At 65.5% G+C, this 55,811-nt stretch carries 52 protein-coding genes and 1 tRNA gene (2 of these 53 running past the window's edge); 23 read left to right on the top strand and 30 right to left on the bottom strand.

Annotated elements, in window-relative coordinates; genetic code table 11:
* Together alaC and ASE52_RS19920 are read right to left on the bottom strand one after the other, a co-directional pair.
* Nucleotides 1–748: the 5' portion of an alanine transaminase gene (gene alaC / locus ASE52_RS19915; protein ID WP_057228728.1), read on the bottom strand. It extends 479 nt beyond the left edge of the window; the window shows 748 of its 1,227 coding nt (coding positions 1–748); its start codon is at nt 746–748; its stop codon lies off the left edge, out of view.
* A 134-nt stretch (nt 749–882) separates the two neighbouring features.
* A complete protein-coding gene (locus ASE52_RS19920; RefSeq protein WP_010461755.1) occupies nt 883–2,109 on the bottom strand; it encodes an MFS transporter in 1,227 nt (408 codons plus the stop codon).
* A gap of 221 nt (nt 2,110–2,330) precedes the next feature.
* Between ASE52_RS19920 and ASE52_RS19925 the strand changes: the two genes are divergently transcribed.
* Nucleotides 2,331–3,059 (top strand): haloacid dehalogenase type II, encoded by a 729-nt coding sequence (locus tag ASE52_RS19925; protein ID WP_057228729.1) that lies wholly within the window; start codon nt 2,331–2,333, stop codon nt 3,057–3,059.
* Nucleotides 3,060–3,103: 44 nt separating this feature from the next.
* Here ASE52_RS19925 and ASE52_RS19930 read toward each other — a convergent pair whose 3' ends face one another.
* The 4 genes from ASE52_RS19930 to ASE52_RS19945 all read right to left on the bottom strand — a co-directional run bounded on the left by ASE52_RS19930 (nt 3,104) and on the right by ASE52_RS19945 (nt 7,263).
* On the bottom strand, nt 3,104–4,186 hold the full coding sequence (locus ASE52_RS19930; protein WP_010461758.1) for an adenylate/guanylate cyclase domain-containing protein: 1,083 nt from the start codon (nt 4,184–4,186) through the stop codon (nt 3,104–3,106).
* A gap of 182 nt (nt 4,187–4,368) precedes the next feature.
* Entirely contained in the window at nt 4,369–5,415 is a 1,047-nt protein-coding gene (locus tag ASE52_RS19935) for a fumarylacetoacetate hydrolase family protein (RefSeq protein ID WP_057228731.1), read from the bottom strand.
* Nucleotides 5,412–6,236: a cyclase family protein gene (locus tag ASE52_RS19940; RefSeq protein ID WP_057228733.1), complete on the bottom strand. Its 825-nt coding sequence runs from the start codon at nt 6,234–6,236 to the stop codon at nt 5,412–5,414. The genes ASE52_RS19935 and ASE52_RS19940 overlap by 4 nt, the downstream gene beginning before the upstream one ends.
* Nucleotides 6,237–6,273: 37 nt before the next feature.
* Nucleotides 6,274–7,263 (bottom strand): tripartite tricarboxylate transporter substrate-binding protein, encoded by a 990-nt coding sequence (locus ASE52_RS19945; protein WP_057228735.1) that lies wholly within the window; start codon nt 7,261–7,263, stop codon nt 6,274–6,276.
* A gap of 170 nt (nt 7,264–7,433) precedes the next feature.
* Here ASE52_RS19945 and ASE52_RS19950 point away from each other — a divergent pair, with 170 nt between their 5' ends.
* The 3 genes from ASE52_RS19950 to ASE52_RS19955 all read left to right on the top strand — a co-directional run bounded on the left by ASE52_RS19950 (nt 7,434) and on the right by ASE52_RS19955 (nt 9,658).
* Nucleotides 7,434–8,171 (top strand): TetR family transcriptional regulator, encoded by a 738-nt coding sequence (locus tag ASE52_RS19950; RefSeq protein ID WP_057228737.1) that lies wholly within the window; start codon nt 7,434–7,436, stop codon nt 8,169–8,171.
* Nucleotides 8,172–8,210: 39 nt separating this feature from the next.
* Nucleotides 8,211–8,336, top strand: coding sequence for a hypothetical protein (locus tag ASE52_RS26445; RefSeq protein WP_277814409.1), 126 nt, complete (start codon nt 8,211–8,213; stop codon nt 8,334–8,336).
* Nucleotides 8,337–8,470: 134 nt separating this feature from the next.
* Complete coding sequence (locus ASE52_RS19955) at nt 8,471–9,658, top strand: porin (protein ID WP_241777066.1); 1,188 nt, start codon at nt 8,471–8,473, stop codon at nt 9,656–9,658.
* A gap of 67 nt (nt 9,659–9,725) precedes the next feature.
* Here ASE52_RS19955 and ASE52_RS19960 read toward each other — a convergent pair whose 3' ends face one another.
* On the bottom strand, nt 9,726–10,520 hold the full coding sequence (locus tag ASE52_RS19960) for a metallophosphoesterase (RefSeq protein WP_057228743.1): 795 nt from the start codon (nt 10,518–10,520) through the stop codon (nt 9,726–9,728).
* 32 nt (nt 10,521–10,552) lie between these two features.
* A complete protein-coding gene (locus ASE52_RS19965; protein ID WP_010461776.1) occupies nt 10,553–11,620 on the bottom strand; it encodes a diacylglycerol kinase family protein in 1,068 nt (355 codons plus the stop codon).
* Between the two features lie 316 nt (nt 11,621–11,936).
* Here ASE52_RS19965 and ASE52_RS19970 point away from each other — a divergent pair, with 316 nt between their 5' ends.
* Nucleotides 11,937–12,764, top strand: a complete 828-nt coding sequence (locus tag ASE52_RS19970) for a phosphatase PAP2 family protein (protein WP_057228745.1) — start codon at nt 11,937–11,939, stop codon at nt 12,762–12,764.
* Between the two features lie 135 nt (nt 12,765–12,899).
* On the opposite strand, the gene ASE52_RS19975 is transcribed toward ASE52_RS19970, so the two are convergent.
* Genes ASE52_RS19975 through ASE52_RS19985 form a run of 3 tightly spaced genes read right to left on the bottom strand, consistent with a single transcriptional unit; the run spans nt 12,900 to nt 16,827 of the window.
* On the bottom strand, nt 12,900–14,768 hold the full coding sequence (locus ASE52_RS19975) for a CocE/NonD family hydrolase (RefSeq protein WP_057228747.1): 1,869 nt from the start codon (nt 14,766–14,768) through the stop codon (nt 12,900–12,902).
* 33 nt (nt 14,769–14,801) lie between these two features.
* Complete coding sequence (locus ASE52_RS19980) at nt 14,802–15,824, bottom strand: tripartite tricarboxylate transporter substrate binding protein (RefSeq protein WP_010461782.1); 1,023 nt, start codon at nt 15,822–15,824, stop codon at nt 14,802–14,804.
* Entirely contained in the window at nt 15,814–16,827 is a 1,014-nt protein-coding gene (locus ASE52_RS19985) for a porin (RefSeq protein WP_057228749.1), read from the bottom strand. The genes ASE52_RS19980 and ASE52_RS19985 overlap by 11 nt, the downstream gene beginning before the upstream one ends.
* A gap of 199 nt (nt 16,828–17,026) precedes the next feature.
* Between ASE52_RS19985 and ASE52_RS19990 the strand changes: the two genes are divergently transcribed.
* Nucleotides 17,027–17,947, top strand: coding sequence for a LysR family transcriptional regulator (locus ASE52_RS19990; RefSeq protein WP_057228751.1), 921 nt, complete (start codon nt 17,027–17,029; stop codon nt 17,945–17,947).
* A 120-nt stretch (nt 17,948–18,067) separates the two neighbouring features.
* Here the strand turns inward: ASE52_RS19990 and urtE are convergent, their stop codons facing one another.
* From urtE to urtA, 5 genes are all read right to left on the bottom strand, one after another.
* Nucleotides 18,068–18,760 (bottom strand): urea ABC transporter ATP-binding subunit UrtE, encoded by a 693-nt coding sequence (gene urtE / locus ASE52_RS19995; RefSeq protein WP_057228753.1) that lies wholly within the window; start codon nt 18,758–18,760, stop codon nt 18,068–18,070.
* A 168-nt stretch (nt 18,761–18,928) separates the two neighbouring features.
* Nucleotides 18,929–19,804, bottom strand: coding sequence for an urea ABC transporter ATP-binding protein UrtD (urtD, locus tag ASE52_RS20000; protein ID WP_010461788.1), 876 nt, complete (start codon nt 19,802–19,804; stop codon nt 18,929–18,931).
* Nucleotides 19,801–20,928 (bottom strand): urea ABC transporter permease subunit UrtC, encoded by a 1,128-nt coding sequence (gene urtC, locus ASE52_RS20005; RefSeq protein WP_010461789.1) that lies wholly within the window; start codon nt 20,926–20,928, stop codon nt 19,801–19,803. Before urtC ends, urtD begins: the two co-directional genes overlap by 4 nt.
* 7 nt (nt 20,929–20,935) lie before the next feature.
* Nucleotides 20,936–22,516 carry an urea ABC transporter permease subunit UrtB gene (gene urtB, locus ASE52_RS20010; protein ID WP_057228755.1) on the bottom strand — a complete coding sequence of 527 codons (1,581 nt, stop codon included), beginning with the start codon at nt 22,514–22,516 and terminating at the stop codon, nt 20,936–20,938.
* A gap of 164 nt (nt 22,517–22,680) precedes the next feature.
* Complete coding sequence (gene urtA / locus ASE52_RS20015) at nt 22,681–23,952, bottom strand: urea ABC transporter substrate-binding protein (protein WP_057228757.1); 1,272 nt, start codon at nt 23,950–23,952, stop codon at nt 22,681–22,683.
* Nucleotides 23,953–24,346: 394 nt separating this feature from the next.
* On the opposite strand from urtA, the gene ASE52_RS20020 reads away from it, so the two are divergent.
* The 3 genes from ASE52_RS20020 (at nt 24,347) to ASE52_RS20030 (ending at nt 28,603) form a co-directional block, all read left to right on the top strand.
* Entirely contained in the window at nt 24,347–26,617 is a 2,271-nt protein-coding gene (locus ASE52_RS20020; protein WP_057228759.1) for a xanthine dehydrogenase family protein molybdopterin-binding subunit, read from the top strand.
* An 8-nt stretch (nt 26,618–26,625) separates the two neighbouring features.
* Nucleotides 26,626–27,102, top strand: a complete 477-nt coding sequence (locus ASE52_RS20025; protein ID WP_010461796.1) for a (2Fe-2S)-binding protein — start codon at nt 26,626–26,628, stop codon at nt 27,100–27,102.
* 199 nt (nt 27,103–27,301) lie between these two features.
* Nucleotides 27,302–28,603, top strand: a complete 1,302-nt coding sequence (locus ASE52_RS20030; protein ID WP_057228761.1) for a UDP-N-acetylglucosamine 1-carboxyvinyltransferase — start codon at nt 27,302–27,304, stop codon at nt 28,601–28,603.
* A gap of 147 nt (nt 28,604–28,750) precedes the next feature.
* Here the strand turns inward: ASE52_RS20030 and ASE52_RS20035 are convergent, their stop codons facing one another.
* The 3 genes from ASE52_RS20035 to ASE52_RS20045 form a co-directional block, all read right to left on the bottom strand.
* Nucleotides 28,751–29,242 (bottom strand): nuclear transport factor 2 family protein, encoded by a 492-nt coding sequence (locus ASE52_RS20035; RefSeq protein WP_057228762.1) that lies wholly within the window; start codon nt 29,240–29,242, stop codon nt 28,751–28,753.
* A 353-nt stretch (nt 29,243–29,595) separates the two neighbouring features.
* A complete protein-coding gene (locus ASE52_RS20040) occupies nt 29,596–30,654 on the bottom strand; it encodes a sensor domain-containing diguanylate cyclase (RefSeq protein WP_057228763.1) in 1,059 nt (352 codons plus the stop codon).
* A 21-nt stretch (nt 30,655–30,675) separates the two neighbouring features.
* Complete coding sequence (locus ASE52_RS20045) at nt 30,676–31,860, bottom strand: DUF917 family protein (protein ID WP_057228764.1); 1,185 nt, start codon at nt 31,858–31,860, stop codon at nt 30,676–30,678.
* Between the two features lie 270 nt (nt 31,861–32,130).
* Between ASE52_RS20045 and ASE52_RS20050 the strand changes: the two genes are divergently transcribed.
* From ASE52_RS20050 to ASE52_RS20060, 3 genes are all read left to right on the top strand, one after another.
* Nucleotides 32,131–32,817: a DUF3334 family protein gene (locus ASE52_RS20050; protein ID WP_010461806.1), complete on the top strand. Its 687-nt coding sequence runs from the start codon at nt 32,131–32,133 to the stop codon at nt 32,815–32,817.
* 140 nt (nt 32,818–32,957) lie between these two features.
* The gene (locus ASE52_RS20055) at nt 32,958–33,503 is read left to right on the top strand and encodes a DUF4184 family protein (RefSeq protein ID WP_082606962.1); all 546 of its coding nucleotides are present in this window, start codon (nt 32,958–32,960) and stop codon (nt 33,501–33,503) included.
* Between the two features lie 154 nt (nt 33,504–33,657).
* Nucleotides 33,658–33,984: a hypothetical protein gene (locus ASE52_RS20060; protein ID WP_057229625.1), complete on the top strand. Its 327-nt coding sequence runs from the start codon at nt 33,658–33,660 to the stop codon at nt 33,982–33,984.
* 136 nt (nt 33,985–34,120) lie between these two features.
* Here ASE52_RS20060 and ASE52_RS20065 read toward each other — a convergent pair whose 3' ends face one another.
* Nucleotides 34,121–35,179 carry a response regulator gene (locus tag ASE52_RS20065; RefSeq protein ID WP_057228766.1) on the bottom strand — a complete coding sequence of 353 codons (1,059 nt, stop codon included), beginning with the start codon at nt 35,177–35,179 and terminating at the stop codon, nt 34,121–34,123.
* The gene (locus ASE52_RS20070) at nt 35,179–38,763 is read right to left on the bottom strand and encodes an ATP-binding protein (protein WP_241777088.1); all 3,585 of its coding nucleotides are present in this window, start codon (nt 38,761–38,763) and stop codon (nt 35,179–35,181) included. The genes ASE52_RS20065 and ASE52_RS20070 overlap by 1 nt, the downstream gene beginning before the upstream one ends.
* Before the next feature lie 276 nt (nt 38,764–39,039).
* Between ASE52_RS20070 and ASE52_RS20075 the strand changes: the two genes are divergently transcribed.
* From ASE52_RS20075 to ASE52_RS20115, 9 genes are all read left to right on the top strand, one after another.
* The gene (locus tag ASE52_RS20075; protein WP_055399013.1) at nt 39,040–39,342 is read left to right on the top strand and encodes an urease subunit gamma; all 303 of its coding nucleotides are present in this window, start codon (nt 39,040–39,042) and stop codon (nt 39,340–39,342) included.
* 47 nt (nt 39,343–39,389) lie between these two features.
* Nucleotides 39,390–40,004, top strand: coding sequence for a HupE/UreJ family protein (locus tag ASE52_RS20080; RefSeq protein WP_057228768.1), 615 nt, complete (start codon nt 39,390–39,392; stop codon nt 40,002–40,004).
* Between the two features lie 22 nt (nt 40,005–40,026).
* Nucleotides 40,027–40,332, top strand: coding sequence for an urease subunit beta (locus ASE52_RS20085; protein ID WP_057228769.1), 306 nt, complete (start codon nt 40,027–40,029; stop codon nt 40,330–40,332).
* A 90-nt stretch (nt 40,333–40,422) separates the two neighbouring features.
* On the top strand, nt 40,423–42,141 hold the full coding sequence (ureC, locus tag ASE52_RS20090) for an urease subunit alpha (protein WP_057228770.1): 1,719 nt from the start codon (nt 40,423–40,425) through the stop codon (nt 42,139–42,141).
* Nucleotides 42,142–42,152: 11 nt separating this feature from the next.
* Nucleotides 42,153–42,641 (top strand): GNAT family N-acetyltransferase, encoded by a 489-nt coding sequence (locus tag ASE52_RS20095; RefSeq protein ID WP_057228771.1) that lies wholly within the window; start codon nt 42,153–42,155, stop codon nt 42,639–42,641.
* A 288-nt stretch (nt 42,642–42,929) separates the two neighbouring features.
* Nucleotides 42,930–43,685 carry an urease accessory protein UreE gene (ureE, locus tag ASE52_RS20100; RefSeq protein ID WP_057228772.1) on the top strand — a complete coding sequence of 252 codons (756 nt, stop codon included), beginning with the start codon at nt 42,930–42,932 and terminating at the stop codon, nt 43,683–43,685.
* A gap of 142 nt (nt 43,686–43,827) precedes the next feature.
* Nucleotides 43,828–44,547, top strand: a complete 720-nt coding sequence (locus tag ASE52_RS20105) for an urease accessory UreF family protein (RefSeq protein ID WP_057229627.1) — start codon at nt 43,828–43,830, stop codon at nt 44,545–44,547.
* Nucleotides 44,544–45,251, top strand: a complete 708-nt coding sequence (gene ureG / locus ASE52_RS20110) for an urease accessory protein UreG (protein WP_057228773.1) — start codon at nt 44,544–44,546, stop codon at nt 45,249–45,251. The genes ASE52_RS20105 and ureG overlap by 4 nt, the downstream gene beginning before the upstream one ends.
* Nucleotides 45,252–45,271: 20 nt before the next feature.
* Nucleotides 45,272–45,359: transfer RNA gene (locus ASE52_RS20115), tRNA-Ser, on the top strand.
* A gap of 236 nt (nt 45,360–45,595) precedes the next feature.
* On the opposite strand, the gene ASE52_RS26355 is transcribed toward ASE52_RS20115, so the two are convergent.
* From ASE52_RS26355 to ASE52_RS20125, 4 genes are all read right to left on the bottom strand, one after another.
* A complete protein-coding gene (locus tag ASE52_RS26355; RefSeq protein WP_241777067.1) occupies nt 45,596–45,769 on the bottom strand; it encodes a hypothetical protein in 174 nt (57 codons plus the stop codon).
* Nucleotides 45,770–45,988: 219 nt separating this feature from the next.
* Entirely contained in the window at nt 45,989–46,678 is a 690-nt protein-coding gene (locus ASE52_RS25335; protein ID WP_198928160.1) for an IPTL-CTERM sorting domain-containing protein, read from the bottom strand.
* Nucleotides 46,675–47,463, bottom strand: a complete 789-nt coding sequence (locus ASE52_RS20120) for an IPTL-CTERM sorting domain-containing protein (protein WP_082606965.1) — start codon at nt 47,461–47,463, stop codon at nt 46,675–46,677. Before ASE52_RS20120 ends, ASE52_RS25335 begins: the two co-directional genes overlap by 4 nt.
* Nucleotides 47,464–47,859: 396 nt before the next feature.
* Nucleotides 47,860–49,590: a diguanylate cyclase gene (locus ASE52_RS20125; protein WP_057228775.1), complete on the bottom strand. Its 1,731-nt coding sequence runs from the start codon at nt 49,588–49,590 to the stop codon at nt 47,860–47,862.
* Between the two features lie 315 nt (nt 49,591–49,905).
* On the opposite strand from ASE52_RS20125, the gene ASE52_RS20130 reads away from it, so the two are divergent.
* Nucleotides 49,906–50,229, top strand: coding sequence for an I78 family peptidase inhibitor (locus tag ASE52_RS20130; RefSeq protein ID WP_057228776.1), 324 nt, complete (start codon nt 49,906–49,908; stop codon nt 50,227–50,229).
* A 76-nt stretch (nt 50,230–50,305) separates the two neighbouring features.
* Here the strand turns inward: ASE52_RS20130 and hemW are convergent, their stop codons facing one another.
* From hemW to ASE52_RS20155, 5 genes are all read right to left on the bottom strand, one after another.
* Nucleotides 50,306–51,562, bottom strand: a complete 1,257-nt coding sequence (hemW, locus tag ASE52_RS20135; protein WP_082606966.1) for a radical SAM family heme chaperone HemW — start codon at nt 51,560–51,562, stop codon at nt 50,306–50,308.
* A gap of 13 nt (nt 51,563–51,575) precedes the next feature.
* On the bottom strand, nt 51,576–52,175 hold the full coding sequence (rdgB, locus tag ASE52_RS20140; protein ID WP_057228777.1) for an RdgB/HAM1 family non-canonical purine NTP pyrophosphatase: 600 nt from the start codon (nt 52,173–52,175) through the stop codon (nt 51,576–51,578).
* Nucleotides 52,176–52,244: 69 nt separating this feature from the next.
* Nucleotides 52,245–52,979: a ribonuclease PH gene (rph, locus tag ASE52_RS20145; RefSeq protein ID WP_010461843.1), complete on the bottom strand. Its 735-nt coding sequence runs from the start codon at nt 52,977–52,979 to the stop codon at nt 52,245–52,247.
* 277 nt (nt 52,980–53,256) lie between these two features.
* Nucleotides 53,257–54,159, bottom strand: a complete 903-nt coding sequence (locus tag ASE52_RS20150) for a PP2C family serine/threonine-protein phosphatase (RefSeq protein WP_010461845.1) — start codon at nt 54,157–54,159, stop codon at nt 53,257–53,259.
* A gap of 82 nt (nt 54,160–54,241) precedes the next feature.
* Nucleotides 54,242–55,258 carry a serine/threonine-protein kinase gene (locus ASE52_RS20155; RefSeq protein WP_007855567.1) on the bottom strand — a complete coding sequence of 339 codons (1,017 nt, stop codon included), beginning with the start codon at nt 55,256–55,258 and terminating at the stop codon, nt 54,242–54,244.
* A gap of 75 nt (nt 55,259–55,333) precedes the next feature.
* Here ASE52_RS20155 and ASE52_RS20160 point away from each other — a divergent pair, with 75 nt between their 5' ends.
* A protein-coding gene (locus ASE52_RS20160; RefSeq protein ID WP_010461849.1) for a YicC/YloC family endoribonuclease crosses the window boundary here: on the top strand, nt 55,334–55,811 show its 5' portion. The gene runs 440 nt beyond the window's last position; the window shows 478 of its 918 coding nt (coding positions 1–478); it begins with the start codon at nt 55,334–55,336; its stop codon lies beyond the right edge, outside the window.

Genomic DNA, 55,811 nt, shown 5'->3' on the forward strand with positions numbered 1-55,811 from the left:
CGGCCATGTTGTAGCTTTTGGAGAGGGTGAAGAACTCCACCGCCACGTCCTTGGCGCCGGGCACTTCCATGATGCTGGGGGCGCGGTAGCCGTCGTACACGATGTCGGCGTACGCCAGGTCGTGCACCACCAGGATGTCGTGCTTCTTGGCCAGGGCGATGACGCGTTCGAAGAAAGACAGCTCCACGCACTGCGCGGTCGGGTTGCTCGGAAAGCCGAAGATCATCATCTTGGGCTTGGGGTAGCTGCCGCGGATGGCCTTTTCCAGCTCGGCAAAAAAGTCCACGTCGGGTGCCACGGGCACACTGCGGATGTCGGCCCCGGCAATCACCGCGCCGTAGATATGGATGGGGTAGCTCGGGTCGGGCACGAGCACGGTGTCGCCCCGGTCCAGCGTGGCCAGCATCAGGTGGGCCAGCCCTTCCTTGGAGCCGATGGTGACGATGGCTTCGGTATCGGGGTCGATGTCCACCGCGTACCGATCCTTGTACCAGTGGCTGATGGCGCGGCGCAGGCGCGGGATGCCCTTGCTGGCGGAGTAGCCGTGGGTGTCGGGCCGTTGGGCCACTTCGGTGAGCTTGGCGACGATGTGCGGTGGTGTGGCCCCATCGGGGTTGCCCATGCTCATGTCGATGATGTCTTCACCCCGACGGCGGGCGGCGAGCTTCAGCTCGGCCGTGATGTTGAAGACGTAGGGAGGGAGGCGATCGATGCGCGCAAAGCGGCGCTTGCCCTGAGAAGCAGACATGCTGGTGAACTTTCACGTAAGCGCCCGGAACCGTCCGAGCGACGTGGCCAACAATGGGGTTGGCCCGCATCCACTGTACTGCAGAACACTGCGTTCGCTGCGCCCGAAGCGGCGGTGTCGCACCGCCGCTACGCTCAGGCGCTGAGGCCTGCCGTGGCGCGCTGCGTTTTCCGTTCGGACGACAGCGCCCACGCAAAGATGCCCACGCCGCACAGGCCCAGCACCACGCCCACCCAGCCGGTGGACGTCCAGCCCAGCCCAGCCGCGATGGACACACCGCCCAGCCACGCGCCCAGCGCATTGGCGGCGTTGAAGGCCGAGTGGTTGAGCGCCGCCGCCAGGGTTTGCGCGTCGCCGGCCACATCCATGAGGCGGATCTGCAAGGCCGGGCCGATGGCGACCACCGTGCCGAGCAGAAAGGTCGCCAGCGCCGCGCTGACGGGGTGGTGCGCAGCGGGCACGAACAGCGCCATCACCGCGATGGACCACAGCAGCACCTTGCCGATGGCGGGCATGAGCGCCTTGTCGGCCATGCGCGAGCCCACGATGTTGCCCGCCACCATGCCCAGGCCAAACAGCGACAGCACGAAGGGCATGAGTGCGGGTGGCATGCCTGCCACCTCCAGCAAGGTGGGCTTGATGTAGCTGAACACCGCAAACATGCCGCCAAAGCCGATGGCGCCAATGCCCAACGTGAACCACACCTGCTTGCGCGCCAGCGCGCCCAACTCGCGCAGCGGGCTGGCGCCGTGCGATGCAGGCATGACTGGCACCCACAGGCGCACCATGACCACGGCGGCCACGGCAATGAGCCCCACAAACACAAAGGCCGCGCGCCAGCCAAACGCCTCGCCCAGCGCGGCGGCTATGGGCACCCCCACCAGCGTGGCGGTGGTCAGCCCCAGCATGACCCAGCCCACGGCGCGTGCGCGGCGGCCGGGCGGCGCCAGAGCAGCAGCCACCAGCGCGGCCACGCCAAAGTAGGTGCCATGGGGAAGGCCGGTAAACAGCCGCATGGCAGTGAGCGAGCCATAGCCCGGCGCCAGGGCCGATGCGAAATTGCCCAGCGCATACACCACCATCAGCGCCATCAGCAACGCACGCCGCCCCCAATTGGCTGCCAGCACGGCCAGCACGGGCGCGCCCACCACCACGCCCAGTGCATAGGCGCTGATGACGTGGCCCGCCTGAGGAATGCTCACGCCGATGTCGCGCGCCACCTCGGGCAGCAGGCCCATGATGACGAATTCACCCGTGCCGATGGAAAAGCCGCCCACCCCCAGGGCCAGCACGGCGCGCACCAGGGTGCGGTCGTCGGTGGGGGTGTGGGCGATGGACGTGGGGGACAGGGACGCGGTCATGGCAACAACAAAGGAGCGCTGCACCGGCAGGCGACAGTACGGCGCAGGAGGTCGACGGGGATGAAGAAGAAACGCAGTTACAGGGGTAAACCCTATTTTTGTAACCATAGCATGCCCTGAGCGGCCCTGCTGGCGCGGGGGCATGGGTCACCTTCGTGAACAAACCGGACACGCAAGGCGGCTACGCTGGCCCCCTATCCCCTTCCCCCTCAAGGACCGCAATGACAACGACCCTGAGCACTGCAGAGACCATTGCCAGCACCGTCCAGGTGCTGGCGTTCGACATCTTTGGCACCGTGGTGGACTGGCACGGCAGCATCGTGCGCGAGATGCAGGCCCTGTACCCGGCCGTGGATGGCGACGCGTTTGCGCTGGCGTGGCGCAGCGGCTACCAGCCCGCCATGGCCCGTGTGATGCGGGGTGAGCGGCCATGGACCTTGGTGGACGACCTGCACCGCAGCATCCTTGACGAGATCCTGCCGCGCTTTGGCCTGGCGCACCTGCCCGAGGCCGAGCGCCACCACCTCAACCGCGTGTGGCACCGGCTGGACGCCTGGCCCGACAGCGTGGAGGGCCTCACGCGGCTCAAGACGCGGTTCACCATCACCACACTGTCCAACGGCAACATCGGCCTGCTGACCCACATGGCCAAACGCGCCGGCCTGCCCTGGGACTGTGTGCTGAGCGCCGAGGTGTTCCGCGCCTACAAGCCGGACCCTGACACGTACCTGGGCGTGGCCCGTGTGTTTGATGCGTCACCGTCCCAGGTGGCACTGGTGGCCACCCACCACGATGACCTGGCCGCCGCGCGCGACTGCGGCCTGCGCACGGCCTACATCGAGCGCCCCCACGAGCTGGGCGCGGCCCGCCCCAAGGACGGAACGCCGCAGCCCGGCAACGACCTGCACGCCACCGACCTCATCGATCTGGCGCGGATGCTGGGCTGTTGAAGCAGGCCCGTCGCGCCGCTGAGCATCCTCGCGGCGGGCGAGGTTCAGTGCACCACCAGCAACTGCACAAACATCTGCACCTTGGCGTGGCATTCGGCACTGATGGAGGTGAACTCCAGCCCCGCCACCCACTCGTCGCCTTCCTGCTTGAGCGTGATGACCCGCGCATACACATCGGCCACGCGGTAGTCCACCAAAGGCAGCTCAAACTCCAGCTTGATCTCGCTGTGGGGCTCCAGCGGCTCGATCAGCTCCACCAGCAGGCCGTGGTAGCCGATGTCGCGGATGGCGCCGTGCACGATGTGGGGCACCACGATCTTGTCCTGCATGCGCTGGCACAGGCAGGGCAGGCGCGCATCCACACGGTGGCTGCGGCGAAACTCCTGGCGCGGCACCTTGAGTTTTTGCGAAGGAATGGCGATCAGCTCGCGCAGGCTCACCGGCTGCGTGCGGCCTTTGACATAGACCTGCATCGGTGCGGACGCCGACACCAGGCCCCAGCACCGCTGGTAGGTCGCATCACTGATGAGCACCTGGCCACGCAGGCTCAGCGCCTCGATGCGCGAGGCCAGGTTGACCGCTTCGCCGATCACGGTGTATTCGGAATACACGTCGGAGCCAAAGCGCCCGGCCATCACCGTGCCTGTGTTCACACCGATGCCCAGAAAGACCTCCGGCAGCCGCTCGCGCAGGTGCGCGAGGTTGAGCTCACGCATGGCGATCTGCATCTCCACGGCGCAAAGCAGCGCGCGGTCTACATCGTCGTCGCGGGCCACGGGCGCGCCAAACAGCACCATGATCGAATCACCCATGAACTTGTCGATGCTGCCCTGGTACTTGAACACCACTTCGGAAAGCCGCGACAGGCAGCGGTTGAGCGCCGCAATCACCACCGCCGCGGGCTGCGACCCCGACAGCGCGGTGAACCCGCGCAGGTCGGCCAGCAGGATGGTGACCTCGCGCGGCGCCACGGCCAGGCCGTCGGTGGCCGCTCCATCCGGGCTTTCCATGCCATGCAGGATGGCCGCCATCTCGGCCTGGGCCGCTTCGGAAAGGGGCGTACCGGTCTCGCGCTCGATCAGCGCCTGCAGGCGGCGCACGGCATCGTGGTGGAATTCTTTGTGCATGGATGCAAGGGAGGTGGGGCGGCGGATTGTTCTGTGCAGGAGGGCATCGCCTGCCCTCCGCCACCCAGAATAGGCGGCGTCCCCCAGCCGGTCAACCGGTGAAAACACTCCGAGCCCCTGCCCCAACGCCGAAGGACCTGGGTGATGCAGAAAATCCGATGTTTTTGGCACCCAGCGCTTAACTAGAAAGCGCTAACAGCTATCAAAATAGGAGCTACCGCAGCCACCTCACCCTCGGGGCCAACCGCTCGGGCCAGCGCCACGGTCTGGTCGATCACGCCAAACGGCCCGGGATGGCCCTGGTCGTCCAGCGCCACCATGCGCACCCGCTCGCCAAAGCGCAGGAAGGGCGTGTGCGGCGCGCCTTCGGCCAGGGCCTCGACCATGCGGCGCTCGGCCACGCAGGACGACCCCACATCCACCTCCGCGTTCGACACGGTGCCCGAGCCAATGAGGGTTCCGGCCGACAGCTTGCGCGTGCGGGCCGCATGCGCGATGAGCTGACCAAAGTGAAAGTGCATGGCGCCGCCGTGCGGGTGGCCAAACCACTCGCCGTTGCGCTGCGTCTGCAGCCGCAGGTGCACCCGGCCACCGCGCCAGGCCGGGCCTAGCTCGTCGGGGGTGACGGCCACGGGCGCAAAGGCGGTGGAGGGCTTGGCCTGCAGAAAACCAAATCCGCTTTTGGCCTCGCGCGGGCCAAAGGCGCGCAGGCTCCAGTCGTTGATGAGCACGATGAGGCGCACATGCTGCAGAGCATCTTCTGCGGTGACGCCCATGGGGGTTTCGTCCAGCACCACGCCAAACTCGCCCTCAAAGTCGATCTGGTCGGCCTCGGACGGCAGGGGCACATCGTCGTGCGGACCCAGAAAGTCGTCGGCTGCACCCTGGTACATGAGTGGAATGGTCTCGAAGTCGGCCACGGGCGGCACCTTGAAAGCGCGCTCCATGAGGTGGCCGTGGTTCAGAAAGGCAGAGCCATCCAGCCACTGCCAGGTGCGTGGCAGCGGGGCTGAGCATTCACGGGCGTCGAAGGGCATGGAACCCAGGGCGGCGGGCGCATTGACCGTCCGGGACAGCGCCTGCAGCATAGGCTCCACCGTGCCCCAGCGCTCCAGGGCATCGAGCAGTGTGGGCGCCACGGTGCACGCATCGATGCAGCGGCGGGCATCGGCCGACACCACCACCAGGCGGCCGTCACGCTGGCCATTGCGCAGGGTGGCGAGTTTCATGACAGCGCCCCTTGCGCCTGCTGCAGCGGCAGCACCGGGTCGAAGATCGCCACGGCCCGCGTCCAGCCCGCCGAGGCGCCGCGCACCTTGACCGGAAAGCACGAGATATAGAAGCCGCTGGCAGGCAGGGCTTCCAGGTTGTGCAGCTTTTCGAGGTGGCAGTAGCCGATGTCGCGCCCGGCCTTGTGGCCTTCCCAGATCAACGAGGCGTCACCACTCTCTGCATAGCGCTGCGCGGTGTAGGCGAACGGTGCGTCCCAGCTCCAGGCGTCGGTGCCCGTGAGGCGCACACCGCGCTCCAGCAGGTACATCGTGGCCTCGTAGCCCATGCCGCAGCCTGCACGCGTGTAGCCCGCCGTGCCGTAGGCGCTGCCGGCGCGGGTGTTGACGACCACGATCTCCAGTGGCTGCAGCGTGTGGCCGATGCGGGCCAGCTCGGCCTGCACGTCGGCAGCCTGCACCACGTAGCCGTCGGGCCGGTGCCGAAAATCAAGCTTCACGCCGGGCTGAAAGCACCAGTTGAGGTCCACCTCGTCGATGGACAGCGCGCGCTGGCCGCCGTCCATGGTGGAGGCAAAGTGGTAGGGCGCGTCCAGGTGGGTGCCGTTGTGGGTGTTGAGCTGCACGTCCTCCACCGCCCAGGATTCGCCGTCGGGCAGGTCTTCCTTCTTGAGGCCTGGAAAGAACTGCGCCAGGTCGTCAAAACTCATCTGGTGGTCGATGTAGCGAATGCGCGGGCCCAGTCCCGGCGGGTCGGAAACGACATCGTTCTCCAGGTGCATGGAGATATCGACGATGCGGCGGGGGGAGGAAGAAGTCATGGAGTGCAACCGTGCAAGGGAGAAATGGGTCTACGCATCACGACTCGGCCGTGAAACCCGTTTGCTTGATCAGGCCGCGCCACTGGTTGGCATCGGCCTTGAGCATGCTGGCCAACTCGGCGGCGGTGGACGACTTGACCTCCAGCCCGTATTGCTTGCCGTGCTCGATCACCTCGGGATGTGCCAGCGCCACCCTGAGCGCATCGGACGCACGCAGCACGGTCTCGGGCGTCGCCTTGCCAGGCAGGAAGAATCCATACCACTCGCTGACCTTGAGGGGGTAACCCAGCTCCTGCAGCGTGGGCACCTGGGGCAGGAAGGGCGACCGCTTGGCCCCGGCGATGGCCAGCACACGCAGCTTGCCGCCCTTGGCGTGCTGCAGGTAGTCGCCAATCGGCCCCCAAAACGCGGGGATCTGCCCGCCCAGCAGATCCTGCATGCCGGGCACGGTGCCCCGGTAAGCGATGTGCAGCATGTCTTGCTTGGCGAACTGGCTCAGCAGCACACCCACCATGTGGGGCATGGACCCCGCGCCGGGGCTGCCGTAGCTGGCGCTGTTCGGGTTGGCCTTGATCCACGCCAGGTAGTCCGCCAGCGTGCGCACGCTCTCGGGGGTGCCTGGGCCCACCGCCAGGCCGTGGTCCATCGTCGCGCCCAGCGACACGGGCGCCACGTCCTCCATCGTGTAGCGCAGCTTGGGGTAGGTGTAGGGGTAGATGGACAGCATGGACGATGGCGTGACGAGCAGGCTGGAGCCATCGGCCGGGCTGTCGCGCAGCGTGAGGATGCCGATCTGGCCACCCGCGCCGGGTTTGTTGTCCACCAGCACCGCTGCGGCGTATTTGTCGCGCATGCGGTCGGCCACGCGGCGGGCCAGGGCATCCAGGGTGCCACCGGCCGGAAAACCGGTGATGATTTTTGCCACATCGGGCAGCGGGGCCTTGGGCGCTTGCGCCCAGGTGTTGCCGGCCCAGGCGGCGGAAAACAGGGAGGCAGAAAACTGGGTGAACTGGCGGCGGGTGATCATGGTGTTGTCTCCTGATTGGCAAGATGGGCAAACTGCCCGGTGTCCGCGCCGGCCTTGTGCAGCAAGGCTTTCAACGCGTCCATGCAAAAAATTATACGAACGTACAAATCTCCATCAACTGGGGTTTGTACGAGTGTTCAATAAATTTATACAAACGTATAAACCAGCCTATGCCACGACCAAAATCTGCCCCAAAAACCTCCGTCACGCCGTCCCCCGCCGACGCAGCCCCAGCCCGCAAGCGTGCCGCCAGCCGCAGCGCCGCCAGTGACGAGACGCTGGCGCCCAATCGCCAGGCCAACATCCTGCAGGCCGCCGAGCGGCTGTTTGCCACGCGCGGCTTCCACGGGGTGTCCATCCGCGACATTGCCGACGAAGCCGGTGTGCCGCTGGCCCTGGTGGGCTACTACTACGGGCCCAAGCTCTCGCTGTACCACGCCATCTTCCGCGCCCACGCCGGCTACATCGACGTGCGGCTGCAGTCACTGGCCCAAGCCCAGCAGGCGGCCCCACCCGGTCAGCTGCTGGAGGAAATCGTCAAGGCCTTCGTGCTGCCCGTGCTGGAGGTGGCACGCCAGCCTGCGGGCCACCACTTTCTGCGCCTGCTGTCGCGTGGCATGAACGACCACCTGGAAGAAGACGAGCCCATCATCCGCGAGCTGTTCGACCCACTGGCCCATGCGTTCATCGACGCCATTGCCGCCGCCCTGCCCCAGGCCACCCGCAGCCAGGCCGCCTGGTGCTACCAGTTCGCACTGGGGGCCTTGCTGCACCACGTGAACGACCAACGCATCGAACGCCTGTCCTACGGCCAGAACCAGCCCCGCGACGAGGCCGCAGCCGGCCCGCTGCTGGTGCGCTTTGTGGCGCAGGGCATGCGTGGTGCCTGTGGCGGTGCGGTGCACTGACTCGGCTCCACGGCCGCCCGCCCCTACCGCATTCGCCCCATGCGCCGGCCCCGCATGATCCACATCGCCCATATCCACGCCCCAGCCACCCGCCCCCGGGTGCGCAAAGGCCAGTGCACCACCGCCACCCCAGCGGAATCGGCACGCCAGACCGGCGCACCCTAGCCGCCCCCTTGCAGCGTTCACAAGACGCTGAATAGCCCCGCCCTACCGAACCCGCCCGTTTCGGAACAGCCGCCTGCGGCTGCGCCGTGGGCCCGTTCGCGCCCGCTTTCCCGACCTACGAACCGAAAGACACCATGACACCCCACCATTTCTCCCCTCTTTCCCGACCTGTGGCCTGCCACCGCCTGTGGGCGCGCACCCTGGGCACTGCCACACTTTCCACCGCAGCCCTGGCCGCACACGCCCAGCCCGCCCCGCCCGCCCAGGGGCCCGGCCTGCAGCTCTATGGCCTGGTGGACGCTGCGGTGGGCCGCTTCGCCAGCCCCGCTGGCGGCGTGAATGCACAGGACCGCGCCGTGACCAAGCTGGACGGCGGCGGCATGTCCACCAGCCACTGGGGCGTGCGTGGCAATGAAGACCTGGGGGACGGACTGTCGGCCCAGTTCGAACTCTCCTCCTTTGTGCGCAATGACTCTGGAGCCACCGGGCGCAGTGATGCCCTGCCAGCGCCCGTGAGCGTGGCCGCAGACCCGGTGTTCTCCCGCGCCGCCTGGGTGGGTCTGGCCCACCCCCGCTGGGGACGCGTGCGCGCAGGCAACGTCACGTCGCTGCTGTTCCTCAACGCCATCACGTCCAACGCGTTTGGCGACTCCACCGTGTTCGGGCCGCTCAACCTCACCACGTTCATCGGTGGCCCTTTGACCGGTGGCACCGCCTGGGCCAACTCCGTGGTGTACGACAGCCCCCACTTCGCGGGCTTCAACGGGTCGGTGGCGCATTCCATCTCGGAAGGCCAGGGCGGCGGCAACAGCGCTGCGCGTCTGGCCTACGCCCAAGGGCCCATGGCAGCGTCAATGGCATGGCAGAGCGTTCAGAAAAATCCCACCACTTTTGCGGACGGCACCTCGGCCAACAACACGCGCGCGTGGCAACTGGCGGCGTCGTACGACTTCGAGGTGGTCAAGCTGTTCGCCCACGTGGGCCGCATCGAGAACCGGGGCACGGCCACCACGCCGCTCAACGTGTCGTACCGCGTGTGGGACGTCAGCGCCTCTATGCCCGTGGGCGCTGGCCGCGTGCTGGCGGGCTACGCCGCCCGCCGCACGGGAGACACCGTGGGGCCCGTACCCGCCACGCTGGCAGGTGGCAATGTGGAGCGCAGGGTGTTCACCGTGGGGTACGACTATTTCCTGTCCAAACGCACCGACCTGTATGCCATGGTGATGCGCGACAGCACCCAAACCCGCACGCTGCCCGCGCCGCCCTCGGTGGTGAGCGCGCAGGGCACCAGCTTTGCCGTGGGGGTGCGCCACCGCTTCTGAGCTGTTTTTCGGAAATATCTGCTGAGAGTCCCAAGGTTGGGGCGCCTTCGGGCGCCCCTTTTTTGAGTCACAGTGCTCCCACCGCCTGCCGCAACACACACATAAACTCTCCCGCCGCTTGGTCGTAGTCCCAGCGCGCGGCATAGCGGGCCCAGCCTCCCACCGCAGTGCCCGATGCCTCCACGGTCAACACCACCAGGCTGTTGGGGCTGCCGTGGCGCAGTCGGTGCGATACCGCCGTGCCGGCGCGGCAGGCCCACAGGCCCGGTAACGGCTGCAGCACGCCCGGCTCATGCACGTGGCCCGACAGCAGCATCTGGGCGCCCGCCGTGCGCCAGCGCTGCACGGCTTCATCCGCCCGGTGGGGCCGGTGTGCGCGGTCGGTGGGGTCACGGGACACCAGGGGGTGGTGGCTGGCCACAATGCGCCAGGCGTCCGGCGGCGCACGCGCCAGCAGCATGGCCACATGATCGATCTGTGCCGACGAAAGGCTACCCCGCTCGTGCCGCCAGGCGCGGGTGGTGTTGACGCCCACCACGTAAAAGGCGCCCATTTGCCGCACGGGCTCCTGGTCGATGCCGAACTGCTGCGCATACCGCTCATAGGCCCTGCCCCAGCGCATCCACCAGGCAAACAAAGGCAGGTCGTGATTGCCCGCCAGCACCAGATTGGAGCGGGCATGCAGGCCCTGCACAAACCGCGCGGCCTGCTCAAATTGCAGGGCCGTGGCGCGCTGAGTAAGGTCCCCCGACACCACCACCATCGCCACCCCCAGCCGCTGCGCAAGCCGCTGTGCGGCCGCACACACCGCTGGATCGTGTGCACCGAAGTGCAGATCCGACAGGTGCATCAAAACGGTCATCGGTGCTCTCTGCGAGGGTTGAAAATACTGCGTCAAGCGGGCAGCAGGCCTTCTGCCGGAGCGGGCACAAACGCATGGGCTCGTGCCTCATCGGACTGCGCCTGGGGCGCATCATCACGCATCAGCAACGTGGGTGCCACCAGCCACAGCGGCCGCTCGCTCAGGCGGAAATGCAGGGGTGGGGCCATCCATTCACGCTCCCCGTCAAACGCCAGCTTGACCTGGGGTGGGCGCCAGCTGGCTGGGGTCACGGTCAGCTCGGTACAGGCCATGCTGACCACGGCATTGTCTTTGTGCAGCTGCCCCGTGGCCGCATTCCACACCGTGCGCGCAATGGCCCATCGGCCTTGCGGCTTGAGCATCACCACAGCGAGCTTTCCACCGTCGGCCACCATTTGTGCCTGTGGCAAACCCATGCGGTCGAGCTGCAACGGGTTGTTGCCCACAAACAGTGTCGTGACAAGATGCTCTTCCTGCTGGGCCTGGGCACCACGGTGTGTCTTCATCACCACCCGCCAGCGGCGGCCTGCCGAGGGGCGGAACATGCTCCACACCGCAGCCGCGACGGCCACCCAGCGCGAACGGCCAAAACGGCGCGACGCCATTTCGCGGTCGGCCAGCAGCTTGGGGTACAGGCCCACACTGGCATTGACGACAAACATGCGCCGGTTGACAAAGCCTACCTGCACCGGGCGCAGGTCTCCATCGCGCAGCGCCTGCAGCATGTCTTGCACAGCGGTTTCAGGGTCCAGGGCCAGGCCATGTTCGCGGCTGAAGTAGTTGAACGTGCCCATCGGCACCACGCCCAGCGGCACGCCCGCCCACAGTGCCGCCGAGGCCACCGCATTGATCGTTCCGTCGCCCCCGGCCGCCACCACCAGGCCACCATCGGCCAGGGCCGCCTGCGCAGCGTCGCGCGCCAGCTGCACGATGTCGCCCCGCTGGTCGGGTACATGCCAGACCACGTTGTGCTCTTGCAGGGCGGGCACACCCTCCAATTTCGCGCGCAGCAGATCCAGATCGGCACCCGGGCGTTTGGGCACCACCAGATGGATGGGACCGTGGGGACGGACGGGATGGGGATGCTCGGAAGGGGTCATGGTTCGGTAGCGGTGTCAGGAAGCGGCGGGAAATTGCCGGGAACGGGTTGCACCCGGCAGACCCTCTTGCCGTCCTGATTTTTGTAATGCAATGGACTGAATGGTCGCCCAACTGACCTCGTACCGCAGCCAGCAGCTGCGCCCTTGCCCTGTCAGAGGTTGCCGACAGACGTCCCTGTGGCGCCCCGTCGCACAGGGGCGCCATACACCTGTGCTTTGGCGGGATGTAGGGAACTCCGGTACAACGCCCGATTCCCTTAAGGGTCCAGACAATCTGGACGATGAAAGCCGTTGACAACCGATGCCAATGACAACAATGGAACTTCCCGAGCTGGGAGCGCTGCTGGCGAGCCACCCCCGGGAATGGTGGCTTGCAGGCATGGTGGCTGCGGCCCTGTGGGGTGCGCTGGCACTGAGCGGCTTGCGCACGGTGCGGCGCCACAGCCCGCCGCTGCGCCGTTTTTTGCCAGCGCGGGCACACGGTGTGGTGGTGGCCGCCGTGGGCGCCAGCGCTGGCGCGCTGGTACTGGCGGGCGCCACGATGGCCGAGCTGGCCGAAAGCGGGCGCACGGGGGGCCACTGGGGTGCGCTGGACGATGCCATTGCCGCTGGCCTGCGCGCCCAGGCGGACACGGCCATGCTGAATTGGTTTGCAACCCTGACCCACATGGGTGACTCATGGGTGCTCACAGGGGCTGCGGTGGTGGTGGCGGTGGCGCTATGGGTACGCCAGCACCGGCTGCTGGCCACCGGCTGGCTGGTGGCCCTGGCAGGGAACGGTGCACTGACCAAGATTCTCAAAGCGCTGTTTGAACGCGTGCGACCCGAACATGTTCACGGCATCGCGCAGGAGGACGGATTCAGCTTTCCCAGCGGGCACAGCAGCGCGTCCATGACGGCCTACACCATGCTGGCCTATCTGGCCACGCGGCTGTTACCGCGCGCCTGGCACCTGCCCGCAGCGATGGCCGCTGGCGCCCTAATCTTCACCACGGGATGGAGCCGTGTGGTGCTGCAGGTGCACTACGCCAGCGATGTGCTGGCAGGCTGGTTGCTCGCCGGTACATGGGTGCTGTGCACGGTGCTGATCATGGAGAGTGTGTCGCGCTGGCGTGGTGCGGCGCCCTCGCTTGCCAGCAGGTGAGCAGCCCGGCCCACTCACGACTCCGCAGGGCGTGTTGCGGGATCACCGAGCTACCTGCGCCGCCTGCGGGGCTCGCCCCTCGGCGGCCAACGCAAGCAATGCCCCGCTCAGGCCATCCCTGCCCCAAGACCCTCGCTACGAGGCTGGACACTCGGGCACCACCAGCACCGGCAACATCACGCGGGACGGACACCCTGGCCCCATGTGAACACTGTTGCGCGCAAGCTTTCGAGGCCCGGCACTGCCCTCGGGAGCCCCGGTATTGGGGTTGACATCAAACCGAGGGAAGTTGCTGCTGGAGACGTCAAGCCGGATACGGTGGCCTTTGCGAAACAGGTTGGAGGTGGGCATGGGCTCGATCGTGATTTCCACCACCGTCCCTGGCTCCATCATCCGGGGCTGCTCCCAAGAATGCCGGTAGCGGCAGCGCAGGATTCCGTCGGTCAGGTTCATCGCGTACCCCAGCGGGTAGTCGTGGCTGGGCGGGTACTGGTCGATCAGCTTGGCTGTGAAATCGGTGTCTGGCGCAGTGGACGACACCCACAGTTCGATCGTGATGGGACCTGTCACCTCCACATCCTGATCGAGTGGCGGCGTTTGAAACACCAGCACGTCGTCCCGGTCAGCCAGCGGCCCAAAGGGTTCCTGCGTGCCAAAAATGCCCTCGCCGGTGCGCTGGTCGTACGCGCCAGCCACCATCAAGGGTTCTCCCGACGTGATGGAACCGCCGATGGTGGGCACCGGGCGCTCCGGGTCGAACTCGAAGGTGGCCTTGCTTTCCTGCTCGGGCATCACCTCGGACAACACTCCCTGCGGCCACAGGTACCAGGGGGTGAAGCTGGTACCTGGCACCGGCCAACCGGTGGCACTGCGCCAGGCTCCACCATGGTCCAACCGGCCCTCGGGCGTGCGCAGCCCAGAGCCCCCGCCCATGCGAAAGTAACGCACGGCATCTTCCTGCCCCTTGGGCAACGGCTGTCCCCGGAGCCAATGGTTGAACCACGCCAGCCGCATTCCCACGTAGTCATCGGCCAGCGTGCCATCGAGCACCGCTGCGTGCCCAAAATCCACGTCGCCGGCGTAAGGGACGCTGCGCTCGCCATGCGTCCAGGGGCCCAGCACCACGCGCGCCTTGCAATCCGGGCGCTGTGAAAGGCCCAGATAGTTGTCGGTCGTGGTCTGCGCATAGGGGTCCCACCAGCCACACATCAGCATGACGGCCAGGCCGTCAAACGCTTCGTAGCGACCGGCCGCATACAGCTCGGGCTGGCGCCAGTAGTCGCTGAAGGTGCCACGCTCCCATTGCCCGAAGAGATAGTCCTCGTACTCGGGTGCCCATTGCAGCGGCGAATCTCCCCGGGACCAGGGCAGCCGCTGAAACCAGGCTCCAATGTCAGCCTCATCCAGCGCCCTTCGAGCGGACTCGCTGATGTGGTTGCTACCACTGCGCGCATTGCGCAGCGCCCAAACCGCCTGCTTGAGCTCGAAAGCCCCGCCATGGCGGATGCCTCCTCGGTAGGCATTGGAAAAGCCGCCGCATTCAAGAAACATGGCTTTCAACCCAGCGGGCCGCTGGCTGGCCAGTGCGGTCTGTGTATGGGCGGCATACGAAAGGCCATAGGTGCCAACCTGGCCGTTGCACCAGGGCTGCGCCATGATCCATTCCATCGTGTCGGCACCGTCGTGGGCCTCGCCCAGGTACTTGGTGAACTGGCCCTCCGAGTCAAAGCGCCCACGGCAGTCCTGCACCACCACGGCGTAGCCTTCCTGGGCAAAACGGGCGGCCACTTCGCCGCGCCGCATGGGAGCAGGGTTGGCCGCCGTGCGCTCGCGCCGGGTCTCGGCATCCTTGCCATAGGGCGTTCGTTCCAGCAGCACGGGCAGTGTGTGTGCAGTGGCCGTGGGCAGGTACACGTCGGTGGCAAGGCGAACCCTGTCGCGCATGGCCACCCAATGGGTGTGCCGGGTCACGCCGCTCTGTGTAGCCATTGACTGGGCAGCCATTGAAATCGTCATTGTGTTCATGGACTGGCCCACTCAATCGAGCTTGAGGTTGCGTTCCTTGACCAGCTTGGCCCAGCGCGCAGTGTCGTCCTGCATGAAGCGTGCAAGCTCCTGCGGTGTGGTGGGCGCAGGCTCCGCTCCTTGGGCCACGAGCAGGCTGGCCACCTCGGCATCGACCAACGCGCTTTTGAGCACCTTGCTGATCTTGTGGACCAGATCCGAGGGAGTGCCCGTGGGGGCGAACAGGGCGTACCAGATGTCGTACTCGAAATCCTTCAGGCCCGCCTCGGCCATCGTTGGCACCTGGGGGAATGCCCGCGAGCGCTTGGCGCTTGCCACCGCCAGGGGCACGAGCTTGGCAGACCGGATGTGCGCCGCCACACTGGGCACGGCGTTGATGCCCAGCTGCACGTGGCCCCCCGCCAGTTCGTTCACGGCGGGGCCGCCTCCCTTGTAGGGGATCTGCACCATGCGCGTGCCCGTAGCAGCCTGGAACATCTCCATCGACAGGTGCCCGGGGCTGCCATTGCCACTGGTGCTGTAGTTCAACGTGCCCGGGCTCTTGCGGGCCAGGTCAATGAGTTCCTGGACCGTGCGGACCTGCAGACTCGGGTGTGTGGTCAGGATGGGCACGTTGATCACCACCCGTCCCACGGGCACAAAATCACGCGATGGGTTGTACGAGAGCTTGCTGGAAAGCAGCGGCGCCGTCACCATGCCCGAACCAGCCCCCATCAGCAGCGTGTACCCGTCTGCGGGCGCCGAAGTGACCGCCTGAAAGCCGTGCGCACCGGGCCGGTTGTCAATGACGACAGGTTGCCGCCACAGGTCCGACATCTTGCGTGCCACCACACGCATGGCCGTATCCGCAGCTGCCCCTGCCGGAAACGGAATCACGATGCGCACGGGCTTCTCGGGGAACTCGGCGGCATGGGCGGCTTGCGGCGCCGCCAGCATCAGTGCCAACCACGCCAGGCCGGCCACCAGCCGGTGGTGCGTGCACAGCACGAAGCGGCGGCGCGGGGCGGCGGGGTTGGTGGTCGTTCTAGAAATCATGGCGAACTCCTGCGCCGATGGCGCGCACGGACACATTGCTGCGGCTCGAATCGATGCCGTCGCGGTCGATGAAGGCCTGCAGCTCGGTGCGTTTGGACAGGGCATAGGTATAAGCTACCTGCTGGCGCTTGCGCAGGCCGCGCAGCGACGCCTGCACATCGCGCTGCATCACGTTGACCACGATGGCGTGCTGGCCGGCCGAAAAGCGCGTGCCCACCAGCCAGTAGTCCACATCGGCGCGGGTGGTCGCCGACGTCCTGGCGTAGGAATCGCGGCCCAGCAGCACATAGGGCTCGATCGCGCCGAAGTCGTAGCGCACGCCGGCCTGCCATTTGCTCGCGAACTCGTTGGCCAACAGGCCACCCGGGCGCGTGTCCTTGCCGTAGCCGATGCCTGCCGACCAGGGCCCCTCGGCGTAGTTGAGGCCCAGGTCCAGGGACTTGGCGCCGTTTTCCTGCTCGGGCGTCTTGGCATCGCCGCGCAGGTAGTAGCGCGCCCGCAGGTTGACGCCGCCCCAGGTGGGGCTTTGGTAGCCGATGGCGTTGGGCGTGCGGTTGCGCGCGTTCAGGATGGAGGTGCCGATGGCCGTGGCCCCGGCGTCGTTGGCGGCGAACGAGGTGATGCGCGTGACTTGCGAGTACAGCGGCGAGCCGGTCGGGTTGGCGGAGTCGAGCCGCCCCAGCGCCACCGTGCCCAGGCTGCCGCGCAAGGCGGCATAGCTGTTGCGAAAGGCTGGCGTGGTGGCGGCGCCGGAGTCGGCTTCGAGCCCCATCTCCAGGCCGAACAGCGCGGCCAGGCCATCGCCCAGGTCTTCCTTGCCCCGAAAGCCCAGGCGGGATGCGTTGTCGCGCTCTTCCGTCACGGAGCCGGTGTTGCCGGTCTTGACGTTGTTGATGGTGAGCCGCACCTGGCCATAGACCTGCAGGTCCTGTGCGGCAGCGGGCCCCGCAGCCGAAACGGAAAGGCCGCAGGCGGCCAGCGCGAAGGGAAATGAGCGCCTCATGAAATCTTGCTCCTTGAAGGGGTGGTGCCAGGTTGGCTGATGACGCCGCCGATTCTGTGGAGCGAGGTGCTCGGCCACAACGCTATGACGAACGCTGATGACCCTATGCAATAGACCGCAGGTTTGCGCTGGCGTGGCAGCAGTGCAAAGATGCAGGCCGGCTGCCTGCATACCCGAACGTCTGCCCCTTTTCCATCCCATGAACTTCAAGCAACTCGAGGCCTTCCAGGCCATCATGCTCAGCGGCTCCACCACCGGCGCGGCCGAGCGCATGGGGCTGTCGCAGCCCGCCATCAGCCGCCTGCTGGCGCAACTGGAGGAAGACCTGGCCCTGCGTCTGTTCGTGCGCGAAAAGGGTCGCCTGAGTCCCACGGCCGAAGCCCAGGCGCTGCTGCACGACGCCCAGGTGCTCATGGATTCGGCGCAGTGCTTTCGCCGCCATGCCGAGCAGTTGCGCCTGGGTGGCTTCAAGCGGCGCCTGCTGAAGGTGGCGGTGCCCAGCACGCTGGCCACCACGCTCATGCCGGTGCTGGCCAAGCGCTTCATGCAGGCCCATCCGGACGTGGTGCTGGAGGTGCTGTCAGGCTCGTACAACGACACCGAGCGCGCGCTGCTGAGCCGCGATGCGGACATCGGCCTCGTGCGCCTTCCCATGGAGATGCAGGGACTGAGCACCCGCGCCAGCCTGGACTCCGAAGCCGTGTGCATCATGCCCCGGGGCCATGCACTCGAAGGCCTGGCAGAGGTCAGCCCCACCGACCTGATCGACGTCAGCTTGATTCTGCTGGGGCGCCAGCGGCAGATCCGCCACGACATCGACATGGCCTTTCGCCAACGGCGCGTGCAGCCGCGCGTGGCGCTGGAGGTGCACTCCATCAGCGAGGCCTGCGCCCATGTGGCCCAGGGGCTGGGGGTGTCGATCGTGAATGCCTTGCTGGCGCAGCACTGCCCGAACGAGGCGATCACGTCGCGCCCGTTCAGGCCCCGCATCGCTTACCAGCTGGGCATCGCAACGGTGGCCAACGCGACGACCTCGCCGCTGCAGGACACCTTCACCCGGCTGCTGGTGGAGGCGATGGAAGCACCTTCCCCCGCCGTGGCATTGCCTTCAGCTCTCTGAAACTGGCACGCCCCTCGCCAGGGCACCCGTGGAACTGGCTTCGCCAGGCCGCCGGGTGCGTCCCCCTCCCGCGCAGCGAGAGAGGGGTAAAGCGCCGCAGGCGACTCAGGGGGTGTGGTTTTAAATCGCGACAAGGTTGCGAATGCCCTTGGCCTCCATCTCGCTGCCAGGGCCGCGCGCGATGACTTCGCCACGCTCCATCACCAGGTACTCATCGGCCAGCTCCTGCGCAAAGTCGTAGTACTGCTCGCACAGCAGGATGGCCATCTCGCCCTTGTCGGCCAGCATGCGGATCACGCGGCCGATGTCCTTGATGATGCTGGGCTGGATGCCTTCGGTGGGCTCGTCCAGGATCAACAGGCGCGGCCCTGGCGCCAACGCCCGGGCAATCGCCAGCTGCTGTTGCTGCCCACCAGAAAGATCACCGCCACGGCGTTTGAGCATCTGCTTGAGCACAGGGAACAGCTCGTAGAGGTGCGGCGGCACGGGGGTGGAACCGCTTTTGTAGGCCAGGCCCATGCGCAGGTTTTCTTCCACCGTGAGGCGGCCAAAAATCTCGCGGCCCTGGGGGACAAAACCGATGCCTGCGCGGGCACGGTCGTACGGCGTGGTCTTGTCGATGGGCTTGCCGTCGAACGTGATGCCCCCGCTCTTGATAGGAACCAGGCCCATGAGACTTTTGAGCAGCGTGGTCTTGCCGACGCCGTTGCGCCCGAGCAGGACGGTGACCTTGCCGGCCTGCGCAGAGAGGCTCACATCACGCAGGATGTGGGAGCCGCCGTAATACTGGTTGATGTTTTGGACGGTGAGCATGGTATTTGGAGCTTTTTTTGCCTCTGGCGCTTATCCATCAAGCGCTAGCAGCTATTAATTTAGAAGCATTTGGTGCGCCTGTACTGAGTTCGGATTCCGAGAGTCGTCCCGGCCCCGCCCTTCGCAACAGCGCACCGCCCGCCAAGAAAAGAGAGCAGGCAGCATCCATCACCGCCCCAGATACACCTCAATCACCCGCTCATCCGCCTGCACCTGATCCAGCGTGCCCTGCGCCAGCACGGCCCCATCGCACAACACCGTCACGATCTCCGAAATGGTGCGGATGAACGACATGTCGTGCTCCACCACCATCAGCGAGTGCTTGCCCTTGAGCGTCAGAAACAGCTCTGCCGTGCGCGCCGTTTCCTCATCCGTCATCCCCGCCACGGGCTCGTCCAGCAAGAGCAACTTGGGGTCCTGCATCAACAGCATCCCAATCTCGAGCCACTGCTTTTGCCCATGGCTCAGGTTACCTGCCATGCGCGCCACGCTGTCGGCCAGGTGAATGGTGTGCAGGATCTCCGCCAGCCGGTCCGACTGCGCGGAATCCAGCCGGAAGAACATGCTCGACTTCACGCCCTTGTGCGTCTTCAAGGCCAACTCCAGATTCTCGAACACGCTGAGCTGCTCGAACACCGTGGGCTTCTGGAATTTGCGGCCTATGCCCAAGCTCGCGATCTCCGGCTCGTTGTGGCGCAACAGGTCAATGGTCGAGCCGAAGTACACCGTGCCGCTGTCCGGCCGCGTCTTGCCAGTGATGATGTCCATCATCGTCGTCTTGCCCGCGCCGTTGGGGCCGATGATGCAGCGCAGCTCGCCGGGTGCGATGTCCAGGCTTAGGTTGTTGATGGCCTTGAAGCCGTCAAAGCTCACGTTCACATCTTCCAGGTACAGGATGCGACCGTGGGTGATGTCCACCTCACCGGGCGTGGCGATGCGCGAGAAACCTGCGGCACGGCCACCGGATTCGGTCTGGCCCAGCGCAGCGGGTGCCAGCTTGGCCTGAATGCGCCTTGCGCCTTCGTCCATCAGATCGGGCGTCATGGCGCGGCTCCTTCAGTCTTCTTGTTTTTCTTCAGCTTCTTCACCAGGCCCACCACGCCATCGGGCAGGAACAGCGTCACGGCGATGAACAGCGCGCCCAGAAAATACAGCCAGAACTCCGGCGCAGTCACGGTGAGCCAGCTCTTGGCACCGTTGACGATGAAGGCGCCGACGATGGGGCCGATCAGCGTGGCGCGGCCGCCCACTGCGGCCCAGACCGCGATCTCGATGGAGTTGGCGGCGCTCATCTCGCCGGGGTTGATGATGCCGACCTGGGGCACGTACAGCGCGCCCGCCACGCCGCACATCATGGCGCTGATGGTCCAGATGGTGAGCTTGTAAGGCAGCGGCGAGTAGCCCGAGAACATGACCCGCGTTTCGGCATCACGCACCGCCTGCAGCACGCGGCCGAACTTGCTGCGCACCAGCCAGCGCGCCAGCAGGAAGAACACCAGCAGCGTGACGCCCGTCATCACGAACAGCAGCATGCGCATGTTCTGCGTGGCAATCGGCTGGCCCAGGATGCGCTTGAAATCGGTAAACCCGTTGTTGCCGCCAAAGCCCGTCTCGTTGCGGAAGAACAGCAGCATGGCCGCGTAGGTCATGGCCTGCGTGATGATGGAAAAGTACACACCCTTGATGCGCGAGCGGAACGCGAAGTAGCCGAACACAAACGCGATCACGCCCGGTACCGCCACAATGAGAAACAACGTGGCGACGAAGCTGTCGGACAGCATCCAGTGCCAGGGCAGCTCCTTCCAGTCGAGGAACACCATGAAGTCGGGCAGGTCGCTTTTGTAATTGCCGTCGCGGCCGATCTGGCGCATGAGGTACATGCCCATCACGTAGCCGCCCAATGCGAAGAACAGGCCGTGGCCCAGGCTCAGGATGCCGGTGTAGCCCCAGATCAGGTCCATGGCGAGCGCGCAGATGGCGTAGCACATGATCTTGCCGAGCAGCGCCACGGCGTAGTCGGACAGGTGCAGCGGGCTGCCGGCCGGCACCCAGAGGTTGAGCACGGGGGCCACGGCGCACACCACGATGAGCGCCACGATGAAGGCCGACCAGCCGCTGCGGGTGAGCAGCGGAGCGGGTGCGGGGAGTTGGATAGCAGGGGTAGTCATAACGGTCTCAATCCGCCGTACGGCCCTTCACCGCGAAGATGCCCTGCGGCCGCTTCTGGATGAAGATGATGATGAACACCAGCACGGCGATCTTGGCCAGCACGGCGCCCGTCCAGCCTTCCAGGAACTTGTTGAGTACGCCCAGGCCCAGCGCGGCATACACGGTGCCGGCCAGCTGGCCCACGCCGCCGAGCACCACCACCATGAACGAGTCGACGATGTAGCCCTGGCCCAGGTCCGGCCCCACGTTGCCCACCTGGCTGAGCGCGCAGCCCGCCAGGCCCGCGATGCCGGAGCCCAGCGCGAAGGCGTAGGTATCGACACGCGCCGTGTTCACGCCCATGCACGAGGCGATGGGCCGGTTTTGCGTGACGCCGCGCACGAACAAGCCCAGGCGCGTCTTGCTGATGAGAAAGGCCACGCCGCCCAGCACCGCCAGCGCGAAGGCGACGATGATCACGCGGTTCCAGGGCAGTTGCAGGTTCTCCATCAGCTGCACGCCGCCGCTCATCCACGAGGGGTTTTCCACACCCACGTTCTGCGCGCCGAACACGGTGCGCACCAGTTGCTGCAGCATCAGGCTGATGCCCCAGGTGGCCAGCAAGGTCTCCAGCGGCCGGCCGTACAGAAAGCGGATCACGCTGCGCTCCAGCACCGCGCCCATCAGCGCTGACGCCATGAAGGCAGCGGGCACGGCGGCGACCAGGTACCAGTCGAAGGCACCAGGGAAATACTTCTGGAAGATGCCCTGCATCACATACGTGGCATAGGCCCCGATCATCATCAGCTCGCCATGGGCCATGTTGATCACGCCCATCAGGCCGTAGGTGATGGCCAGGCCCAGCGCCACCAGCAGCAAGATGGAGCCCAGGCTGATGCCCGTGAACATCGCCGCCAGTCGCTCGCCCCATTGCAGGCTGTCTTCCACCGTCTTGAGTGCCGCCTGCAGGGCGGCCTTGACCTTGGGGTCTTCTTCGCTGCGCAGCTGCTCCAGCAGCACGGTGCGCGTGGCGGGGTTCCCGCTGGTCGCGAGGTGCTGTGCAGCTTCCAGGCGCTTGGCGGCATCGCTGCTGCTCAGGAGGATGCGCGCGCGGATGCTGGTGAGGCGTCCCTTCAGGGCCACATCCTGCTCGGCGGCCAGCGCCTTTTCGACGAGCGGCAGGCGGGCCTCGTCCGTCTCTTCGCGCAGCGCTTCGATGGCGCTGCGGCGTTGTGCAATGTCGGTGGACATCAGCTGGAGCGAAGCCAATGCGGTGTCGAACTCGCCGCGCATGCGGTTGTTGTTGACGATGTCTTCGGCGTCGTCAGGCACCGGCACCTCGGCGCCGGTCACGGGGTCCAGCCCCTTGTCGCCCTTGATCACGATGGCCTTGTCGCCTGCGATCTTCACCGCGTCGTCACCCATCGCGCGGATAAACGCCAACGTGGCCTCGTCGGGCGTGGCAATGGCTTTCTGCAGCGCGGCGATCCGGTCGTCGGTATCACCCGCCGCCATGGCCCGCGCAGCCTCGGCCGTGAGCGCGTGCGCCTGCACCGCTGTGCACAACAGCAGGCAGGCGATCAAGCGAGAAAAGATGGAAGCAAGCATGACGAGAGCTGTGTGAAAAGCAGTGGGCCGCAAAGCACGCGCGATCTAGAAGCGAGGGCCGCCGCGCAAGGGCCGCCCCGCCGCGCTGGCGGCGTCCCCCCTCCCACGCGCAAGCGTGAGAGAGGGGGTGAAGGCGCGCAAGCGCCTCAGGGGGGTGTACCGAATCACAGCTTCGACTTGCCGTCCGGCTCGTCCTTCTTCTTGTCGTTGCCTTCGATGTAAGGAGACCATGGCTTGGCCTTGACCGGGCCGGGCGTCTTCCACACCACGTTGAACTGGCCATCGGCCTTGATCTCGCCGATGAACACGCTCTTGTGCAGGTGGTGGTTCTTCTCATCCATCTTGCTGACGATGCCGCTCGGTGCCTTGAAGGTCTGGCCGGCCATGGCGGCGATCACCTTGTCTACGTCGGTGCTCTTGGCCTTCTCGACCGCCTGCTTCCACATGTTGATGCCGATGTAGGTGGCTTCCATCGGGTCGTTGGTCAGTGGCTTGTCCTTGTGGCCGGCGATGTTCTTGGCCTTGGTGTAGTCCGCCCACTTCTTCATGAAGGCCGTGTTTTCGGGGCTCTTGATGGACTGGAAGTAGTTCCAGGCGGCCAGGTGGCCCACCAGTGGCTTGGTGTCCACGCCACGCAGTTCTTCCTCGCCCACGGAGAAGGCGACGACCGGCACGTCCTTGGCCTTCAGGCCCGCGTTGCCCAGTTCCTTGTAGAAGGGCACGTTGGAGTCGCCATTGATGGTGGAGACCACGGCTGTCTTGCCGCCCTGGCTGAACTTCTTGATGTCGGCAACGATGGTCTGGTAGTCAGAGTGGCCGAACGGCGTGTACTTCTCGTCGATGTCGGAATCCTTCACGCCCTTGGACTTCAGGTAGGCGCGCAGGATCTTGTTGGTGGTGCGGGGGTACACGTAGTCGGTGCCCAGCAGCACCCAGCGCTTGGCGCTGCCGCCGTCCTTGCTCATCAGGTAGTCCACCGCAGGGATGGCCTGCTGGTTGGGCGCGGCGCCGGTGTAGAACACGTTCTTGGACAGCTCTTCACCCTCGTACTGCACGGGGTAGAACAGCAGGCCGTTCATTTCCTCGACCACGGGCAGCACCGACTTGCGGCTCACGCTGGTCCAGCAGCCGAAGATGACCGAGACCTTGTCCTGGCCCAGCAGCTGCTTGGTCTTTTCGGCGAACAGGGGCCAGTTGGAGGCCGGGTCCACCACCACGGGTTCGAGCTTCTTGCCCAGCACGCCGCCCTTGGCGTTGATCTCGTCGATGGCCATGAGCACGGTGTCTTTCAACACGGTTTCGGAGATGGCCATGGTGCCCGAGAGGCTGTGCAGGATGCCGACCTTGATCGTGTCCTGGGCGTGGGCTGGCAGCGCAGACAGGCCAGCGAGCGTAGCGACGGCCGCGAGGGCCTTGAGGGAATAACGACGTTGCATGTGTGCTTCTCCGGTGGTGGTTTCAATCAGTGAATCAATCAAACCGCTTCGCCCGGCGGGCTCCGTGGTGGAGCCGTGGCGGATCGGGCGATGGAATGGATTCTGGAGAGCGGGGCCGGCTTGGGAAATACGCCGGGTGGCGTACACCGCTGCCCGGCTGCAGACAGCCGGGGTCTGCACACCGAAGCTGTGTCGGGTAGGCGAAACGCTATGCATTTAATAGCTTTTAGCGCACTATGGATAAGCGCTAGCGGCCAAAAATACCCAAAATATCAAGTCCCTGGAGTGCCGGTGGAATCCCGGTCGTGGGTTTACGATGTTTGAACCACCGCCCTCTGCACCGGGCCCGCATGCCCTCCAACCAGCCAACCTACGCCACGAAGGAAATGACCCCATGGTGAAACGACGCACAGTGCTCCTCGGTGGCGCCGCAGCAGCGGGCGCGCTGGTCATTGGCTGGGGCGTGATGCCGCCGCGCCAGCGCCTGCACCCGGCCGCCCCCGTGCCCAGCGCCAGCGGGCAGGCAGCGCTGAACGGCTGGCTCAAGGTGGGCGCCGACAACACAGTGACGGTAATGATGGCCAAGTCGGAAATGGGCCAGGGCGCACACACGGGTCTGGCCGCCATCCTGGCGGAAGAGCTGGATGCCGACTGGGCGCAGGTGCGGCTGGAGATGGCACCCATCGACGACATCTACAACAACCTGGCCACCGTGGTGGACGGCCTGCCGTTCCACCCCGACAACGACGGATCGATCAAAGCCGTGGCGGGCTGGCTGACAGCCAAGACCATGCGCGAAGTGGGCGTGATGATGACAGGCGGATCGAGCAGCATCAAAGACCTGTGGCTGCCCATGCGTGAGGCCGGTGCCCACGCGCGCGCCCTGCTGATCCGTGCCGCCGCCGCGCAGTGGAACGTGCAGGCGGCAGAGTGCACGGCCAACGCGGGCGTGGTGGAGCATGTGGCCGGCCAGCGCGCCACGTTTGGCGAACTGGCCGCTCTGGCCGCGCAGCAGCCCATGCCAGGCAAGGTCACGCTGAAAGAACCCGCGCAGTTCAAGCTGATCGGCAAGCCGCTGACGCGCATCGAGGCGCCGTCCAAACTGGATGGCACGGCCGTGTTCGGCATCGACGCCCACCCACCCGGCCTGCTGCACGCCAGCGTGGTGATGTGCCCCACCCGTGGCGGCAAGGTGACCCGCTTTGACGCAGCCGCCGCCCAGAAGCTGCCGGGCGTGAAACACGTGCTGGCCGTGGCGCCTCACCACGGGGGCACCGGTGGCGTGGCGGTCATTGCCGACACACCCTGGCATGCCAAAAAGGCCGCTGCCGCTGTCACCGTGGAATGGGACCACGGCCCCGCCGCCACGCTGTCGAGCGAGACCGTGGTGGCGCGCCTGGCCCAGGCGCTGGACGAAGCCAAGGGCTTTGGCTACCACAGCGCGGGCGATGTGGACGTGGCCATGCAGGGCGCGGCCACCACCCTCACCGCCGACTACCGCGCACCCTACCTGGCACACGCTGCGCTGGAACCCATCAACTGCACGGTGCAATTCAAGGACGGGGCCGCCACCGTGTGGACATCCACCCAGGTGCCGGGCCTGGCCCGCATGGCAGCCGCCAAGGCACTGGGCATCGACGAAGAGAAAGTGACCGTGCACCAGCTGCTGCTGGGAGGCGGCTTTGGGCGGCGGCTGGAGGTGGACTACGTGGGCCAGGCCGCCGCCATTGCCAAGGTAGCCGGTGGTGCGCCCGTGCAGACCCTGTGGACCCGCGAGCAGGACACGCAGCACGACTTTTACCGCCCGGCCTGCATGGCCCGCTTCAAGGCCGGGTTTGATGCACAGGGACAACTGGTGGCGTGGCACAACATCTCCGTGGGCCAGGCCATCGTGCCGCAGGTGCTGGTGCGCACCTTTGGCCTGGCGGGCGCTGGCCCCGACAAGACCACGTCCGAAGGTGCTTTCGACCAGCCCTACGAATGGCCCCATGCGCGCATTGCGCACGAGATCATCGATTTACCGCTGCCCGTGGGCTTCTGGCGCTCGGTAGGGCATTCGCACCAGGCGTTTTTCAAGGAAGGTTTTGTGGATGAGGCCGCCCATGCGGCCAAACAAGACCCCGTGGCCTTCCGCGCCGCGCTACTGCAAAAACACCCACGCCACCTGACAGTGCTGAAAAAGGCGGCCGAACTGGCGGGCTGGGGCAAACCACTGGCACCGGGCGAGGCAGGCGAGAAGCGTGCGCGCGGTGTGGCGCTGCACCAGTCGTTCGGCTCCATCGTGGCGCAGGTGGCCGAGGTGTCGGTAGGTGCCGACAAGGCCATCCGCGTGCACCGCGTGGTGTGCGTGATCGACTGCGGCGCCGCCATCAACCCCAACCTGATCACGCAGCAGATGGAAAGCGCCGTGGTGTTTGGCCTGACGGCGGCGCTGTATGGCGAGATCACCCTGAAGGATGGACAGGTGCAGCAAAGCAATTTTCACGACCTGCCGCTGCTGCGCATGGCTGACTGCCCGCGTGTGGAGACCCACATCATCGACAGCGCCGAGCCGCCCGAGGGCGTGGGCGAGCCCGGCGTGCCGCCGATTGCGCCTGCGGTGGCGAATGCGCTGTTTGCCCTGACCGGGCAGCGCCTGCGCGCCCTGCCCCTGAAACTGGCCTAAGGAACCCCATGCCCACCACCCTGCGCATCAACGGCAAAGCCATCTCCATCAACGCCGAACCCGACACCCCGCTGCTGTGGGTGCTGCGCGGCGAGTTGCATCTGAACGGCACCAAGTTTGGCTGCGGCATGGCCCTGTGCGGCGCCTGCACCGTGCACCTGAACGGCGAGCCCGTACGAGCCTGCATCACGCCCCTGTCGGCCGTGGGCGATGCCGACATCACCACCATCGAGGGCCTGCAAGGCCCCGAAGCCACGGCCCTGCGCACCGCGTGGACGGTGCTGGATGTGGCGCAGTGCGGCTACTGCCAGAGCGGGCAACTCATGTCGGCCTGCGCGCTGCTGAAGAAAACACCCAAGCCCAGCGATGCCGACATCGATGCCGCGATGGGCGGCAACGCGTGCCGGTGTGGCACCTACCCGCGAATCCGGGCGGCGATCCATCAGGCGGCCGGGACGGGCACGGGAAAAAGCCCAGCGAGCTGATCCCCGTATGCTCTGTTTTTTATAGCAATCAGCACATATAAATAAAGCGCTGCAACCCGTTTTCACCTGAATTTCCGGGCGCTTGACAGCCGCAGGGCGGCCTCTGCCCCGGCCTGCAGCCCGGTCTACACCCGGCCCTCCATGCAGGCCCGTTAGAGTAGCGGCCTTGCCCGCCGGCCCCTCATTTCCCCATACACCCATGTCCAACCTCGTCGTCCACGGCGGCACCCCGCTTCGGGGCCGCATCACCCCTTCTGCCAACAAGAACGCGGTGCTGCCCGTGCTGTGCGCCACGCTGCTCACCAACGAACCGCTCAGACTGCTCGGCGTGCCCGACATCACCGATGTGCGCAAGATCCTCGACATCTTCCGCACCCTGGGCAGCGAGGTGCTGATGGACCACGCCACCGGCACACTCGACCTGCACCACCACGCCACCACCTTCGACGCCGCCCATCACCGACTGCCCGAAGAGATGCGCTCGTCCATCATGCTGGTGCCGCCGCTGCTGGCGCGCTTTGGCGTGGCGCGGCTGGAGGACAACGTCAAAGGCTGCACGCTGGGCGTGCGGGAGATTGATCCGCATGTGGAGGTGTTCCGCCGCTTTGGCGGCACGGTGGAACGGGCCGAGGGCTCGCTGCTGATCCGCAGCGCGGGCCGGCTGCAGGCGAACCACCATTGGCTGGACTATGCATCGGTGACCACCACCGAAAACTTCGTACTGTGCGCGGCCACGGCCGAGGGTACATCGGTGCTGACAAACGCGGCGTCGGAGCCCCATGTGCAGGAGTTCTGCCGCTTCATGGCCATGATCGGCGTGCACATCGAGGGCGTGGGCACCTCGCGCATCACAGTGCATGGCGGCACGCCCCTGCGCGGCGGGGAGTTCCGTTTCGACGAAGACTTCCACGAGATCACGACCTTCCTCGCCTTGGGCGCGATCACGGGCGGCGATGTGGTGGTGAAGAACAGCGCGCCCGAGAACTTTCCGCTCATCGACCGCACGTTTGCCAAGTTCGGCGTCACGATCACCCACAAGGACGGATGGTCGCGCGCGCATTGCGACGGCCCGCTCAAGGTGCAAACGCCATTCACCAGCAATGTGCTGACCAAAGTAGAGGCTGCGCCCTGGCCGTACTTTCCGGTGGACCTGCTGCCCATCTTCATCGCCCTGGGCGTGCGCGCCGAGGGCAACGCGCTGTTCTGGAACAAGGTGTACGACGGGGCGCTGGGCTGGGCGGGCGAGCTGTCGAAGTTTGGCGCACACGTTTTCCAGTCCGACCCGCACCGCCTGGTCACCTTTGGCGGCAACCCCCTGAGCCCAGCCGTGGTCGAGAGCCCCTACATCATCCGCGTCGCGATTGCGCTCTTCATGGTGGCGGCGAGCACGCCTGGGCGCTCTGAGATCCGCAACGCCACGCCGATCCGCCGTGCCCACCCGCACTTCGTGGAAAACCTGCGCAGCCTGGGCGTGCAGGTGGAGTGGACCAGCGAGGAGTGAACGGCGGAGTCCCTGCCTCGGGGCGGCGGGGTGCTGCCGCGCCAAGGGCACGCTCCAGGAAGAGCGGGATACGCCGAACGCTGGGTTGAAAACGCCTGACGCGCAGGGCCGCAGCTTGTCAGCGGCGATCCTGCCGGCTCGGTCCTGTCACTGCTTCAGCGCCGAATCCCAGTGCTCCACGATCTTGCCGTTTTCGATGCGGAACATGTCGAACCAGGTGGTGGTGTATTTGAGCGAGGCGTCCTTCGGGTCGGTGTATTCGCGCACAAAGCTCAACATCACCAGATCACGCTCTGCCGTGATGGAGACCAAGGGTGCCTTGACGCGGTCCTGCGCAGGGAGCGGGGCAGGAATCCTGCGGGAGACAAACCCCACCAGGGCACCCCGGCCATTGGGCACATTGGGGTTGTGCTGGATATACGACTCGGCCACATACTTTTCTGCCAAGGCCACATTGCCGGACTCAAACACCTCGCGCCAGAAGTCATACACCAGGCGCTTGTTGGCGGCCAACTGCGGGTCACTGCTGGCCAGCATGGGCGCGTGGTCCGGGTTGGCGCTGACGGGTGTCTGGGCGAATGCGGGCATGAAGCAGCTGAGGGCCAGTGCGGCACCGGCCAATACGCTGGAGGTGAACATCGGTAGAGCCTTTACAAAGATGGGATTCAAAAAGTGGCGGCATGAAAGTCGGGGGCGGGTTATTCGCCAACCGGCCCGACCGGTCTCTCCAACCACGCGCCGGTTCCATGTCGGAGATCGGGTCTCGGGCCGAAGTTCCACCCCAGGTTAGTCGGCCTTCAGCGCCTCACGCACCATCCCACTGTCCACATACAGCTCCATGCCAAAGAGCTTCCGTGCTGCAGCTGGTACAGGAGCCCTCCGCAACACCCATATGACACGCTGCAGCCGCCCAGGGACGCGCAAGCCACTGATGCGCTAGAGGAGCTGTTTCGCGACGCTGGACGAATGGACGAATCGCGAGGAAAGCGGAATCACGTCACCAGCACGCCGCCAGCGGTTTCATCAGGGTCGATCAGCACATGCACGGCCGCAGCGCCACCCTGCTGCACATCGGCGCAGTACACGGCATTGCGCCCTGTGTCCTTGGCGCGGTAAAGCGCCTTGTCAGCCCGGTTCACCAGCTCGTCAAAGCCGAGCCCCGAGCCCTTGTGCAGCGTGGCCACGCCGATGCTCACCGTGACCGAAACGCACGCCCCCTCGTCATTGACGGGCACGCTCAACGCGGCCACTTCGCGGCGCAGTGATTCGGCCACGCGCAACGCGCTGACGCCATCGGTTTCGGGCAGGACGATGACAAACTCCTCACCCCCAAAGCGCGCCACGATGTCCACGCCGCTGCGCTTGCGCGCGGCGCATGCCTCGGCCACGGCGCAGATCACACGGTCGCCCGCAAGGTGCCCCCAGGCGTCGTTGACCGCCTTGAACAGGTCAATGTCCACCACCATCAGCGACAGCGGGTGGTCAAAGCGCTCGGTGCGTTTGCATTCGTTGGCGCCCAGCTCCATGAGCGTGCGCCGGTTGGCCAGGCCGGTCAGGGAGTCATTGGCGGCCAGCAGCTCCAGGGCGGTATTCAGTTCTTGCAGCAGCTTGTTCTGCTCCAGCAACTGCTGGTTGATCTGGGCGATCTCGTCTTCTTTTTGCTTGCGGTCATGGATGTTGAAGGTGACGCCAATCAGCCGCTTGCCAGGGGTAGCGCTGTTGCGATCCATGATGCGGCCGTAGTTGGCAAACCAGATCCATTCGCCAGCCTTGGAGCGCAGCCGGAACTCGGCGCGGTACTGCGGCGTGATACCTGCCACATGGTCGGCCACCGCCTGCTTGACCCTGTCGAAATCACCGGGGTGAAACAGGCCAAAGATATCCTGCACGCCCGACACAATTTCATCCTGGGTGAAGCCCAGCTCCAAGAACGTCTTTGTGGCCTTGTGGGTGACCTGGCCGCTCACGAGGTCGTTCTCCCACAGGTCCAGACCGGCGGCTTCCAGCACCAGCTCCAGCCGCTCCTTGTTCAGGTCTGCTTCATCACCCATGGCGGCGAAACCCTTGATTCTTCAGGCCGACGGCATGGCCCCGGCATAGCCCATATTGCGCAGCAACGCGGCAAACGACGCCACGACACCCGGGGTGTTGTAAAGCTGGGGCGCCGTTTGCACGGCGATCACGCTCACCATCTGGCCCGTGCTTTTGCCGGTGGCGGCATCAAAGTACAGGGCCAGGTCGTCGCTGGCGTTGGAGAAGCCGCGCCCCGTGCTTTCCGAGTAGTAGCAGATGGAGTCGGGGGCAATGATGTCGGGGGTCATGCTCGCAGACGAGTACATGATGAGATTTTCGTTCAGGTTGTACAGATAGTGGCTCTCTGTGCTCAGGCTCGGGTCCTGCGCGTTGTCCAGGCGAATGATGCCCGAATCGAGCGACGCGCTGGACGTGGACTGCGTGACCGAGGTGATGAAAAAATTGGTCACCACCGCGCGGGCAGTGCGGCCAGTGATGAGGGCAATGGCATCTGCCACGGCAGCGGTGGCGGGCGGCGTGGCGGCCTGCAGCAGAAACTGCCCCAGCCCCCGCGCCTGCTCCAGCGTGCCCGGAATGTAGCTGCCCGACAACGCAAAACCGTTGCCCGCGTTGGAGGGCCACATGGCAATGCCCGAATACCCGCCAAACCCGGCCACCACCCCACCCGCCAGGGTTTCCACGCGCGCTGCGGTGGAGGCGCCCAGCACGGCGGATTCCAGATCCACCAGGGTGGAGGCATCACTGGCCAGTGCGGCGGGGCACGGCGCCAGTTGTGCACCGCCGGTGTAGGTGGTCTGGGGCAATTCGGGCACGGCACGGCCAGCGCCATCGCCGTTCACCACCCAGACCGCGCCCTGCGACATGGCCGCGCCAATGAGCGGCACCAGGGAGTTGATGGGCCCGATCTCCACGGGGATCAAGGCGCCCAGCAGGGCCCCCGTGCTGGCCTCCATCACGGCCACGGTGTTGCTGACCGAGTTTTGCACCGCCGACAGCGTGAGGCTGTCGGCCGCATCGGGCGAGCCCATGATGGCCAGCACACAGGCATTGGTGGCGCCGTCATAGTCCTGCACCGTGACGGTGCCGCTCCAGCCCTGGCCGGCCAGCTCCTGAAGAATCGAACAGGCGTCGCGGTAACTGCCGCCCCCTCCGCTGGCCAGCACGGCAGCACCCGCCGCAATCGATTGGAAATCGGCCAGCCCATAGTTATAGACAACACCCATCTGACGCCCCTCTCTTTTGGTATGGAAGGCACGATACGCCTGCCCGGTGGGTTGTCAATCCGCTGCATCCCATGCGGTGCCAAGGCGCAAACGTGGTACGCACTTGGACAATCGGCTCGCAAGTTCTGCGCCCACAAACCACCCTTCCAACACCCGTTGCTGGGGTGCCCCAGGGCGGAAAGCACTCTGGCCTCGCGGTGCGCCATCGCCTATGCTCTGCCTACGTTGCAGTTTTGTTGTTGTTTTTCCTGGCAGATGCCTACACACACCATGAGCCTCCCCGATAAATCCACCGTCTACGGCACCGAAGACCTGCTGATCAGCCTGTGCAACTCCGTCACCCGGGTGCTGAACGTGGCCACCCACAGCCAGATCCATTACTCCGGCATGGTGCAGCGCATCAGCAAGACCTGCCTGAAGCCCGACATCGGCTGTTTTGTGCTGTTCGATGGCGGCTTCTCGGGCTTGGTCATCATCAACTTCTCGGCCCAGGCCGCGATGGAGCTGTATGCCAACTACCTGCTGAACATGGGCATGTCCAAGGACGACTTGGTCAGCTCCTACACGTCGGACGAAGTGAGCAACGTGATGGGCGAGCTCATGAACCAGGTGGTGGGCGACTTCACCGGCAAGGTGCGCCGCGAGCTGCAGACCCACATCACGCAGAACCAGCCCAAGATGCTGGTGCTGAACAAGCAGGTGATGCTGAGCGTGGACGCCAACCTGGACAAGCCCGAAGCCCGGCGCGTGACCTTCTACACCAGCAACAACAACATCTTCTACCTGGAACTGGCGATCGACCGCACCGAGTTCATCAAGCTCTACGACTTCGAGGCACAGGAAGTGCCGGACGCCGACGCGCTGATGGCCCAGTCGCAAGAAGCGCCCCCCGTGCCCGCGCCGCCACCTGCGGGGCAGGATGACACGGATGCGCTGCTGAAGTCGCTGGGGATGTGAGCGGCAGGGGCAGCTGCGCGATTTGTCAAAAAAGATAGCTGACTGCGCTTGACTATCAAGCGCCAAAGCTGTTTTTGACTAAAGGCCTTTTGCCCCCTGGACACAAACTCAACGCGCTGCCCCATCGCCATCGACGCCTCATGCCCTTCACCCCGTTTCACATGGGCGCAGGCCTGGCAGCCAAGGCACTGGCCGGGCGCCATTTCAGCGTGCTGACTTTCGGCATCGCCCAGTTGGCCATGGACATCGAACCCCTGGTCGGCATGCTGCGCGACGCCCCCGTGCTGCATGGCCCCACCCACACCTACCTCGGCGCCGTGCCCATAGCATGCGTGACCGCAGCGCTGGCCCCCTGGCTGTGCCGCCCGCTGCTGCGGCGCTGGAACCAGGAAGTGCGGCACTATCGGATGCCCTGGCTGCAGGAGAGCGAACGCTGGAGCCCACAGGTTGTCCTCGCCAGCGCGCTGGCCGGAACCTTCTCGCACGTGTTGCTTGACAGCGTGATGCACCTCGACATCCGGCCTTGGGCGCCGTGGTCGGACACCAACGGCCTGTACGCGACCATCTCGCTGTCTGCACTGCACCTGCTGTGTATGGCAGGCATGGCGGGCGGCGCCCTGGGCTGGGTGGCATTGCAGTGGCTCCGTAGCCGCCGCGCTGCGCAGCGGCAACGCCACAACCCCTGATACGGCAGGCACCGCACCGTTGTTCCCCTGCCTGGCGTCCTACAGGCGCGCACCAATGCTGCCTACGCACAGGGAGCGCACTGGGTAGATTGACTACCAGCGCCCTGTGCAGGCGCTCCCACCCTCCTCTCCAGCCCCCACCAAGGAGCCCGCCATGCCCCAAGCCCTATGGAGCGCCAAACGCGAACGCCAGTACCAACACATCAAGGACAGTCTGCTCGAACGCGGCAAAGACGAAGGCACGGCCGAGGAAATCGCGGCCCGCACGGTCAACAAGGAACGGGCACAGCACGGCGAAAGTAAAACCGCCAACCCCCGGACCTTGCGCGCCACGCCCGCGCCCGTTCGTGGGGGAAGGAACTCGCACCGGGGCCCGCAGGGCCGCACCCGGGATCAGCTCTACGAGGACGCAAAGCGCCAGGGGATCAAGGGGCGGTCCCGCATGAACAAGCAGCAGTTGGAGGAAGCCGTCGGGCGCTGAAGGCGTGCATGGATGCCAATAGCTGCGTGACGGGGGGCGCAGAAGGCGGCGAAAAGAACCTGCTGCAGAGCATTCCTAAATTGATAGCTTTCAGCGCTTTATCCTCCAGCGCTAGCGGCCAAAAACACTTGGAGATTTACCCCTCAAACTGCGGATGCAATTGCCGGATGCGGTTCATCGCCATGCCGGCCGCTGCGGTGCGCGTCTCCACGCCGAGTTTGGCGAACACGCGCTCCAGGTGCTTCTTGACCGTGGCGGGGCTGGCGCCCAGGATGTCGCCGATGTCGCGGTTGATCTTGCCCTTGACCACCCAGTACAGCACCTCGGCCTCGCGCGCAGTGAGCTTGAACGACAGGCTCATGGATTCGATGATCTTCGCATCCGACACCTCGCGCATCACGATGAGCCAGTCGCCGCCGCCCGCGCTGTCGCCGGCCTGCTGGTGCAGGCGGAAGGTGAGCCTGCGGGCGCCCTGCTCCACGGCCAGGCGCGGGGGCTCGGCCAGCGATGCGGCCAGCAGTTCTGCGGCGTTGTCGGCCAGCACGTGGCGGCGCAGCCAGGCCTGCACCGGCTCGGGCGCCCATTGACCGAAGGCGGTGGGCGTGCCGTCCGGGCCCACCTCGCCGAAGTAGCTTTGCAGCAGCTCGCGCGCCAGCGGGGTCTGCCACACGATGCGGCCATCCACCGCGCGCACGGTGATGCTGGCGTAGCCGAAGGCATCAAGCGCGTTGCGCGCCTCGCGGGCCTGGCGCGCGTCCTGCCGGGCCTTGCGCGCCGCGCCCAGGTGCACGCCCATGCGGGCCATCACCTCGCGCGGCTTGATGGGCTTGGTGACGTAGTCCACGCCACCCGCCTCCAGCGCGGCGACCAAGTGTTCGGTCTCGGTCAGGCCGGTCATGAAGATGATGGGGATGTGCGCGGTGGCGGGCGAAGCCTTGAGGCGCCGCGCCACCTCGAAGCCGTCCATGCCGGGCATCATCGCGTCCAGCAGCACGATGTCGGGCAGGGCCTGGGCGGCGCGCTGCAGTGCCGCTTCGCCGTGCATGGCCACCAGCACGGTGTAGCCCGACTCGTCGAGCGCATCGTGCAGCACGGCCAGGTTGTCGGGCACGTCGTCCACGATCAGCACCACATCGCTGTCGGCGCGGTCCAGCGCTGCAGAGGACGGGGAAGGGGATAGGTTTGCGGTGGTCATCACGAGGGCGCCTGCTCCAGGATCTGGCCCATGGCATCGAACTGGAACTGCCTGGCCAGTTGCCGCATGGTGCCGATAAAAGCGCTGTGGGCGGGCTGGCTGCGTTCAATGTCGTCCAGGGTGTTGAGAATGCCCCGGTAGTAGCCCAAAGCCACCACTTGCGCCAAGGCCGACAGCGCGATGGCATCAGGGTAGGTGAGGGGCGCAGGCGCGGTGGACGAAGCCGTTGGTTCAGTTCCGGCGGGTGCCTCTTTGGCCTCGTCGTGTTGCCACTGCAGGCCCAGGCGGCGCTCCAGCCAGTCCAGCAGTTCGCTGTGGCGCACGGGCTTGACGATGAAGTCCTCGGGGTGGATGTCCACGTCGTTGTCCAGCGCCTTGTCGAACGCGTTGGCGGAGACGATCGCGCACCGCACCCCCACCAAGTGCATCTGACGTACTCGCCGCAACGTCTCCCAGCCGTCAATCCCGGGCATGGCCAGGTCCATGAAGATGGCATGGGGCCGGTACCCGGTGGCCAGCAGGTCCAGCGCATCGTGGCCGCTGGCGGCCTGGCGCAGCTCAAAGCCTAGAGGTTCGAGCAGTTGCACCAGCAACTCGCGGTCGGGCTCTTCGTTGTCCACGACCAGGATGCGGCGGCGCTCACCCGCATACCCTCTGCGGGCGCGCTGGGCTTGCACAGCCACGGGCACCACGGTCTTGCCCAGCGCATCCCCATGCACCTCGGGCAGGAACAGCTTGACATGGAACACCGAGCCCACGCCCGGCGTGCTGCTCACCGTCAGTTCACCGCCCATCAGCGCTGTGAGCATCTTGGCAATGGTCAGGCCCAGGCCCGCGCCCGGTGCGGCAGCGGTGCTGCCACCGCCCGAGCCGCCGCGCGCAAAGGGTTCGAAGATGCGCTCGATTTCCTCGGCCGTGAGGCCCGGCCCCGTGTCCTGCACCTCGATGCGTGCCATCTCGCGTGCATGGCGCACGCGCAGCGTGACAGTGCCGTGCGCGGTGAACTTGACGGCGTTGCCCAGCAGGTTGATGAGGATCTGGCGTAGCCGCTTGTCGTCGGCGCGCACCACTTCCGGAATCACGCCTTGCACATCAAACGTGAACGCCAGGCCCTTGGCGGCAGCTTGCAGTTCGAACAGGCTGGCCATCTCGTGCAGCCCGTCCGCAAAGCGCATGGGCGCCACATCGAGCGTGAGCTTGCCCGACTCGATGCGCGCGATGTCGAGCGTGCCCTCAATGAGCGACAACAAATGCTCGCCGCCGCGCCGGATCACATGCACCGCCTGCTTGCGGTGCGGGGGCACACCCGCGTCTTCGCCCATGAGCTGGGCATAGCCCAGGATGGAGTTGAGCGGCGTGCGGATCTCGTGGCTGATGGCGCTGATGTAGCGGCTCTTGGCCTGGTTGGCCTGGTCAGCCGCGCGCTGTGCCGCTTCGGCCACCTGACGCGCCTGCTCGGCCACGCTGCGCGCGGTCTGCAGCGCCTCGTCGGTCTGGCGGTGCAGCTCGATCTCGCGCACCAGCAGGCCGGTCTGGCGATTGGATTCCTCCTGCGCCACCTGGCGGCTCTTGTGCGCCAGCACCAGCCACCAGGCCACGATGCCCGAGATGACCAGCAGCGCGAGATATGCCTTGAGCAGACCCGAGCGCAGCGCCACTTCGGGTGCCGCCATCACCTCGGTGTCCGTGGCAGCCTGCGCAATGGTGTTGAGTTCCTGGTGGTACAGCAGCCCCATCACCGAGGCCAGCAGCGGCGCAATCACCAGCATCAGTAGCAGGAAGTGGCCCAGGCCCGTGTCCAGGTAGCGCCACATGGCGCGCGGCAACACCCAACGCAGGGCGGCAGACCACTGCACCGCCATGCTGGCGTGCGGCTTGCACAGGTCGCCGCAGCGCGCGTCCAGCGTGCAGCACAGCGAGCAGATGGCACCCCGGTACGCGGGGCACTGCGCCATGTCGGGCGCTTCGTACTCGCGCTCGCAGATCACGCAGCGCTGCACGGTGGTGCGCCGGTAGCTGCCCACCTCTGTGCCCAGCCCCCCTTCGGCATTGCGGCGCAGCGGGCCATGCAGGGGCACCGCCACCACGTCGGCCAGCGCAGCGGGCTCCGACTGGCGCGCAATGTAATAGCGCCCCCCGGTGGCCCAGGCAATGAGCGGTGCGGTGACAAAGGCCACCGCCATCGCGATCACGGCCGAGAACGCCTGCGGCAGCGGGCCGAACAACCCCAGGTGCGCGCTGATGGACAGGATGGACGCCAGCGCCATCGAGCCCACGCCCACCGGGTTGATGTCGTACAGATGAGCGCGCTTGAACTCGATGCCCTTGGGCGACAGGCCCAGCGGCTTGTTGATGACGAGGTCGGCCACCACCGACATGATCCAGGCGATGGCGATGTTGGAATACAGCCCCAGCACCTCGCCCATGGCGCGGAACACGTTCATCTCCATCAGCATGAAAGCGATCAGTGTGTTGAACACCACCCACACCACTCGCCCCGGGTGGCTGTGCGTGAGGCGCGAGAAGAAGTTGGACCAGGCCAGCGAGCCCGCATAGGCATTCGTCACGTTGATCTTGAGCTGCGAGATCACCACAAACAGCGCCGTGGCCGCCACCGCCCAGCCATAGTTGGGGAACACATATTCATACGCGGCCAGGTACATCTGGTTCGGGTCCACCGCGCGCTCGGCCGGCACCATGTGGGTGAGCGCCAGATAGGCGAGCAGCGCGCCGCCCAGCATCTTGAGCACCCCCAGCACCACCCAGCCCGGCCCGCCCACCAGCACCCCCAGCCACCAGCGTCCGCGTGTGGCAGGCGTGCTGGCGGGCATGAAGCGCAGGTAGTCGGCCTGCTCCCCCATCTGGGTGATGAGTGCAATGCCCACCGTGAGTGCCGCACCAAACAAGGGCAATTGGAACGTGGCGCCGCGCATCAATTCACCACCGTAGTGCACAACCCCGGAAAACGCACCAGGATCGCGCACCAACACATAGGCAAACGGCACCACCAGCATCACCAGCCACAGCGGCTGCGTCCACACCTGCAGGCGGCTGATGGCCGACACGCCATGCGTGACCAGCGGAATCACCACAATGGCGCAGATCAGGTAGCCCCAGGTGGGCGGGATGTCCAGCGCCAGCTCCAGCGCGTAGGCCATCACGGCCGCCTCCAGCGCGAAGAAGATGAAGGTGAAGCTCGCGTAGATCAGCGAGGTGAGCGTGGAGCCGATGTAGCCAAAACCCGCGCCGCGCGTGAGCAGGTCCATGTCCACCCCATAGCGGGCGGCGTACACGCTGATGGGCAGCCCCGCCAGAAAGATGATCAGCCCCGTGGCCACGATGGCCCAGAAGGCGTTGATGAAGCCGTACTGCACCAGCAGCGTGGCGCCCACGGCCTCCAGGATCAGGAACGACGCCGCCCCGAATGCGGTGTTGGCCACCCGCCATTCGGACCATTTGCGAAAGCGCTGGGGGGTGTAGCGCAGCGCGTAGTCCTCCATGGTCTCGGTGGCCACCCAGCTGTTGTAGTCGCGCCGGACTTTGACGACCTGCTGCGGGGCTTGCTGGGGCTCGTGTGCAGCCATGCCGGGCTCTGTCGGCTGCAGCGGGGTGGCGTCAGCAGGGGCGATGGAGGCAGTGTGGGAAGGCATGGGCAATGGCGGCGGTCACCCCTTCAGGTGCAGTTTCCATGCCATTGCACTTGGGGACGTGCGCCAGATGACGTATGGCGGGCACGGGGCTTGCTGCCTATGATGGAACGGCTCTCGCCAGATCACCCCCGTGCGCCATAGCACGCTCCTCGTGGTCACCCCGCATCGGCTGACGCGCGAGCCAACAACACCAGCATTGAGTACAACGACATGGAACTGACTCCTCGCGAAAAAGACAAGCTGCTGATCTTCACCGCCGCCCTGCTGGCCGAGCGCCGCAAGGCCCGGGGGCTGAAGCTCAACTACCCCGAGGCCATGGCCCTGATCAGCGCCGCCGTGATGGAAGGTGCCCGCGACGGCAAGACCGTGGCGCAGCTCATGAGCGAAGGCCGCACCGTGCTGACACGCGCGGACGTGATGGACGGCATCGCCGAGATGATCCCGGACATCCAGGTCGAAGCCACGTTCCCCGACGGCACCAAGCTCGTCACCGTCCATCAGCCGATCGTCTGACCCTCTTCTCTCTTTGCCTCTTTGCCTCTTCTCTCTGTGGAGCCCTCATGCGCATCGCACTCTCACACCGCCACACAGCCGCTCTTTTTTTCATAGCTTTCAGCGCAATCAGCACAGGCGCCAGCGCTCATACCGGTGCTGAACCGCATATGCACAGCAGCTTTCTGAGCGGCTTTGCCCATCCCTTGTTCGGCATGGACCATCTGGCCGCCATGGTGGCCGTGGGCCTGTGGAGCGCCCTTGCCGCGCGCAGTGCAGGACGCGATCTGCTGTGGGGCCCCGTGGGCTTTGCGGCCATGCTGCTGGCCGGTGCCGTGCTGGGTCTGCAAGGCGTGGCACTGCCTGCGGTGGAGTCCATGATCGCCGCGTCGCTGCTGGCCACCGGCCTTCTCGTGGTGTCGCGCCTGCGGGTGCCGGGCATCGTGGCGGCGCTGGGCGTGGGAGTGTTCGCCGTGTTCCATGGCGTGGCCCATGGCGTTGAGCTGGCGGGCAGCAACAGCGTCTGGCAGACCCTGGCGGGCATGCTGGCCGCCACCGTGCTGCTGCATGGCGCTGGGCTTGCGGCGGGCTTGGTGCTGCGCCACCGCCAGGTGTGGCTGGCGCGCGCAGCGGGCGCTGGCGTGGCCGCGTTCGGTGGCGTGCTGCTGGCGCAAATGGCCTAAGCCTTCCCTCCAAGGAGCCTTCATGATCCCCGGCGAACTCATCACCGAACCCGGCGAGCACGCGCTCAACACCGGCCGCCGCACGCTCACCATCGTCGTGCGCAACACGGGCGACCGCCCCATCCAGGTCGGCTCGCACTACCACTTTGCCGAGACCAACAACGCCCTGGGCTTTGACCGCGCCGCCGCGCGTGGCATGCGGTTGAACATCGCGTCAGGTACCGCCGTGCGCTTTGAGCCTGGCCAGGAGCGCACGGTAGAGCTGGTGGACTACGCGGGCGATCGCCGGGTGTACGGCTTTCAGGGCCTGACGCACGGCGCGCTATAGGGATTTCAAGAAAAACGACCTCTAGCGCTTTACATATAAGCGCTAGCAGCTATCAAAAGTATAGTTAACAGTTCTCGCGGAGCACACCCCATGGCAACCATTGGACGACGCGCCTACGCCGAAATGTTCGGCCCCACGGTGGGCGACCGCGTGCGCCTGGCCGACACCGAACTCCTTATCGAAGTCGAGGCCGACCACACCCTGCGCGCAGGCAGCTATGGCGAAGAAGTGAAGTTTGGCGGCGGCAAGACCATCCGCGACGGCATGGCGCAAAGCCAGCGCACCAACGCACAAGGGGCGGTGGATACGGTGCTGACCAACGCCCTCGTCATTGACCACACCGGCATCTTCAAGGCCGACATTGGCCTGCGCGCAGGCCGCATCGCCTCCATCGGCAAGGCCGGCAACCCCGATGTGCAGCCCGGCGTGGACATCATCATCGGCCCTGGCACCGAGGTCATCAGCTGCGAGGGCAACATCGTCACCGCGGGCGGCATCGACAGCCACATCCACTTCATCTGCCCGCAGCAGATCGAAGAGGCCCTGGCCAGCGGCGTGACCACCATGCTGGGCGGCGGCACCGGCCCTGCCACCGGCACGCTGGCCACCACCTGCACCTCCGGCCCCTTCAACCTGGAGCGCATGCTGCAGGCGGCCGACGCCTTCCCCATGAACCTGGGCTTCCTTGGCAAGGGCAACGCCAGCCTGCCCGACGCGCTGCACGAGCAGATCAGCGCGGGCGCCATCGGTCTCAAGCTGCACGAAGACTGGGGCACCACCCCTGCGGCCATCAGCAACTGCCTGGATGTGGCCGAGGCCACCGACACGCAGGTCGCCATCCACAGCGACACGCTCAACGAATCAGGCTTTGTGGAGAACACCATCGCGGCCGTGGGCGGGCGCGGCATCTGCGCCTTTCACACCGAAGGCGCGGGCGGCGGCCATGCCCCCGACATCCTGCGCGTGGTGGGCGAAGAGAACTTCTTGCCATCGTCCACCAACCCCACCATGCCGTACACCCACAACACGCTGGACGAGCATGTGGACATGCTCATGGTGTGCCACCACCTCGATGCCAGCATTGCCGAGGACCTGGCCTTTGCCGAAAGCCGCATCCGCAAGGAAACCATCGCCGCCGAAGACATCCTGCACGACCTGGGCGCCATCAGCATGATGTCCAGCGACAGCCAGGCCATGGGCCGCGTGGGCGAAGTCATCCTGCGCACCTGGCAGACCGCGCACAAGATGAAGGTGCAGCGCGGCAGCCTGCAGGGCGACACCGGCCGCAACGACAACACGCGCATCAAGCGCTATGTGGCCAAGTACACCATCAACCCCGCCATCGCCCACGGCATCAGCCACGAGGTGGGCTCGCTCGAAGTCGGCAAATGGGCCGACATCGTGATCTGGAAGCCTGCCTTCTTCGGTGTGAAGCCCGCACTCATCCTCAAGGGCGGCATGATCGCCATGGCAGCGATGGGCGACCCGAACGCGTCCATCCCCACGCCGCAGCCGGTGCACTACCGTCCCATGTTCGGCGCGTTTGGCGGGGCCATTGCCAAGACGTCGCTCACCTTCGTATCGCAGGCAGGCTTGCATGCCGGCATCGGCGAGCGCTTCGGCCTGCGCAAGACGCTGTCCGCCGTGCACAACATCCGCGGCATCCGCAAGCGCGACATGGTGCACAACAGCTACACCCCGAAGATGGAAGTGGACGCCCAGACCTACACCGTGCGCGCCGACGGCCAGCTGCTCACCTGCGAGCCTGCCACCGTGCTGCCCATGGCGCAGCGCTACTTCCTGTTCTGAGGCCACACCCCGTGAATGCTGTGCTGCAAGACCTGAACATCCGCCTGGACGACCTGAGCGACCCGCGCATCGAAGCCTTCATGCAAGAGCACTTGCAGGACATGTACACGGTGTCGCCGCCGGAAAGCGTGCACGCGCTGGACATGGACCAGCTGCGCCAGCCCGAGATCGCGTTCTGGTCGGCCTGGCTGCCGCATGCGGGCGGCGATGTGCTGGTGGGCACCGGCGCGCTCAAGCGGCTCGACGACGCGCATGCCGAGCTCAAGTCCATGCGCACCAGCGCCCACCATCGGGGCCGCGGCATCGCCCGCCAGGTGCTGAACCACCTGCTGCAGGAGGCCCGCACGCGCGGCCACACCCAGGTGAGCCTGGAGACCGGGCCGCAGCCGTTCTTCGAGCCCGCGCGCAAGCTGTACTTTCAGCACGGTTTTGTCGAATGCGGCCCGTTTTCCGACTACGACCTCGACCCGTACAGCTTCTTCATGACCCGCCCGCTGTAAGAGCCTGTTCAATGTCTTTTTGGAGATCGCATTGGAGTGACATCGTGATGGACGTGGATGCTTCGGATGCGCCGCATGGGCTCATGCCCATGCAAGCAGCCGGGGCGCCAAAGCTCCGAGTTCATCGGCCCGATTTCGCTCCAACCCTTCGGGCAAGTGGCTTGCCGGGCGGTCTGCGGCGTTGCGGCGCTTGCCAATAGCCGAGCTATTGGCTACGCACCGCGCCGCTCCCCCGTCCCGCCGGGCCACAATGCGCGTTTTGCAGCACGCCCCAACGACACCCCTTCCATGATCCAAGCCTCCAAACTCATCCCCCAGGGCAAAGGCCTGGCCCCCGTCCTCGTCAAGCGCGCCACCACCATCGAGCTGGACTGGGACGTGCGCCAGAAAAGCCGCTTTGCCGCCACCGACTCCGCCGGGCGCGAACTGGGCATCTTTTTGCCGCGCGGCACGCTGGTGCGCGGCGGCGACGTGCTGGTGGCCGAAGACGGCTCCATGGTGCGCGTCATCGCCGCACCGCAGCCCGTGCTGGTCATCACGCACTGCACGCAGCACGGCACCCCCTTCGACCTGACCCGCGCCGCCTACCACCTGGGCAACCGGCACGTACCCATCGAGCTGCAACCCGACCACCTCAAGATCGAACCCGACCACGTGCTGGCCGACATGCTGCGCGCCATGCACCTCATCGTGAAGGCGCAGGACCTGCCCTTCGAGCCCGAGGGCGGCGCCTACGCTGCGGGGCATGGCGGTGGACACCATCACCATGGCGGGCATGGGCATGAAGGCCATGACCATGACCATGACCATGACCATGACCATGCACATGGGCACGACCATGGACACAGCCACGCGCAGACGGCGTCTCCTTCGCCGGCGCACGATCATGGGCACACCCACGGCCACAGTCCGGACCACAACCATCAGGCCGATCCATCGCAGCCCGCAGCACCCGCCCGCGGTCGCACCGTCGCCATCCCGGTGGTGGCCCAGGCCCAGGGCCATGTGCACGGCCCGCAGTGCAACCACGGCCACGACCACTGAGCATGGGCACCGTTTGCATCTGCATCTGCATCTGCATCTGCGCCTCCCCCACCGTTCGGGCTGAGCCTGTCGAAGCCTGGGCACTGCACGCCGCGCGCCCTGCGCCCATACCTCCCCGAACGGACTCTTGAGCCCCCTGCCCGTGCGCCCCGACCGCCCCGCCCCCCTGCCCGCCGCCAGCCTGCTGCAGCTCATCTGGCTAGCGTCGCCGGCCCTGCCCGTGGGCGGCTTCTCGTATTCCGAAGGCCTCGAAAGCGCCATCGAAAACGCCGGCGTCGACAACGAAGCCGCCGTAGCCGCATGGCTGCTCGACCAGCTGCACATCACCCAGTCCCGCGGCGACATGGCCCTGATCGCCAAGGCCGTGGGCGCCTGGCGGCGTGGCGACGGCGGCGACCTGGCGCATGTGCGCGAGCTCAACGACTGGGTGCTGCACACCCGCGAGACCAGAGAGCTGCGCCTGCAGACCGAGCAGATGGGCCGCTCCATGGCCGACTGGCTGCGCAACCAGCACCAGGGCGATGACCAGCTCATGCCCGCCGTGCAGTACCTGGCCGCCCTGCCCCCCACCTACCCCGTGGCCTTCGCGCTGGCTGCGTCCATCACACAAGCCCCCGTGCGCGACGTGCTGCTGGCCTATGCCTTCGGCTGGGCCGAGAACATGGTGCAGGCCGCCCTCAAATCCATGCAGCTGGGCCAAAGCGCCGGCCAGCGCATCCTGGCCCGCCTGGCCGACGCCATCCCTGCCGCCGCAGACCACGCCATCGGCCTGATGGACAGCGAACGCCAGGCCTTTTCACCCATGCTCGCCATCCTGTCGGCCCAGCACGAAACCCAGTACTCACGCCTCTTCCGATCATGACCAACAGCACCAGCACCTCCAGCACTTCCGCCACCGCCCTGCATCACATCGCGAACCGCACCAAGCAGTTGCCGCCCCTGCGCGTGGGCATCGGCGGCCCGGTGGGCTCGGGCAAGACCACCCTGCTGGAGATGCTCTGCAAGGCCATGCGCGACGACTACGACCTGATCGCCATCACCAACGACATCTACACCAAGGAAGACCAGCGCCTGCTCACAGTGAGCGGCGCCCTGCCCCCTGAACGCATCCTGGGCGTGGAAACCGGCGGCTGCCCCCACACCGCCATCCGCGAAGACTGCTCCATCAACCTCGAAGCCATCGACCGCATGCTGGGCGAGCACCCCAATGCCGACATCGTCTTCGTGGAAAGCGGCGGCGACAACCTGGCCGCCACCTTCAGCCCCGAACTCAGCGACCTCACCATCTACGTCATCGACGTCGCCGCCGGCGAGAAGATCCCCCGCAAGGGCGGCCCCGGCATCACCAAAAGCGACCTGTTCATCATCAACAAGACCGACCTGGCCCCCCACGTGGGCGCCAACCTGGATGTGATGCACGCCGACACCACCCGCATGCGCACCAACGCCCAAGGCCTCAAGCCGTTCGTCATGACCAACCTCAAGACCCTGGCAGGCGTGGCCGACGTGGTCAAGTTCATCGAGACGCGGGGCATGCTGCAAAAATCTGCACCCGCCGTGGGCTAGAATCCGCAGCTTCCGTGCCCGGAGACGTGGGTGAGCGGTTTAAACCAGCAGTCTTGAAAACTGCCGACGGGCAACCGTCCGTGAGTTCGAATCTCACCGTCTCCGCCAAAACGGCACCTCAATACAGAGTGTGCTTTTTTACCCGCCATAGGGTCTGCGCACCGGGAAAATTTCGCTCCGTAAAGGACCGCTGGGAGCACGTCCTGGCAATCCTCTTGCACAACCCAAGCGACTGCAGAGAACGGCCGGCGAGCGCCCTTCTCGTACTACCTGAATTTCTACGACACGCTGCATGAATGCGCGATATGGCTCGCTGCCCGCGCACGCGAGCAACTACACAGTGTTCACAACACTTCACGCTGTGTGGCACACCACCGTGCCAAAGGGCGCAGCAGATCCATGCTTTTTTCAGGCTCTGACACCAACAGCTCCTCAGCCAACCCGATCTCGTTGCTTTGGTCTTCTGCGTTGGCAGCCTCATCCGTTCCAACACTTTCCGAATGGGCGTTGATGGCCATAGCGGCCTTGCTTGCGATGTGGGCTGCAGGGCAACTGCGCCGACGGGTGTGACAAGGAGCAATTGCGCTGCCCCTGCCCAGACCCCACGCAGCGTGCAAGTTCCGCGTTGCGTGGCACAGGCGTCTCCTCGGCGGCCAAGGGCTTCACCGCGCACCTCGCTGGACCAAGCCACACACAAAACCACAGTCTTTAAGCTGCGGCTTTCCTGTGGGAGTTTTTTAGAAGCCCAGACGGCGAAGCGCCGCGAGACTCGCCAAGACCAGCAAGCCCGCCATGAGGATCAGTCCCCACTCTGACAAGGTCGGAATGGATGCGGGGCTTGGTGCAGGGGCTGCAGCCCAGGCCACAGCAGCCAACCCAGCCCCTGATGCGGACGTGTCTGGAAAACTGGCGGTACAGGCATCGGGCACGCCACTGGGCGCCACTGCCACCGCCCCGCAGCGAATATTGTGCAGGGCTGAACCGATCCCCCCTGCAATCTGTATCCGGGATACGCGGTCATTGACTACATGCGGGGAAGTCCCGGTCAGCCAGCGCGCAATGAAGATATTGGTGTTCACGACAGCGCCACTCGGATCTGTGGTGACCAGCACCTGCACTACACGGACTGCAGAGTCGGCGCTGGAATAGGTGTTGATACCGTCGCTGAGGCTGAAGGCGGTGATCAACGGAAAAATGTTTGCGCTGATCAATCCCCCAGGCAACGGGCTGGATGTGGTGAATGACCCTGACGGTCCCATCGTCAATGTGAAGTTTTGGCAGGGGCCCGCGCCGCACAGCGAGAAATCCGATTTGGATGTGTAGGGGCTCGTCGATGTCGCGGAATAGATGGTGGCCTGAGCGTGGGCCCATCCTGCGGCGAGCAGCAGCGCCAAGGCAGCCATCCAGTGTCTGAAGTGGATTGTCATAGAGCAATAAGTGGTTGGTTGTCTTGGACCCGTCGGCGACGGATAACGGTCAAGCCCATACATCCAGCGAGGACGATGAGGCTCCACTCCGACAAGGTCGGGATGGAAGTTGGGCCTGGCGCAGCGGCTGCAAACCATGCTGCGGCGGGGCCGTTGGCTTCCGCCCGGGAGGCATCGGAGGGAGTCGCAAGGCACGTATCGGCCATACCCGTCAGGGAAATACCGACACTCGAACAGCCTGTGTTGTGGGCAGCAAAGGTTGCGCCGCCTCCAAACTGCAGAACGGAAAGCCGGTCACCCGCGGTATGCGGCGAAGTCCCGGTCTGCCAACGCTCCACCGCGATCAGCACCGAGGTGATGGCCCCCCCCGCGTCGGTTGACACGTTGAACCTGACCACGCGCACGGCGGCATCTGCGCTGGAGTAGGTATTGAGACCGTCACTGAAACTGAAGGCCGTGACCAAAGGGAAAATATTCGCGGCGACCAGGCTGCCCGCCAGCGGGCTGGACGTCGTGAAAGAACCCGATGCCGCCATTGCCAGGGTGAAGTTCTGACAGGTGCCCGCACCACACGGTGCGGTGAAGTTATTCACGCCTGCGTAGGCACTCGGTGGGGTGACCGTATAGACGGTGGCCTGCGCATGGGCCCAGCTTGCGGTGAACAAAACCGCGATAGCTGCAAGCCAATTTCTCACATTCGACGGCATCAATCCCCCCTCTTTTGTAACGCCGAATAATAAAGGGACATCGGCACAACACAATGCCTCTGTCTGCGACGCGTGCATGGGATGGGTCGAATCGATACCATCTCGCGCACCTTATTCACCTGGGCTGCGGCGGTTTCCGGTGGGTAGCCGTGGGTACGACAAGGCCAGTTTCTGCGGCCGACACACCTCACCACTGTGGGCCAATGTGCATTCCACATGTTTTTGCCTAACAGGGTAGGCATCGCCCAAAAAAAAAGCCCGCAGAGTGCGGGCTGAACACTTGCTTGTGCAAGCGGGAGGGATGTCGAAGGGGTATCGACAGCCAGATATTAGGTCGCTCTTTTGCCCCGGTGTGTAGGACATCGCCGATTTTCTGCGGGACACCCTCAAGGCCGGGATATTCGCCAGAAGGCACGCTCACACGCTGCGCGTGCCCGATGGGGAGAATGGCCACAGCGGAAGTGCATGGGATCGTCACGTGCCGTAAATTCGCACACAGCCGCGCCCGGAGGCTTTTGCAAGGTACATCGCGGAGTCGGCCTTGCGCAGAAGCTCTTCGGCGTCCAGCGCGTCGGGGGACGACATCACGACGCCCACCGAGGCCCCGATCTGGATGAAATGCGATTCAATCTCCGTCGGCTGGCCGATGGCCTGCACCAGGCGTTCGCCCAGGCGGTACGCGCTGTCGCGGTCAGAGACGCCGCGCTGCAGCAAGGCAAACTCATCGCCACCCAGCCGCGCCACCACATCGTCTTCGCGCGCAGCCTGCGCAAGCTGGCTGGCAACCCAGGCCAGCAATTGGTCGCCCACGGCATGCCCGAAGCGGTCATTGATGGGTTTGAAACCGTCGAGGTCCACATACAACACAGCAAAACCGCGGCCCTGGCGCCGCACGTCGGCCACGGCTGCCTGGAGTGCTTGCAGGAACGCAGAGCGATTCAACAGCGCGGTGAGCCCGTCATGTTCAGCGACATGCCGGATTCTTTGCTCGGCCTCCTTGCGTTGTGTCACGTCGGTGAAAGTGCGCAGTGCGCCCCCACCTTTGATGGGCACGGTCTGGACTTCCACAATGCGACCGTCGGGCCGGGGTCGGTCGTACACATTCAGTTGATCGAGCCCGCCGTTGTGGAGCAGCATCGATTGAACCTCCTGCGAAGCGAGGTCAAATTCGCCGCGTGCACGCAGAAATGCCAGCACATGCGCCAGGGAGGGTTTGGAGGCCATCAACTCCTCGGGCAGCTCCAGCAGTTCCAGCGCCCGGCGATTGCACAGCTCCACAATGCCCGTGGCGCTGATTCTGGCAACGCCCTGGTCCATGCTCTCCAGCGTGGCCTCCAGCAGGATGGACTTCTCTCGCAATTGCGCCTCGTTGTCGCGGGCGCTGCGTTCGGCCTGCGCAAGCCGGTGTTGCTGGCGCTTGAACTCGGTGATGTCCACGTGCGCATAAAACACGGTACCGTCCGAGCCCTGCTTGGCAATCACCCGGCTCCAGCGGTTGTGGGGCAAGGGCACCTCAAACGGCGCTCCGGCAAACCGCATGTGTTCCTGCAGGATGGATAGCCCCCCGTAGAAAGGCGCCATGTCGCCCGGCCCATCGGCAGCCCAGGCTCCACGGTAGATGTCATCAAAGCTGAGCCCGGTCGCAGCAGCGCGGTCGGTGAGACCGTACATCTGCATGAATGGCTCGTTGACCCACTGAATGCGGTGGTCCTCGCCACAAATCATCAAACCGTCGGGGATGCGGTCAAAAAGCTCGGTACTTTCGATAAAGGGGCTGCGCAGATAGCCAGGTTCATGGATATTGGCGTCGCCGGGCTCTTCCGGCTGTGGCAACGCCTCTGCGCGCCAGACTCGCACCCGCCCTACCCCCGCGATGGGCAAAGACGATACGTGGACCCGCAAGCCCCGGTGTTCAAAGTTGTAGGGGCGCGTCTGCGCGCGGTGCCGCTCTACGCCAGCCGCAATGTAGCGGTCGATATTGGGCAACTCTTGCGCGTCCAGCCGTTCGGTGTAGAACCGCCGCAGATTGGCATGGTAGGGCTCGCCTGCGTAAACATGCCCCTCGTGCTCCGGGAAGAATTTGAAGAATGTACGGTTCCAGGCGAGGGCGTGGTCGCCTTCGTCAAACGCACACAGGGCGACGTCCAGCCCATCCAGGGTGTCACCGAGAGAGCGGATGAGGCTGAGAATAGGATCGTCGGACATGGCGTATCGGGGCTGCACAAAAACGGTTGCCAAAAAGCCCGTGTGCCACACCGGCCTCCTGTGTTCTGGCCGCTCCCGTGCGGGCAGACCATCGCTGCCCCATTGTGCAGAGCAGGCCTTACGGCAAACCATCGCCATGCGTCTGCCACGCAAGGCGTGTGGCTAGCTGTTGCGGACGGCCAACATTGCCTTGACCGCAATCAAGCCAGGGACAGCCAAAGGAAGGGCCACCAACCACCAACCACGTTACGGGTGGACACCCGTGCTCTCGGGCCTTCCGGTATGGTGAGGGTCTCGTTTTCAGGAGCCTTGACCATGACGAATATCCCTTTTGCCGCCGCCGGCGGCCTGGTGGTTGCGGCGTTGCTGACTGGTTGCGCAAACCAGGGGCAGCCCCCCGCCTCCACTGGCACGGCTGCGCCCCCCGCGCCCGGTGGGATCTGCAACGCCCAGCCAGCCCAGTCTGCAGTGGGGCAAAACAGCACGGCGTCGGTGGTGGAATCCGCCCGTGTGCGATCGGGCGCGCAGATGGCCCGCATCCTGCGCCCCGGCCAGATCATCACCAAGGAGTTCGACGCGCAGCGGCTCAACCTGGAAGTGGATGGCAACGGCCGAATCCTGGCAGTGCGCTGCGGCTGATCCTTCCAGGCGCTGTGCGGTGTGCGCAGTGCCAGTGGGAGCGGCTAGGACGCTGCCAGCTCCTGCGCCGCCACGCTCAATCCGCCAGGAACAGCTCCTGCAGGTCATTAAGAAAGTCAAAACCCCGCTCCGTGGGTCGCACGCGCGCCATGTCGCGCTCGATCAGGCCCTTGCGTTCGGCGGCCTCCAGGCCCTTGGCGATGGCGGTGAGGGGCAGGCCCGTGCGGGCCATGAAGTCCTGCAGCGCAAAACCGTCACGCAGGCGCAGGGCATTGAGCATGAACTCAAACGGCAGGTCGACCCGGCGCACGTCGTCGTCCTGCGCCACGGCGCGGCCGACCAGGGCGTTGTCCATGTAGCGGCCAGGGTCACGAAAGCGCACTTGGCGCACCACCCGGTGCGCAAAACTCAGCTTGCTGTGCGCACCCGCGCCAATGCCCAGGTAGTCGCCAAATTGCCAATAGTTGGTGTTGTGAAAACACTGGTGGCCCGGCTGCGCATAGGCCGAGATCTCGTAGCGCGCCATCCCGGCCTGCCCCGTCAGGGCGGTGATGCGGTCGAGCATGGCATAGGCCTGGTCGTCCTCGGGGATGGCGGGGGGAAACTTGGCGAAGTAGGTGTTGGGCTCGATGGTGAGGTGGTAGATGGAGATGTGTGGTGGTTTGAAGGCCAATGCCGTCAACATGTCCTGCTCCAACTGCTGGGGCGTCTGGCCCGGCAGGGCGTACATGATGTCGAGGTTATAGGTGTCAAACGACGCGGCGGCCTCCTCCACGGCCGCCAAGGCCTGGCTGCGGTCATGCACGCGGCCCAGGGCCTTGAGGTGCTGGTCGTTGAAGCTTTGCACCCCCACCGACAGGCGCGTAACGCCCGCAGAGCGGAAGGCGCGAAAGCGATCTTTTTCGAACGTGCCGGGGTTGGCCTCCAAGGTGATCTCGCAATCAGGCTCCAGACGCAGGCGGGCGCGGATGTCGCCAAGCAGCCGGTCAATCGCCGCCGGTGAGAACAGGCTGGGCGTGCCCCCACCGATAAAGATGCTGTGCACTGTGCGGCCCCAAATGAGCGGCAGCGCGGCCTCCAGGTCGGCCATCAGTGCATCGATGTAGCGCTGTTCGGGAACGCCGTTGCCGCCTGCATCGCCAACGCCCTGGCGGTACTCATGCGAGTTGAAGTCGCAGTACGGGCATTTTTTGAGGCACCAGGGCAGGTGCACATACAGCGACAGCGGCGGCAGGCTGGGCAGCTGCAGCAGGCCGGGGCGCATGTAGTGCTGGATGTCGCGTGCAGGCGCGGGCTCGATGTCGCTCTGCTGCGTGATCGGAATGTGGGCCACCTTCTGTGTCCCTTTACAGCCAGCGCTCGCGTATCAGCGCCAGCATCTGTGCGGCAGAGCGCCCCCGATGGCTGTGGGCGTTCTTCACTTCCACAGGCAGCTCGGCAAAGGTCTTGCCAAATTCCGGGATGAACATCACGGGGTCAAAGCCAAAGCCGTTGCTACCCCGGGGCGCCGTGGTGATCTCGCCCACCACGCGGCCCACGGCAATCAGCGGCTCGGGGTCTTGCGGGCTGCGCACCGCGACCAGGGTGCTGACCATGGCGGCGCGGCGGTTGGCCACGCCCTGCAATTGCTCCAGCAGGGCACGCACGTTGTTGTCGTCGCTTTTCTCGTAGCCGAACTGGGTGCAGTAGTAGGCGGTATCGACACCGGGCAGGCCACCAAAGGCGTCCACACACATTCCGGCGTCGTCGGCCAGTGCGGGAAGCCCGGTGTGTGCCGAGGCGAACCGGGCCTTGGCGAGGGCGTTCTCCACAAAGGTGCGAAAAGGCTCCTCGGCCTCGCCTACGCCAAGGTCCGCCTGGCGCACGAGTTCGACGCCCAACGGCGCGAACATGGCCTGTAGCTCGGCCAGCTTGCCGCGGTTGTTGGATGCAAGAACAATTTTCATGGGTCTAAATGGCATCTAGCGCTTATCCATCATGCGCAAATAGCTATCAATTTATGAGCATTCTCACATTTATTCAGTATCAAGAAGGGCCCGCTGCTGCAGCTGCACCAACTCTGCGATGCCTTTTTCAGCCAGCGCCAGCAATTGGTCCATCTCTGCCCGGGTAAACGCCACGCCTTCGGCCGTGCCCTGCACTTCCACAAAATGGCCCGCTCCGGTCATCACGACGTTCATGTCGGTATCGCAACCCACGTCTTCCACGTATTCCAGGTCCAGCAGCGGCGTACCCTGAACCATGCCCACGGAAATGGCAGCCACTGGCTGCACCAACGGCGACTGCGTGATCTTGCCGCTGGCCAGCAACTGGTTGACCGCATCCTGCGCAGCCACCCAGGCGCCGGTGATGGCAGCGGTGCGGGTGCCACCATCGGCCTGGATCACGTCGCAGTCGAGCTGGATGGTGCGTTCGCCCAGGAGTTTGAGGTCAAACACGGCACGCAGTGATCGGCCAATGAGGCGCTGAATCTCCTGCGTGCGGCCGGTTTGTTTGCCACGCGCGGCCTCGCGGTCGCTGCGGCTGTGGGTGGCGCGCGGCAACATGCCGTATTCGGCCGTGACCCAGCCTTCGCCACTGCCGCGCTTGTGGGGTGGCACACGTTCTTCCACCGATGCCGTGCAAAGCACCTTGGTGTTGCCGAACTCGATCAGCACCGAACCCTCGGCATGCATGGTGTAGTGGCGGGTGATGCGCACGGGGCGCAGCTGGTGGGCGGCACGAGCGCCGGTACGGGTAAAAGTGGTCATGTGGTTTCCGGTGTCAAAAATACGCGGGCCTCCCGCACGGCCCAGGGCGCATGCCAACAAGCCAGTCCGTCAGTTCGATACATCTGCAATGGGTCGCGGCACTGACTGCCCATCCCGCAGGCCCCCTGCCCACGGCCTGAACAATGCGCGCAGCCCAAGCCAGGACCGCCATGCAAGGGCCGCCCTTTTCAACCGTACGAGCGCTAGCGGTGTCCCCATCCCGAATTGCACCGCAATTCGGACGAAGGCGGAAGGCGCGAAGCAGCTCAGGGGGTTGTCATGCCTTTCGGGCCGCTGAGCGTCGAATCGCTTCGTTGATCTCGGCGATGGACCGCTCGATGGCGGCGTCGTCCAGGTCGTCCACGAGGCCATCGAGTGGCCCGGCCTGGATGGTGGACGCAAACACGTCGTCGCTGATGCTGTCGGTCGATACGCCTTGGGTGGACTCGAACGCATCGGGCGTCTCCCACTCCATGGCAATCACCGTGACGTTGTCGCTGCTGTCACCCGCCTTGCGCAGGGCATCTTCCACCAGTTCAGGCACCGCGTGCGACACCGTGTTGCGGGCCAGTTGCTTGGCGATGTCTTCGTCGCTGAGTGTGCCCCACAGGCCATCCGAACACAGCAGGATCCGGTCACCCTGCTCCAGGTACACGGGGCCGGTGATGTCGTAAATGGGTTTGGTGGGCGAGCCCAGGCAGGTGAACAGCACATTGCGGTTGATGCGCTCCAGGCCCGGCGGCGGGGAGTTGCGCAGCTCCATATAGGAGTGGTCGCGTGTGCGGGTCAGCAAATCACCATCGCGCACCATGTACAGGCGCGAATCGCCGCAATGGATCCAGGTGGCGGTGCCAGCCTGCAGCACCGCTGCCACCAGCGTGGTACGGGGGGTGTCGAGCATGCCCTTGTCAGTGGCATAGCGCAGGATCTGGTGGTGCGCCGCCAGCAGCGCGCCCGACAGAAATTCCTGCACATCCTTGAGCTGGGGCTTGGCCTGGCGCTGGAACAGCGCCGAGATGGTCTGCAGCGCAATCTGCGCAGCCACCTCGCCTTCGGGGTGCCCCCCCATGCCGTCGGCCAGCACAAACAGGCACGATTCGCGCGTGTAGCAATAGCCCATGCGGTCTTCGTTCTTCTCGCGGCCACCGCGGCGGCTGATCTGGAATACCGAGAACTTCATAGGGACCCACGCAGGCAAGGATGCACCAAGGCATCGTCAATGAACATGTGCCTTGCCCGAACCCGCTTTGCGTGAGCCGTGTTCATTTGGGCTTGGCCCCGATACCGGTGGCTTCACCCACCTTTTGCACATTTTTCTTGGTGTCGGACACCAAGGTGTCAAGCTGCAGGCGCATCTTCTCGGCCACCGTGAGCTTGGTGTAACGGCGCTCGCCCTCGCGGCTCAGCTCCTTTTGCAGGGCGAACACCGATTGGGGGCGCGACAGCGGATCAAGTGCCATGCACCACTCCACCACCTCGATGAGGTTGTCGGAGTAAACGCCGCGCAGCTTGGTCAGCGCCAGCGACAAGCGGTCTTTCTCGATGCGCTGGGGCGCCTCGTTGGGCGGAAAGCCCTGCATGCAGGCATAGATGCAGGCACCAATGGCGTAGATGTCGGTCCAGGGGCCCATGGACGAATCGCGGCGGTACATCTCGGGCGCGGCAAAGCCGGGGGTGTACATGGGGCGGATGAAGTTGCCTTCCTTGGAAAGAACCTCGCGCGCCGCGCCAAAGTCGATCATCACGGCTTTGTTGTCGTCGGTGATGAAGATGTTGGCCGGCTTGATGTCGAGGTGCAGCATCTTGTGCTGGTGCACGATGCGCAGGCCGCGCAGCACTTCGTCAAAAAGCGAGCGAATGGTGGATTCGCGGAACACCTTCTGCGTCTTGAGATCGCGTGCGGTGATGATGAAGTCCTGCAGGGTGGCGCCCTCCAGATAGTTCATCACCATGTAGACGGTTTCGTTCTCACGGAAGAAGTTGAGCACGCTCACCACGGAGGCGTGCGAAATCTGCGCCAGCGCGCGACCTTCTTCAAAGAAGCTCTTGAGGCCCAGCCGATAAAGCGACAGCTTTTCAGACTGCACCTTGGGCAACAACTCGCCGGGCGCACGCGTTGCCAGCGAAGAGGGAAGGTATTCCTTGATGGCGACCTGCTGCCCCTCGGTATCGAGGGCCAGATAGACCACACCAAAGCCGCCAGAAGACAACCGGCGCACCACGCGGTAGCCGCCTATTGCGGTATCGGGCGGCAGAGGAGCCGGCTTGATTTTTGACATATTTTGCGAAGATGACTCGGGGGTGGAGCGGAACCCGGATAATCGCCGGATCGCAAGCAACCATCAAAAAGTCCAATGCCAGTTTACAGCATGACCGGATACGCCAGCGCACAGCATGGCGCATCTGCCACTGGCGCTGAAACCGACGCCCGCGCGCCCCAGTCGCGCCGGCTGGGGCTGGAAATCCGCTCGGTCAACAGCCGCTTCCTGGACCTTTCGTTCCGCCTCCCCGATGAACTGCGTGCCATGGAGCCCGCACTGCGCAGCCTGCTGACGGCCCGCCTCAAGCGCGGCAAAGTCGAAGTCCGCGCTGCCCTGGAGAACGAGGACAGCAACACCTTGCAAGACCCGCCAGCGCGGCTGCTGCAGCGGCTCAACTCTTTGCAGGATTCCGTCAAGGCCTGGCTGCCGACAGCGGCGCCCCTCACGGTGGCCGACGCCCTGCGCCTTTGTGCCAATGCGCCATCGGGCTCTGAAGACTGGAGCGAAGCCGTGCCTGCTTTGGCGGAAGAAGCCCTGACAGCCCTGATGGCCTCCCGTGAAAGAGAGGGGA

The organism is Acidovorax sp. Root275, assembly GCF_001428965.1.
In the GTDB taxonomy this organism is placed as follows: domain Bacteria; phylum Pseudomonadota; class Gammaproteobacteria; order Burkholderiales; family Burkholderiaceae_C; genus Acidovorax; species Acidovorax radicis.

What these genes read in the sequence shown, in the direction of transcription:
- ASE52_RS20065 (WP_057228766.1), bottom strand. Translation starts at nt 35,179, where the DNA reads ATGACCACCGCAAACCTATCCCCTTCCCCGTCCTCTGCAGCGCTGGAC.
- ASE52_RS19985 (WP_057228749.1), bottom strand. Translation starts at nt 16,827, where the DNA reads ATGAGGCGCTCATTTCCCTTCGCGCTGGCCGCCTGCGGCCTTTCCGTT.
- ASE52_RS20150 (WP_010461845.1), bottom strand. Translation starts at nt 54,159, where the DNA reads ATGAAGTTCTCGGTATTCCAGATCAGCCGCCGCGGTGGCCGCGAGAAG.
- ASE52_RS20085 (WP_057228769.1), top strand. Translation starts at nt 40,027, where the DNA reads ATGATCCCCGGCGAACTCATCACCGAACCCGGCGAGCACGCGCTCAAC.
- rph (WP_010461843.1), bottom strand. Translation starts at nt 52,979, where the DNA reads ATGACCACTTTTACCCGTACCGGCGCTCGTGCCGCCCACCAGCTGCGC.
- ASE52_RS19965 (WP_010461776.1), bottom strand. Translation starts at nt 11,620, where the DNA reads ATGACCCCTTCCGAGCATCCCCATCCCGTCCGTCCCCACGGTCCCATC.
- ASE52_RS19955 (WP_241777066.1), top strand. Translation starts at nt 8,471, where the DNA reads ATGACACCCCACCATTTCTCCCCTCTTTCCCGACCTGTGGCCTGCCAC.
- ASE52_RS20030 (WP_057228761.1), top strand. Translation starts at nt 27,302, where the DNA reads ATGTCCAACCTCGTCGTCCACGGCGGCACCCCGCTTCGGGGCCGCATC.
- ASE52_RS19925 (WP_057228729.1), top strand. Translation starts at nt 2,331, where the DNA reads ATGACAACGACCCTGAGCACTGCAGAGACCATTGCCAGCACCGTCCAG.
- ASE52_RS19920 (WP_010461755.1), bottom strand. Translation starts at nt 2,109, where the DNA reads ATGACCGCGTCCCTGTCCCCCACGTCCATCGCCCACACCCCCACCGAC.
- urtC (WP_010461789.1), bottom strand. Translation starts at nt 20,928, where the DNA reads ATGACTACCCCTGCTATCCAACTCCCCGCACCCGCTCCGCTGCTCACC.
- ASE52_RS19980 (WP_010461782.1), bottom strand. Translation starts at nt 15,824, where the DNA reads ATGATTTCTAGAACGACCACCAACCCCGCCGCCCCGCGCCGCCGCTTC.
- ASE52_RS25335 (WP_198928160.1), bottom strand. Translation starts at nt 46,678, where the DNA reads ATGACAATCCACTTCAGACACTGGATGGCTGCCTTGGCGCTGCTGCTC.
- ASE52_RS20155 (WP_007855567.1), bottom strand. Translation starts at nt 55,258, where the DNA reads ATGTCAAAAATCAAGCCGGCTCCTCTGCCGCCCGATACCGCAATAGGC.
- ASE52_RS19960 (WP_057228743.1), bottom strand. Translation starts at nt 10,520, where the DNA reads ATGACCGTTTTGATGCACCTGTCGGATCTGCACTTCGGTGCACACGAT.
- urtB (WP_057228755.1), bottom strand. Translation starts at nt 22,516, where the DNA reads ATGCTTGCTTCCATCTTTTCTCGCTTGATCGCCTGCCTGCTGTTGTGC.
- ASE52_RS20080 (WP_057228768.1), top strand. Translation starts at nt 39,390, where the DNA reads ATGCGCATCGCACTCTCACACCGCCACACAGCCGCTCTTTTTTTCATA.
- ASE52_RS20040 (WP_057228763.1), bottom strand. Translation starts at nt 30,654, where the DNA reads ATGGGTGATGAAGCAGACCTGAACAAGGAGCGGCTGGAGCTGGTGCTG.
- ASE52_RS20060 (WP_057229625.1), top strand. Translation starts at nt 33,658, where the DNA reads ATGCCCCAAGCCCTATGGAGCGCCAAACGCGAACGCCAGTACCAACAC.
- ASE52_RS20025 (WP_010461796.1), top strand. Translation starts at nt 26,626, where the DNA reads ATGCCCACCACCCTGCGCATCAACGGCAAAGCCATCTCCATCAACGCC.
- ASE52_RS19940 (WP_057228733.1), bottom strand. Translation starts at nt 6,236, where the DNA reads ATGACTTCTTCCTCCCCCCGCCGCATCGTCGATATCTCCATGCACCTG.
- ASE52_RS20070 (WP_241777088.1), bottom strand. Translation starts at nt 38,763, where the DNA reads ATGGCTGCACACGAGCCCCAGCAAGCCCCGCAGCAGGTCGTCAAAGTC.
- ASE52_RS26355 (WP_241777067.1), bottom strand. Translation starts at nt 45,769, where the DNA reads ATGGCCATCAACGCCCATTCGGAAAGTGTTGGAACGGATGAGGCTGCC.
- ASE52_RS19930 (WP_010461758.1), bottom strand. Translation starts at nt 4,186, where the DNA reads ATGCACAAAGAATTCCACCACGATGCCGTGCGCCGCCTGCAGGCGCTG.
- ASE52_RS20045 (WP_057228764.1), bottom strand. Translation starts at nt 31,860, where the DNA reads ATGGGTGTTGTCTATAACTATGGGCTGGCCGATTTCCAATCGATTGCG.
- ASE52_RS19970 (WP_057228745.1), top strand. Translation starts at nt 11,937, where the DNA reads ATGGAACTTCCCGAGCTGGGAGCGCTGCTGGCGAGCCACCCCCGGGAA.
- ASE52_RS20075 (WP_055399013.1), top strand. Translation starts at nt 39,040, where the DNA reads ATGGAACTGACTCCTCGCGAAAAAGACAAGCTGCTGATCTTCACCGCC.
- ureC (WP_057228770.1), top strand. Translation starts at nt 40,423, where the DNA reads ATGGCAACCATTGGACGACGCGCCTACGCCGAAATGTTCGGCCCCACG.
- urtA (WP_057228757.1), bottom strand. Translation starts at nt 23,952, where the DNA reads ATGCAACGTCGTTATTCCCTCAAGGCCCTCGCGGCCGTCGCTACGCTC.
- ASE52_RS19945 (WP_057228735.1), bottom strand. Translation starts at nt 7,263, where the DNA reads ATGATCACCCGCCGCCAGTTCACCCAGTTTTCTGCCTCCCTGTTTTCC.
- urtD (WP_010461788.1), bottom strand. Translation starts at nt 19,804, where the DNA reads ATGACGCCCGATCTGATGGACGAAGGCGCAAGGCGCATTCAGGCCAAG.
- rdgB (WP_057228777.1), bottom strand. Translation starts at nt 52,175, where the DNA reads ATGAAAATTGTTCTTGCATCCAACAACCGCGGCAAGCTGGCCGAGCTA.
- ASE52_RS20130 (WP_057228776.1), top strand. Translation starts at nt 49,906, where the DNA reads ATGACGAATATCCCTTTTGCCGCCGCCGGCGGCCTGGTGGTTGCGGCG.
- ASE52_RS19975 (WP_057228747.1), bottom strand. Translation starts at nt 14,768, where the DNA reads ATGGCTGCCCAGTCAATGGCTACACAGAGCGGCGTGACCCGGCACACC.
- ASE52_RS20050 (WP_010461806.1), top strand. Translation starts at nt 32,131, where the DNA reads ATGAGCCTCCCCGATAAATCCACCGTCTACGGCACCGAAGACCTGCTG.
- ASE52_RS20035 (WP_057228762.1), bottom strand. Translation starts at nt 29,242, where the DNA reads ATGTTCACCTCCAGCGTATTGGCCGGTGCCGCACTGGCCCTCAGCTGC.
- ureG (WP_057228773.1), top strand. Translation starts at nt 44,544, where the DNA reads ATGACCAACAGCACCAGCACCTCCAGCACTTCCGCCACCGCCCTGCAT.
- ureE (WP_057228772.1), top strand. Translation starts at nt 42,930, where the DNA reads ATGATCCAAGCCTCCAAACTCATCCCCCAGGGCAAAGGCCTGGCCCCC.
- ASE52_RS20020 (WP_057228759.1), top strand. Translation starts at nt 24,347, where the DNA reads ATGGTGAAACGACGCACAGTGCTCCTCGGTGGCGCCGCAGCAGCGGGC.
- ASE52_RS19990 (WP_057228751.1), top strand. Translation starts at nt 17,027, where the DNA reads ATGAACTTCAAGCAACTCGAGGCCTTCCAGGCCATCATGCTCAGCGGC.
- ASE52_RS20125 (WP_057228775.1), bottom strand. Translation starts at nt 49,590, where the DNA reads ATGTCCGACGATCCTATTCTCAGCCTCATCCGCTCTCTCGGTGACACC.
- ASE52_RS20120 (WP_082606965.1), bottom strand. Translation starts at nt 47,463, where the DNA reads ATGCACGCGTCGCAGACAGAGGCATTGTGTTGTGCCGATGTCCCTTTA.
- ASE52_RS19935 (WP_057228731.1), bottom strand. Translation starts at nt 5,415, where the DNA reads ATGAAACTCGCCACCCTGCGCAATGGCCAGCGTGACGGCCGCCTGGTG.
- ASE52_RS20055 (WP_082606962.1), top strand. Translation starts at nt 32,958, where the DNA reads ATGCCCTTCACCCCGTTTCACATGGGCGCAGGCCTGGCAGCCAAGGCA.
- urtE (WP_057228753.1), bottom strand. Translation starts at nt 18,760, where the DNA reads ATGCTCACCGTCCAAAACATCAACCAGTATTACGGCGGCTCCCACATC.
- ASE52_RS26445 (WP_277814409.1), top strand. Translation starts at nt 8,211, where the DNA reads ATGCGCCGGCCCCGCATGATCCACATCGCCCATATCCACGCCCCAGCC.
- ASE52_RS19950 (WP_057228737.1), top strand. Translation starts at nt 7,434, where the DNA reads ATGCCACGACCAAAATCTGCCCCAAAAACCTCCGTCACGCCGTCCCCC.